The sequence below is a fragment of the Vreelandella mediterranea genome, from assembly GCF_970647075.1.
Genome location: NZ_OZ310198.1, coordinates 1924666 through 1981658 on the forward strand (window position 1 = coordinate 1924666; position 56993 = coordinate 1981658).

56 protein-coding genes (2 of these 56 only partly in view) are annotated in these 56993 nt (G+C 60.5%); 8 read left to right on the forward strand and 48 right to left on the reverse strand.

Annotated elements, in window-relative coordinates; translation table 11 throughout:
• The 5 genes from ACWFVE_RS09000 to ACWFVE_RS09020 all read left to right on the forward strand — a co-directional run.
• Positions 1-111: the 3' end of an IclR family transcriptional regulator gene (locus ACWFVE_RS09000; protein ID WP_447528934.1), read on the forward strand. The gene continues 705 nt to the left of window position 1, outside the view; 111 of the gene's 816 nt are visible here — the last part of the coding sequence; the start codon falls outside the window, past its left edge; the stop codon is at positions 109-111.
• Positions 112-194: 83 nt separating this feature from the next.
• Positions 195-1307, forward strand: coding sequence for an MlaE family lipid ABC transporter permease subunit (locus tag ACWFVE_RS09005; protein ID WP_447528935.1), 1113 nt, complete (start codon positions 195-197; stop codon positions 1305-1307).
• A complete protein-coding gene (locus ACWFVE_RS09010) occupies positions 1304-2104 on the forward strand; it encodes an ABC transporter ATP-binding protein (protein ID WP_447528936.1) in 801 nt (266 codons plus the stop codon). Before ACWFVE_RS09005 ends, ACWFVE_RS09010 begins: the two co-directional genes overlap by 4 nt.
• Positions 2105-2109: 5 nt before the next feature.
• Entirely contained in the window at positions 2110-3051 is a 942-nt protein-coding gene (locus ACWFVE_RS09015; RefSeq protein WP_447528937.1) for an MlaD family protein, read from the forward strand.
• Positions 3048-3665 (forward strand): ABC-type transport auxiliary lipoprotein family protein, encoded by a 618-nt coding sequence (locus tag ACWFVE_RS09020; RefSeq protein WP_447528938.1) that lies wholly within the window; start codon positions 3048-3050, stop codon positions 3663-3665. Before ACWFVE_RS09015 ends, ACWFVE_RS09020 begins: the two co-directional genes overlap by 4 nt.
• Positions 3666-3693: 28 nt before the next feature.
• Here the strand turns inward: ACWFVE_RS09020 and ACWFVE_RS09025 are convergent, their stop codons facing one another.
• The 10 genes from ACWFVE_RS09025 to ACWFVE_RS09070 form a co-directional block, all read right to left on the reverse strand.
• Positions 3694-5514: a protein kinase domain-containing protein gene (locus ACWFVE_RS09025; RefSeq protein ID WP_447528939.1), complete on the reverse strand. Its 1821-nt coding sequence runs from the start codon at positions 5512-5514 to the stop codon at positions 3694-3696.
• Positions 5515-5545: 31 nt separating this feature from the next.
• Positions 5546-6805, reverse strand: a complete 1260-nt coding sequence (locus ACWFVE_RS09030) for a 2-oxo acid dehydrogenase subunit E2 (RefSeq protein WP_447528940.1) — start codon at positions 6803-6805, stop codon at positions 5546-5548.
• Positions 6806-6821: 16 nt separating this feature from the next.
• On the reverse strand, positions 6822-7799 hold the full coding sequence (locus ACWFVE_RS09035; RefSeq protein ID WP_447528941.1) for an alpha-ketoacid dehydrogenase subunit beta: 978 nt from the start codon (positions 7797-7799) through the stop codon (positions 6822-6824).
• A gap of 1 nt (position 7800) precedes the next feature.
• On the reverse strand, positions 7801-9006 hold the full coding sequence (locus tag ACWFVE_RS09040) for a thiamine pyrophosphate-dependent dehydrogenase E1 component subunit alpha (RefSeq protein WP_447528942.1): 1206 nt from the start codon (positions 9004-9006) through the stop codon (positions 7801-7803).
• Between the two features lie 182 nt (positions 9007-9188).
• On the reverse strand, positions 9189-9965 hold the full coding sequence (locus tag ACWFVE_RS09045) for an ABC transporter permease (RefSeq protein WP_447528943.1): 777 nt from the start codon (positions 9963-9965) through the stop codon (positions 9189-9191).
• Positions 9952-10920, reverse strand: a complete 969-nt coding sequence (locus ACWFVE_RS09050) for an ABC transporter ATP-binding protein (protein WP_447528944.1) — start codon at positions 10918-10920, stop codon at positions 9952-9954. The genes ACWFVE_RS09045 and ACWFVE_RS09050 overlap by 14 nt, the downstream gene beginning before the upstream one ends.
• Complete coding sequence (locus tag ACWFVE_RS09055; protein ID WP_447528945.1) at positions 10917-12101, reverse strand: ABC transporter permease; 1185 nt, start codon at positions 12099-12101, stop codon at positions 10917-10919. Before ACWFVE_RS09055 ends, ACWFVE_RS09050 begins: the two co-directional genes overlap by 4 nt.
• 15 nt (positions 12102-12116) lie before the next feature.
• The gene (osmF, locus tag ACWFVE_RS09060) at positions 12117-13025 is read right to left on the reverse strand and encodes a glycine betaine ABC transporter substrate-binding protein OsmF (protein ID WP_447528946.1); all 909 of its coding nucleotides are present in this window, start codon (positions 13023-13025) and stop codon (positions 12117-12119) included.
• A gap of 86 nt (positions 13026-13111) precedes the next feature.
• Positions 13112-14506 (reverse strand): cysteine--tRNA ligase, encoded by a 1395-nt coding sequence (cysS, locus tag ACWFVE_RS09065; RefSeq protein ID WP_447528947.1) that lies wholly within the window; start codon positions 14504-14506, stop codon positions 13112-13114.
• Positions 14507-14515: 9 nt separating this feature from the next.
• On the reverse strand, positions 14516-16195 hold the full coding sequence (locus ACWFVE_RS09070) for a glutamine--tRNA ligase/YqeY domain fusion protein (RefSeq protein WP_447528948.1): 1680 nt from the start codon (positions 16193-16195) through the stop codon (positions 14516-14518).
• Positions 16196-16396: 201 nt separating this feature from the next.
• On the opposite strand from ACWFVE_RS09070, the gene ACWFVE_RS09075 reads away from it, so the two are divergent.
• Both ACWFVE_RS09075 and ACWFVE_RS09080 read left to right on the forward strand, forming a co-directional pair.
• A complete protein-coding gene (locus tag ACWFVE_RS09075) occupies positions 16397-16894 on the forward strand; it encodes a peptidylprolyl isomerase (protein ID WP_447528949.1) in 498 nt (165 codons plus the stop codon).
• A gap of 13 nt (positions 16895-16907) precedes the next feature.
• Positions 16908-17687, forward strand: coding sequence for a UDP-2,3-diacylglucosamine diphosphatase (locus ACWFVE_RS09080; protein ID WP_447528950.1), 780 nt, complete (start codon positions 16908-16910; stop codon positions 17685-17687).
• 76 nt (positions 17688-17763) lie between these two features.
• Here the strand turns inward: ACWFVE_RS09080 and ACWFVE_RS09085 are convergent, their stop codons facing one another.
• The 23 genes from ACWFVE_RS09085 to ACWFVE_RS09195 all read right to left on the reverse strand — a co-directional run bounded on the left by ACWFVE_RS09085 (position 17764) and on the right by ACWFVE_RS09195 (position 41925).
• Positions 17764-19584: a SurA N-terminal domain-containing protein gene (locus ACWFVE_RS09085; protein WP_447528951.1), complete on the reverse strand. Its 1821-nt coding sequence runs from the start codon at positions 19582-19584 to the stop codon at positions 17764-17766.
• Positions 19585-19696: 112 nt separating this feature from the next.
• A complete protein-coding gene (locus ACWFVE_RS09090; RefSeq protein ID WP_447528952.1) occupies positions 19697-19969 on the reverse strand; it encodes an HU family DNA-binding protein in 273 nt (90 codons plus the stop codon).
• Positions 19970-20155: 186 nt separating this feature from the next.
• A complete protein-coding gene (lon, locus tag ACWFVE_RS09095) occupies positions 20156-22576 on the reverse strand; it encodes an endopeptidase La (protein ID WP_447528953.1) in 2421 nt (806 codons plus the stop codon).
• Positions 22577-22801: 225 nt separating this feature from the next.
• A complete protein-coding gene (gene clpX / locus ACWFVE_RS09100; protein WP_447528954.1) occupies positions 22802-24082 on the reverse strand; it encodes an ATP-dependent Clp protease ATP-binding subunit ClpX in 1281 nt (426 codons plus the stop codon).
• A 75-nt stretch (positions 24083-24157) separates the two neighbouring features.
• The gene (gene clpP, locus ACWFVE_RS09105) at positions 24158-24775 is read right to left on the reverse strand and encodes an ATP-dependent Clp endopeptidase proteolytic subunit ClpP (protein ID WP_447528955.1); all 618 of its coding nucleotides are present in this window, start codon (positions 24773-24775) and stop codon (positions 24158-24160) included.
• Positions 24776-24836: 61 nt separating this feature from the next.
• Entirely contained in the window at positions 24837-26180 is a 1344-nt protein-coding gene (tig, locus tag ACWFVE_RS09110) for a trigger factor (protein WP_447528956.1), read from the reverse strand.
• 159 nt (positions 26181-26339) lie between these two features.
• Positions 26340-26708 carry a hypothetical protein gene (locus tag ACWFVE_RS09115; RefSeq protein ID WP_447528957.1) on the reverse strand — a complete coding sequence of 123 codons (369 nt, stop codon included), beginning with the start codon at positions 26706-26708 and terminating at the stop codon, positions 26340-26342.
• Positions 26709-27170: a flavodoxin domain-containing protein gene (locus tag ACWFVE_RS09120; protein ID WP_447528958.1), complete on the reverse strand. Its 462-nt coding sequence runs from the start codon at positions 27168-27170 to the stop codon at positions 26709-26711.
• Positions 27171-27359: 189 nt separating this feature from the next.
• Positions 27360-27656 (reverse strand): integration host factor subunit alpha, encoded by a 297-nt coding sequence (gene ihfA / locus ACWFVE_RS09125; RefSeq protein WP_447528959.1) that lies wholly within the window; start codon positions 27654-27656, stop codon positions 27360-27362.
• Positions 27657-27713: 57 nt separating this feature from the next.
• Positions 27714-30095 carry a phenylalanine--tRNA ligase subunit beta gene (gene pheT, locus ACWFVE_RS09130; protein WP_447528960.1) on the reverse strand — a complete coding sequence of 794 codons (2382 nt, stop codon included), beginning with the start codon at positions 30093-30095 and terminating at the stop codon, positions 27714-27716.
• A 27-nt stretch (positions 30096-30122) separates the two neighbouring features.
• Positions 30123-31142: a phenylalanine--tRNA ligase subunit alpha gene (gene pheS, locus ACWFVE_RS09135; RefSeq protein ID WP_447528961.1), complete on the reverse strand. Its 1020-nt coding sequence runs from the start codon at positions 31140-31142 to the stop codon at positions 30123-30125.
• A 183-nt stretch (positions 31143-31325) separates the two neighbouring features.
• A complete protein-coding gene (gene rplT / locus ACWFVE_RS09140; protein WP_009097607.1) occupies positions 31326-31679 on the reverse strand; it encodes a 50S ribosomal protein L20 in 354 nt (117 codons plus the stop codon).
• A 38-nt stretch (positions 31680-31717) separates the two neighbouring features.
• On the reverse strand, positions 31718-31912 hold the full coding sequence (gene rpmI / locus ACWFVE_RS09145) for a 50S ribosomal protein L35 (RefSeq protein WP_252109805.1): 195 nt from the start codon (positions 31910-31912) through the stop codon (positions 31718-31720).
• A gap of 81 nt (positions 31913-31993) precedes the next feature.
• Positions 31994-32485, reverse strand: a complete 492-nt coding sequence (gene infC / locus ACWFVE_RS09150) for a translation initiation factor IF-3 (RefSeq protein WP_447528962.1) — start codon at positions 32483-32485, stop codon at positions 31994-31996.
• Positions 32486-32545: 60 nt separating this feature from the next.
• Positions 32546-34468, reverse strand: coding sequence for a threonine--tRNA ligase (gene thrS / locus ACWFVE_RS09155; protein ID WP_447528963.1), 1923 nt, complete (start codon positions 34466-34468; stop codon positions 32546-32548).
• 225 nt (positions 34469-34693) lie between these two features.
• Entirely contained in the window at positions 34694-35146 is a 453-nt protein-coding gene (locus tag ACWFVE_RS09160; protein ID WP_447528964.1) for an NUDIX hydrolase, read from the reverse strand.
• Between the two features lie 8 nt (positions 35147-35154).
• On the reverse strand, positions 35155-36126 hold the full coding sequence (gene nrdF, locus ACWFVE_RS09165) for a class 1b ribonucleoside-diphosphate reductase subunit beta (protein WP_447528965.1): 972 nt from the start codon (positions 36124-36126) through the stop codon (positions 35155-35157).
• Positions 36127-36150: 24 nt separating this feature from the next.
• Positions 36151-38334, reverse strand: a complete 2184-nt coding sequence (gene nrdE, locus ACWFVE_RS09170) for a class 1b ribonucleoside-diphosphate reductase subunit alpha (protein WP_447528966.1) — start codon at positions 38332-38334, stop codon at positions 36151-36153.
• Positions 38316-38708, reverse strand: coding sequence for a class Ib ribonucleoside-diphosphate reductase assembly flavoprotein NrdI (nrdI, locus tag ACWFVE_RS09175; RefSeq protein WP_447528967.1), 393 nt, complete (start codon positions 38706-38708; stop codon positions 38316-38318). Before nrdI ends, nrdE begins: the two co-directional genes overlap by 19 nt.
• A 48-nt stretch (positions 38709-38756) precedes the next feature.
• Entirely contained in the window at positions 38757-38978 is a 222-nt protein-coding gene (gene nrdH, locus ACWFVE_RS09180) for a glutaredoxin-like protein NrdH (RefSeq protein WP_447528968.1), read from the reverse strand.
• A gap of 404 nt (positions 38979-39382) precedes the next feature.
• Complete coding sequence (locus ACWFVE_RS09185; RefSeq protein WP_447528969.1) at positions 39383-39994, reverse strand: superoxide dismutase; 612 nt, start codon at positions 39992-39994, stop codon at positions 39383-39385.
• Positions 39995-40215: 221 nt separating this feature from the next.
• Positions 40216-41142, reverse strand: a complete 927-nt coding sequence (locus ACWFVE_RS09190) for an electron transfer flavoprotein subunit alpha/FixB family protein (protein ID WP_447528970.1) — start codon at positions 41140-41142, stop codon at positions 40216-40218.
• A gap of 33 nt (positions 41143-41175) precedes the next feature.
• Complete coding sequence (locus ACWFVE_RS09195) at positions 41176-41925, reverse strand: electron transfer flavoprotein subunit beta/FixA family protein (RefSeq protein WP_447528971.1); 750 nt, start codon at positions 41923-41925, stop codon at positions 41176-41178.
• A gap of 430 nt (positions 41926-42355) precedes the next feature.
• On the opposite strand from ACWFVE_RS09195, the gene ACWFVE_RS09200 reads away from it, so the two are divergent.
• Complete coding sequence (locus tag ACWFVE_RS09200; RefSeq protein WP_447528972.1) at positions 42356-44020, forward strand: electron transfer flavoprotein-ubiquinone oxidoreductase; 1665 nt, start codon at positions 42356-42358, stop codon at positions 44018-44020.
• A gap of 20 nt (positions 44021-44040) precedes the next feature.
• Here ACWFVE_RS09200 and ACWFVE_RS09205 read toward each other — a convergent pair whose 3' ends face one another.
• The 15 genes from ACWFVE_RS09205 to ACWFVE_RS09275 form a co-directional block, all read right to left on the reverse strand.
• Complete coding sequence (locus ACWFVE_RS09205; RefSeq protein ID WP_447528973.1) at positions 44041-46245, reverse strand: ATP-dependent helicase; 2205 nt, start codon at positions 46243-46245, stop codon at positions 44041-44043.
• Complete coding sequence (locus ACWFVE_RS09210) at positions 46242-46805, reverse strand: DUF1285 domain-containing protein (RefSeq protein WP_447528974.1); 564 nt, start codon at positions 46803-46805, stop codon at positions 46242-46244. The genes ACWFVE_RS09205 and ACWFVE_RS09210 overlap by 4 nt, the downstream gene beginning before the upstream one ends.
• 42 nt (positions 46806-46847) lie before the next feature.
• Positions 46848-47678, reverse strand: a complete 831-nt coding sequence (locus tag ACWFVE_RS09215) for a TatD family hydrolase (RefSeq protein WP_447528975.1) — start codon at positions 47676-47678, stop codon at positions 46848-46850.
• A gap of 49 nt (positions 47679-47727) precedes the next feature.
• Positions 47728-48063: a PilZ domain-containing protein gene (locus tag ACWFVE_RS09220; RefSeq protein WP_447528976.1), complete on the reverse strand. Its 336-nt coding sequence runs from the start codon at positions 48061-48063 to the stop codon at positions 47728-47730.
• A gap of 55 nt (positions 48064-48118) precedes the next feature.
• Positions 48119-49105: a DNA polymerase III subunit delta' gene (locus ACWFVE_RS09225; protein WP_447528977.1), complete on the reverse strand. Its 987-nt coding sequence runs from the start codon at positions 49103-49105 to the stop codon at positions 48119-48121.
• Positions 49096-49749, reverse strand: a complete 654-nt coding sequence (tmk, locus tag ACWFVE_RS09230; RefSeq protein WP_447528978.1) for a dTMP kinase — start codon at positions 49747-49749, stop codon at positions 49096-49098. Before tmk ends, ACWFVE_RS09225 begins: the two co-directional genes overlap by 10 nt.
• Positions 49750-49803: 54 nt before the next feature.
• Positions 49804-50811, reverse strand: a complete 1008-nt coding sequence (mltG, locus tag ACWFVE_RS09235) for an endolytic transglycosylase MltG (RefSeq protein ID WP_447528979.1) — start codon at positions 50809-50811, stop codon at positions 49804-49806.
• A gap of 18 nt (positions 50812-50829) precedes the next feature.
• Positions 50830-51630, reverse strand: a complete 801-nt coding sequence (pabC, locus tag ACWFVE_RS09240) for an aminodeoxychorismate lyase (RefSeq protein ID WP_447528980.1) — start codon at positions 51628-51630, stop codon at positions 50830-50832.
• Positions 51631-51636: 6 nt separating this feature from the next.
• Positions 51637-52875: a beta-ketoacyl-ACP synthase II gene (fabF, locus tag ACWFVE_RS09245; RefSeq protein WP_447528981.1), complete on the reverse strand. Its 1239-nt coding sequence runs from the start codon at positions 52873-52875 to the stop codon at positions 51637-51639.
• A gap of 190 nt (positions 52876-53065) precedes the next feature.
• Positions 53066-53299: an acyl carrier protein gene (gene acpP, locus ACWFVE_RS09250; protein WP_008956801.1), complete on the reverse strand. Its 234-nt coding sequence runs from the start codon at positions 53297-53299 to the stop codon at positions 53066-53068.
• Positions 53300-53423: 124 nt separating this feature from the next.
• Entirely contained in the window at positions 53424-54176 is a 753-nt protein-coding gene (fabG, locus tag ACWFVE_RS09255; RefSeq protein WP_447528982.1) for a 3-oxoacyl-ACP reductase FabG, read from the reverse strand.
• Between the two features lie 44 nt (positions 54177-54220).
• On the reverse strand, positions 54221-55183 hold the full coding sequence (gene fabD / locus ACWFVE_RS09260) for an ACP S-malonyltransferase (RefSeq protein WP_447528983.1): 963 nt from the start codon (positions 55181-55183) through the stop codon (positions 54221-54223).
• 121 nt (positions 55184-55304) lie between these two features.
• Positions 55305-56357, reverse strand: a complete 1053-nt coding sequence (gene plsX, locus ACWFVE_RS09265; protein WP_447528984.1) for a phosphate acyltransferase PlsX — start codon at positions 56355-56357, stop codon at positions 55305-55307.
• A gap of 42 nt (positions 56358-56399) precedes the next feature.
• Positions 56400-56570: a 50S ribosomal protein L32 gene (gene rpmF / locus ACWFVE_RS09270; protein ID WP_447528985.1), complete on the reverse strand. Its 171-nt coding sequence runs from the start codon at positions 56568-56570 to the stop codon at positions 56400-56402.
• 36 nt (positions 56571-56606) lie between these two features.
• Positions 56607-56993, reverse strand: the 3' portion of a protein-coding gene (locus tag ACWFVE_RS09275) for a YceD family protein (RefSeq protein ID WP_447528986.1). It continues 162 nt past the right edge of the window; only the last 387 of its 549 coding nucleotides appear in the window; the start codon falls outside the window, past its right edge — the gene reads right to left on this strand; the stop codon is at positions 56607-56609.

Consider the following 56993-nt stretch of genomic DNA (forward strand, 5'->3'; position numbering starts at 1 on the left):
AGCGTGCGCCTGGACCATGACCGCTTGATTAATAATCTTGGCCCCCGGCTAAAGGAAGTGGCCGCTCATATTAAACAGGAGCTTGCCCCCAAACCTCGCATAATACGCTAGGCTAACTCTCTTATTGGTCTTTCACTAACGCCCGTTTGAATGCATCATTAACGGCTGGATATCGAAGGCGTACGGGAGCAGGAATGCCAACGGAGTGGATTACCCGCGAGGGAGGGACGCTGACGCTGCAGGGTGAATGGACCCTCGAGCACTATAGCGCGCTTAAAGCGCGTCTTGCCTCTTACTCGGTCGAAAGTGGGACCGAGGTAACGCTTGGTGGTTTCGAGCGTCTGGACACCGCCGGTGCGGCGCTTTTGATCAACCTGGTGGGGCTCGAACGCGCCCAATCCATCGATGAGTGGGCAAGCGGGCTTCCCGCCTCGCAGCAGGCACTCATCCAGCGTATCGCCGAGGCGATGGACGTATCGCTCGACCCGGATATCGATCCCCCCAACCGCTTCACTCGCGCGCTTGAAAGCATTGGCGAGCAGGTCGAGGGCCTTTGGCAGCAGCAGCGCGCCCTGCTCGGGTTTGTCGGTCTGGTGCTGGCGACACTCCTTCCCGTGCTCATCAACCCCAAACGCTGGCGGGTGACCGCCACCGTGGCCCATATTCAACAAAGCGGCCTGAACGCCGTGCCCATCGTGATTCTGCTGACCTTCATGGTCGGCGCGGTGGTGGCTTTTTTGGGGGCGACGGTGCTGCAGGATTTTGGGGCCACCGTTTATACCATCGACCTGGTCGCCTTCTCCTTTCTACGCGAGTTTGGCGTATTGCTGGCCGCCATTTTGCTGGCCGGACGAACCGCGAGCGCCTTTACCGCCCAACTGGGGGCGATGAAGTCCAACGAGGAGATCGACGCGCTCAAGGCGCTGGGCCTCGATCCTATCGAGCTTTTGGTGCTGCCACGGGTCATGGCGATGCTGGTCAGCATGCCGATTCTGGCGTTTATCGGCATGCTCAGCGGTTTGCTGGGCGGGGCAATGGTCGCCACTCTGTCGCTGGATATACCGCTTTCGCAGTTTCTGACGACCTTGCAAAAGGATGTCTCGGTCAACCACTTCCTGGTGGGGCTTGCCAAGGCGCCGGTGTTCGCCTTCGTGATTGCGGTGATTGGCTGCCTGGAGGGTTTCAAGGTGGCCGGTAGCGCGCAGTCCGTGGGCGCGCATACGACCTCGAGCGTGGTGCAGTCGATCTTCATGGTGATTCTGATCGACGCCCTGGCGGCGCTCTTTTTCATGGAGATGGGCTGGTGAGCCAGTACGATCGAGCCGAAAACACCGACGAGCCCGTCATCAATGTACGCGGGCTGGTGAACCGCTTTGGCGAGCACGCCGTCCATGAGGATCTCGACCTGACCCTGAAAAAAGGCGAAATTCTGGGTGTGGTCGGCGGATCGGGCACCGGTAAATCGGTGCTGCTACGCAGCATCGTGGGTCTCAAGCGCCCGGACGAAGGCACCATCGAAGTGCTGGGTACCGATCTGGACACGCTCAGCAGCGCCGAGCGCAGCCAGGTCGAGCGCCGCTTCGGCGTACTGTTTCAACAAGGGGCGCTGTTTAGCTCACTCAACCTGCAGGAGAATATCGCCCTGCCGCTGATCGAGCACGTCGGGCTTGCCCGGGAAGACGCCGAGTACCTGGCGCGCATCAAGCTCTCGCTGGTGGGCCTTTCGCCGGAGGCGGCGCTGCAGTCGCCGGAATCGCTTTCCGGCGGCATGATCAAACGCGCCGCCCTGGCCCGGGCGCTGGCGATGGACCCGGACATTCTGTTTCTGGACGAGCCCACCGCCGGCCTGGACCCTATCGGCGCCGCCGCCTTCGATCAGTTGATCGTGACCCTTCGCGACGCGCTCGGCTTTAGCGTCTTTCTCGTCACCCACGACCTGGACACGCTCTACGCCGCTTGCGACCGGGTCGCGGTGCTGTCGCAAAAACGCGTGCTGGTGGCAGACACCCTGGAAAACGTCGCCAAAACCGACGACGACTGGGTGCAGGAGTACTTCAACGGCCCTCGCGGCCGCGCCGCCGCCGCTTCATTGGATCAAGAGTAACGCTCATGGAAACCCGCGCGCATCACGTTCTAATCGGTCTTTTTACGCTGCTTACCGGGGCCGGGGCGCTCATTTTCGCGCTTTGGATGAGCCAGTTGGCTGGCGAGCAGGATTATCGCCCCTATCGCATTTTGTTCGAGCGCAGCGTCAGCGGCCTGTCGGTAGGCAGTGTCGTGCAGTACAACGGCATCGAAGTGGGCGATGTCACGGAGCTCTCGCTTGACCCGACCGACCCGCGCCAGGTGATTGCCGACATTCGCGTGTATGAAGATACGCCGGTAAAAACCGACACCAGGGCCAAACTTTCCTTTGCCAGCATTACCGGCAGCATGTCGGTTCAGCTGCACGGCGGCGGCCCCGATAGCCCGCGCCTCGAGGCCGAATCCGACAACGCCGCCCCGTTCATCCAGGCCGACCCTTCGCCCATCGCCACGCTCATGGAAGAAGGTGAAGAGATGATCGACAACGTCAACGCGATTCTCGAGAACGTGAACCGGTTGTTCAACGACGATAACCGCGAACAGGCGGGCAACATTTTGACCGATATTGCCGAAATCACTCAAATGATCGCCTCCCAACGCGAGGCGCTGGACGAGAATATGGCGCTGTTCGGCGATGCGACGCGCCAGGCAACGGCCACGCTCGAGAACATCGAAGTGCTCAGCCAGGAAACCACCCAGCTTGTACGCCAGGATGGCCAGCGCGTCTTCAACAGAGCAGCCAGCGCAAGCGACGATGTCGCTCGGGCCGCCCAGCGCATCGAACAATTGGTCGACGATAACGCCGCGGCACTCGAAAGCACGCTGCGCAGCACTCAGGACGTTGCCCCGGCGCTATCGGCGCTTCGCTCCACGCTCACCACGCTCGACCGTATCACCCGCGACCTGGAAGAGAACCCCACCGACTTCATTCTAGGCCGCGACCGCGTAGAGGAGTTTCGCCCATGAAGGCCCCGATTACCGCTTTGCTGACGTTTGCCCTGTTGACCGGCTGTTCAGTGCTGCCCGATGCCGACCCGGCCACGCTCTACCGCCTGCCCACCCCGGCAAGCCAGGCCCCGGCGAGCAACCCCACGCTTGCAAGCCTGCGCCTCGGCGTCGCCTCGCCGGAAGCCAATCATCTGTTTAGCAGCAACCGCATCGTGGTTTATCCGGACCATAATATCGTCAATGTTTACGAAGGCGCGCGCTGGCACGAAAACGCTCCGGAGCTCGTTCAGACCCGCCTGATCGGCGCGCTACAGCAGAGCACGCTCTTCGAAAGCGTCGGTGTCGACCGGCTGCCTTCGGATCTGCTGCTGCTAAGCGAGATTCGCCACTTTCAAAGCGAATACGATCAGACCCCGCCGACGGCGCGCATTCAGCTCGATGTGCAGCTCGCCGATCGCCAGCGCCGCCCGCTCGCCAATCAAAGTTTTACCGCCCAAGCGCGGGCGGCAAGCGTCGACATTCCCGACGTCGTGGACGCCTTCGGGTCGGCAAGCGATACGCTCACCGCCGAGCTCGTCGAGTGGCTGGGCGGGCTTTCCGCCCGCACCCTGAACGCTGACGAGGGCAGTTGATAACAAGCGGCGAAGCGCTCGGCGGGCTCTAAAGCGCCCGGGGGTTTTTGGGGTAGAAGCGCTCGGGCTGGCGCTCGAGGTGGGAGAAAAACCGCGTATCCTTATAGGGCATCTTCATGAAACCCGAGACCCCCAGCCCCTCGATCAGGTCGACCGCGTCGAGAATGCGATCGAGTAGCGCACCAAAGGCGCGCTCCTGACTCGGGTCCAGCAGCCGGTAGTAGCTGTGAATCTTGAGATGATGCGGGTGGGCTTCGAAGATGATCATCCCGGTGTGGTGGATTTCGTTGAGCCTTTTGAGTAGCGCCATGATGGTCGCGGGCAGGCTCAAAAGCTCTTCCGGGTCCGGGCCATCCTCGAAGTAGCTGTGCTGGCGGGTGCGGGCCTCCTCCGGCATGGCACTTAGCTCGAACCGGATGCGGGTATCGGGCTGGCGCACGAACGCATCGCTTTCCCGGGCGCGTTCCAGGTGCAGCGTTTGGCGAGCATTGAACAGGCAGCTTTTGAAGACCCCTTGGCGGTGAATGGCGCGGGCCAGGTGCACCATGTTGTTGACTGCCTGGGTGAAGGCAGGTTTTTGCGCCGGGTCGTGTAAATTGAGCGAAGAGTCGATGTAGATGCCCTGGGCTTCCCAGCGAATTGCCAAGCCCCCGACCACCGGGTACTTGCCCAACCGGCTGACCGAGGCCAGAAACGCCTTTTCCGTTTCCCCCATCCCCTGCATGAACTGCTTATAGTAGCGGTCGAGCTGCACGTCGTTGACATCATTGAGCGTTTCTTCGGCGTTCACTTCGCGCAAAAACGCCTTGCGCGAGCTGTACACCACGGTATCGATCTCGGCGTTGGCCGGGCGCACCCAAATCGGCACCAGCGGCGCCGCGACGTCCTCGGGCAAATCGACCATCACCGCCCGGGCCATGGTGGGCATCGCCTTGAGAAAGTAATCCCCGGCCTGGCGTCGTGTTACCGGGTCCGGGTCCAGCATGGCGTCCAGGGTGCGGGCGAATTCCACGGGAAGCCCGAGCGAGCTTGCCGGAATGGCGCGGTGACCAAAGCGACACGACTGCGCCGAGGCGAGCGCGTAGAGCGTGCCCGCCACGCCCTGCTCGTCGAAGCGCGGCGACGAAAGCGCCCCATTTAGCTGCTCCTCGCCGATGAAGTAGACATCGCCCAGTCTTGCGTTGGTATGCTGCAGATGATTGGACATCAGCTCCATGACGTTGCTGCCCACCGGCTGAAGGTCGGCGCCGAGCTGGGCGAACACCGATGAGCCCCAGTCGATCAGCGCCACGGTTTCACTGTCGCGATCGAACACCAGATTCGACGGCTTGATATCGCCGTGCACCAGCGGACGGCCGTGAGGGCCGGTTTCCTTGTGTAGCGCGAGCAGTATATCGGCAAGCTGCGCGGCGAGTCGTACGATCAGCCGCGGCGAAAGACGCCCCTGGCCAAGCGATACCGCTTCGAGATTCAGCCCCGGCGCGCGCTCCATCACCAGAATCGACTGGCCGCGAATACGCTGGTAGGAGATCAGCCGAGGAATGCGCGGATGGGTGATCTGGTCGAGCATGAACGCCTCCTCCTCAAGGCGCTCCTGCAGGTGGGCGGGCAGCGTAATACGCGAGAACTTGAATACGTAGTGGGCCGGGCCATCAGGGGTGTCGGTGCGCCCGGCGAAAACGAAACCGTAGGCGCCCTTGCCGATCAGCTCGATGGTCTCGAATCCCAGTTGGCCTAGCTGCGCCTGGCATAGCGCTACCCAATCCTTGAGCTTGCGCGCATCCTGATGGTTGAGCAGATAAACCGACTGCTCCTCAGGAATATAGAACTGCTGTAGCGCCTGGGGCATCGCGTTATCCGTATAACGACACGTTCAAGGGTTAGCGCAGGTGCAAGAGCATCGTCTCCGGCGCCTCGAGAAAGCCCTTCCAGGCGTTGCAAAACCGCGCAATGGTGCCGCCGTCGATAAAGCGATGATCGCCGGCCCAAGTCACCGTCATGAGCGCCCGACGCTCAAGCTCCCCCTGAGCGTCGAAGCGCGGCAGCCACTGGGTCCTGCCGATGGCCACGATCGCCGCTTCCGGGGCGTTGATGATCGGCGCGGCGTAGGTGCCGCCCAGCGCGCCTATATTCGAGATCGTGATGGTGCCACCCTTTAAATCGGCCTGGTCGACGCGCCCCTCCCGGGCCGCTTCGGTCAACCGGGCAACCTCCTCGGCAAGCGCTACGAGCGTCAAGCCTTCGACCCCCTTGACGTTGGGCACCATCAGCCCCGCCTTGCCGTCTACCGCCATACCGATGTTGCACGCATCGAAATAGTGAAGCGTGTCGCCGGCCTCGTTCAACTGGGCGTTGACGATCGGCGTCTGCGCCAGGGCCAGGGCCATCGCTTTCATGAAAAACGGCATCAACGTCAGACGCCCGCCGCTCGCTTCTACCACGGGCTTCAAACGCTCGCGCAGCGCCAGCAGCGCGGTGACATCGATCTCCTCGCCGTAGTGAAAGTGCGGAATCGTACTGGCCGCGTGCACCATGCGTTTGGCCATCGCCGCGCGCATACCGCGAAGCGGTTCGGTTCGGCTGGCGCCGGGCGTAGCAGGTGGGCTTGCCGGAGCCTCTGCGCTCCCCCCTTCAAGATGCGCCAGCACGTCCTCTTTCAACACCCGCCCCGCCTTGCCGCTACCCGTGATCGCCGAAAGCTCCAGATCGTGCTCGCGCACCAGCCGGCGCACGGCGGGGCTTGCCGGCGTTTTTGCCTGAGCGCTCGAGGCGTTGCCCGCCTGGGCAGCCGAGCGCGGAAGCGGCGCCTCGGTGCTGGGTTTAATTTCGGTTTCGCCCTCGGGCGCTTTGTCTTCCCGCACCGGCGTTTCGGGCTCATCCTCGGCGGGTTGGGAAGCCGTCTCGTCGTCGGCCTGGTAGGCGTAAAGCGGCGCGTGAACCCGGGCGATTTCGCCTTTTTTTACATAAAGCCTGGTGACTATCCCCGCTTCCGCCGCGGTGATTTCGACCAGCGCCTTGTCGGTCATCACCTCGACGATCGGTTGGTCTTCCTCGATACGCTCGCCCTCTTCGACGCGCCACTCGACCACTTCGCACTCAACGATACCTTCGCCGATATCCGGCAGTACAAAATCGCTCATTGTTATTCCCCCGGCGCTAGAAGTTGACGCTTTCGCGAATCGCTTCAAAAATTTTCAAATGATCCGGCAGGTACTCTTTTTCGAGCACCAGGGGGAACGGTGTATCAAGCCCGGTCACCCGACGGATCGGCGATTCGAGGTACAAAAAGCAGCGCTCGGCGATGGTGGCGGCAATCTCGCCGGCAAAGCCACCGGTCAGCGGCGCCTCATGGCTAACCACCAGCCGGCCGGTCTTGAGCACCGACTCCACCACGGTGTCGATGTCCCAGGGGGAGAGCGTGCGCAGGTCGATGACTTCGCAAGCAATGCCTTGTTCTTCGGCAAGCTCGGCGGCCTTGCTGATCACTTCCATTTGCGCGCCCCAGCCCACCAGGGTGATATCGTTGCCCTCGCGGATGACCTCGGCCTCGCCAATGGGAAGCTGGTAATCCTCCTCGGGCACCTCGCCGGTCGAGGCGCGGTAAAGGCGCTTGGGTTCCAAAAACAGCACCGGGTCCGGGTCGCGAATCGCGGCGAGCAAAAGCCCTTTGGCCTGGTAGGGATTACGCGGCACCACCACCTTGAGGCCTGGCGTGTGGGTGAAGTAGGCTTCCGGCGACTGCGAGTGGTAGAGCCCGCCGTTGATGCCGCCGCCGTAGGGGGTGCGAATGGTCAGCCCGCCCACGTTGAAAAGATCGCCAGAGCGGTAGCGAAACTTGGCGGTTTCGTTGACGATTTGATCAAACGCCGGAAAGATGTAGTCGGCGAATTGGATCTCGGCCACCGGCACCGAGCCCTGCGCGGCCAGACCGTTGGCGAAACCGATGATGCCTTGTTCGACCAGCGGCGTATTGAAGCAGCGCGCCTTGCCGTACTTCTCTTGAAGATGGCTGGTGGCACGGAATACGCCACCAAAAACGCCGACGTCCTCGCCAAAGCAGAGAACCTTGTCATCCTCGGCCATGGCGGTATCGAGGGCGTTATTGATCGCCTGTAGCAGGTTCATTTTAGCCATGTTATTGCTCCTGCTCTTGAGCATCCGCCGAGGGCTCGATTTCCAGATCCAGCGATTTGGCGCCCCTGGGGTAGGCCTCGGGGTAGCGGCGAATGTGGCGCTTGAGCTCGTCGAGCTGGCGTTGAAGCTCTGGGGTGACATCGGCGTAGACATCGGTAATCAGCGAATCGAGCGGCTGAGAGCCGCGCTTTTCGGCGCGTTTCATGGTCTCCAGAACCTCGCGGCGCAGACGCTCTTCTTCACGGGACTGCTCCTCGTCGCTCCACCACTGGTTTTGAATCAACCACTTTTTAAGCCGCAGTACCGGGTCCTTGAGCCGCCAAGTCTCCTCCTCGTCTTTACCGCGATAACCCGACGGGTCGTCCGAGGAGGAGTGCGCCGCCAGGCGATAGGACATGGCCTCGATCAGTACCGGCTTGTTCTGCTCCACCGCAATACAGCGCGCCTGACGGGTGGCCTCGAAAACGGCCAGCGCGTCGTTGCCATCGACCCGAATGACGTGCATGCGATAGCCCATCGCCCGAGGCGCGATGCCGTCGGCGGCGAACTGCTCGACTGCCGGGGTAGAAATCGCGTAGCCGTTGTTACGACAAAAAAAGATGACCGGCACCTGATGCACCGAGGCCATGTTGAGCGCGGCGTGAAAGTCCCCTTCCGAAGCCGCGCCTTCGCCGAAAAATGTCAGCGTACAAAGGCCCTCACCGGCGAGCTTTTGGCCGTAGGCGTAGCCCGTGGCCTGGGGAATTTGGGTCGCAAGCGGCGAGGAAATCGTCATGTAATGAAGCTTGCGCGAGCCGTAGTGCACCGGCATCTGGCGGCCCTTGCCGTAATCCAGCTCGTTGCCAAAAAGCTGGTTCATGAACTCGTCGATGGTGAAGCCGCGATACAAAAGCGCGCCCTGTTCGCGGTACTGCGCCATGATCATGTCGGTATCATCCAGCGCCGCGGTGGCGCCGACGATAGCGGCCTCCTCGCCGGTACTCTGCATGTAAAAGCTTAGCCGCCCCTGACGCTGGGCGGCCATCATTCGCTCGTCCAGAAGCCTTGTGCCCAGCATGGCTTTATATAAGCGCCTGGCGTGCTCGCGGCCGAGCGCCGGAGCGCTCGCGCCCGGGTAGAGCTCGCCTTCCGGGCTTAGCAGGCTAAAGGTCGGAATGGAAAATTCGTCGCCGGTCATGAAGGTCGGCTGATGATCAAAGCGTGTCATGATTATTGTCCTTATTGACCCCTTTTGAGGGTAGTGTTGTCGGTACCGGACGTTTCTGCCAGTGGATTTATCTGGCAGCGCTCGACGCAACACAAGGACAGTAACTCAGCAAAGCGACTTTAGGGATACAACTTAAGGCGGGGGTCCGGCGCCCTGGCAGACGCCGAGTCAAAGCAGGCGCCTTAGCGTGGCAAGCGACGGCTCAGCGTCTGTTGGAAAAGATCGAAAAGGCTATCGACGGTCAGCGCCAGCAGCGCAATCAAAAGCGCGCCCTGCAGCACGTAGGCCATATTGTTATTGACGATACCGGAGATGATCGGGTCGCCCAGGTTGCTCGCGCCCACCGTGGCGCCCAGCGCCGCCGTGGCGATATTGATGGTGATGGAGGTGCGCACGCCGGCCAAAATCACCGGAGCGGCCAACGGCAGCTCCACGCGCCAAAGGATCTGGCGCGGCGTCATGCCCATGGCGTACGCCGCCTCTTTGGTGTTGGCATCGACGCTTTGGAGTCCTGCCAGGGTATTGCGCACAATCGGCAGCAGCCCGTAAAGCATCAGCGCGACGATGATCGCCGGTGTGCCAAAGCCCAGTACCGGTACGGCAAGCGCGAGCACAGCGACCGGCGGAAAGGTCTGGCCCAGGGAAGCCAGCTGCCCGGCCAGGGGAAGAAAATCGCGCCCGCGCGCACGGGTCACGCCGATACCGGCGAGAATACCGATGCACACGGTCACCACGCCCGCTACGCCGACCACCAACAGATGGCGACCGAGCAGATCCACGAAGCTCGCCCGCGAGTAGATCACCTGACGGGCGCCGGGCTCGACCCAACGGAAAAGAGCCTCGAAATAGGCCATGCCAAACACGCCAAGCGCGAGCAGCAGTGCCCAGCCTAGCGGGATAAGCCAGCGTTTCGACAACGCCAAGCGATGAGCGGCAGACGCGGCGCTATTGACCTGCACGGTAGCCTCCCCCGTCGGCGCGGGCCTCTTTGATCAACCGGCGCAGCGAGAGTTCGCCGATGGGCATGTCATTTGCGTCCACCACGGTGAGCCGGTCACTGTGATCGCGCAGCATCATCGAAAGGCCCTGGCGCAGCGTAAAGTCCGCCGGAATGCGCGAGTGGGCAGGAATCGATGAGCCCAGCGAGGCCATGTGATCCCGTACCCGACTCAAAGCCGCCTGCTTGAGCCCTCGCTCGATGCCGCCTAAAAGTGACTCCACGAACGGGTCATTGGGGTGTTGTAAAAGCGCCAGCGGGCTCCCCTGCTGCACGATATGGCCGTCGCGCATGACCACCAGGTGGTCGGCGAGCTTGAGCGCTTCGTCCATGTCGTGGGTGACGAACACGACGGTCTTGTGCAGTTTGGCTTGAAGTCTTGCCAGCTCGTCCTGGAGCTTTTCCCGAGTGAGTGGATCCAGCGCCCCGAAGGGCTCGTCCATCAGCAAAATATCCGGGTCGGCGGCAAGCGCCCGGGCAACGCCCACCCGCTGTGCCTGCCCGCCGGAGAGCTGATGGGGGTATTTGTCCGCGAACTCGTCCATGGGCAGGCTAAAAGTGCCCATCAACTCCTCGACCCGAGCGCTCACCTGGTCCGCCGGCCACTTGAGCAGCCGCGGCACCAGGCCGATATTGCGGGCCACGCTCCAGTGGGGAAAAAGCCCGGTGCTTTGAATCACATAGCCAATGCGCCGCCTCAGCTTGACCGCATCGAAGCTTTCGACGCCCTGGCCGTCCAGCAGAATCTCGCCGTCGCTGTGGGGGATCAATCGGTTGATCATACGAAGGGTGGTCGATTTACCGCACCCGGAGGTGCCCACCAGCGCACACAATTTGCCCGTGGGAATGCTCAAGGAGATAGCGTCGACCGCGGTCGTATCGCCAAAGCGCTTGGAGACGTTTTTAAGCTCGATCATGGCTGTCCTCCGTGACGGGTTATGTCGGCGAGCGCGCCAAGCCCGGCGTCGGCGATCAATGCCATGACGACGATCGGCAGCGCCCCAAGCAGAACCATATCCATGGCCGCCTGCCCCAGGCCCTGAAAGATAAACGTACCAAGCCCCCCGGCGCCGATCAGCGCGGCCACCGCCGTTAGCCCCACCGCCTGCACAGTAGTGATGCGTACACCTTCCAGCAGCACCGGCAGCGCCAGCGGAAAGCGCACCTGCCAAAACCGCTGGCTCGAGCGCATACCCATGGCCGTAGCGGCCTCAAGAGTATCCGGGCGCACCGCGCCCAGGGCGATGTAGGTGTTGCGCACGATCGGCAGCAGGCTATAGGCGATCAGCGCGATCAGCGCCGGCGTGTTGCCAATCCCGCTCACCCCGAGGTTGCCCAAAAAGGCCACATTGGCTCCCAGCCAGGCAAGCGGGGCCAGCAGCAGACCAAAAAGCGCCAGACTCGGCACGGTTTGAAAAAAATTGAGTAGCGCGAAGCCGACTTTCTGCGCCCGGGCGAAGCGGCGCATCAATAGCGCAAGCGCCAGCCCCAGCACGATACTCACGCCGACCGCGCTTGCCACCAGCACGACATGCTGAGTGAGTGCACTGAAAAACGCCCCCTGGCGCGAGCGAAACTCCTGCACCAGGGCAAGCTCGCCAAGCCAATACCGCGCGCAGAGCCACCAGACCACCGCCACGCCCACCAGCAGCGCGGTGGTGGCAAGGCGCTTGATACCCAGGCGCAGACGAAGCTCCACCAGGCAGAGCAACAAGACGAACAGAAGCGTCCAGTACGCCGCACCGATCCCCAAGCGAGCCTGGGGGAGGTCCGGGTCGATCAGAAAATGGCCCGCGACCATCAAACCGAAGGGCAGCAGCAACAGCATCAAAATGACCAGCAGCAACATCGCCTGATAATTGACGCGGTTAGGCTTGAGCGCCAGAGCTCCCAGCGCTACCAGCAGCAGGGTAATGAGTACTGCCCCGGTTTTGCCCAGCGCTTCAATCAGCCCAAACGCGGTGCCGGGCACGATACGGTTGGGGGCAACGCTGACCACGCCCAGCAGCCACACCGCGGCGAGCATGGCACCGACCAGGGCCATCAGAACGATGTTGGGCGCAAACTGGCTACCACGAATGTCGAGAAAAGCCGCCATCCTCCTCGGCATCGATTAATCGCCCAGGCTGTCGAGGTAGTCACTGGCGACCTGGTCCGGCGACAAACCGTTGACCGCTACGTCGGCGTTGAGACGCTGCAGCGTCTCGAGATCCAGCGTCTCGAACACCGCATCCAGATGTTCTTCCATGGCCGGGTACGTTGCCAGCACGCTTTCACGCACCACCGGCGCGGGCTGGTAGATCGGCTGCACGCCCTTGGTGTCCTCGAGCACGACCAGGCCCAGGGCGTTGAGACCGCCGTCGGTGCCATAGGTCATCGCCGCGTTAACGCCGCTGGTTTGCTGGGCGGCGGCGCGCATGGTCGCGGCGGTGTTACCGCCGGAAAGCACCAGCAGTTGATCAGCTCCCAGCTCGAAACCATACGCCTGCTGGAACGCGGGCAGCGCCTGCTCGGACTCGACGAACTCGGCGCTTCCGGCAAACTTGAAATCGCCGCCCTGCTCCAGATACTCGGCCAGGTCGTCGAGGGTGACCAGCTCGTTTGCCTCGGCGACATCGCCGCGCACGCTGATCGCCCAGGTATTGTTGGCGCTGGCGGGACGTAGCCAGACAAGCCCCTGCTCGGCGTCGCGCTCACGCACGGCCTCATAGGCCTGGTCGGCGTCGTTCCAAACGGGGCTATCGGTCATATCGAAAAAGAACGCACCGTTACCGGTATATTCCGGGTAGAGGTCGATCTCACCAGCGAGAATGGCGTTTCGCACCACGCTGGTAGCGCCCAGTTGCAGACGACTCTCGGTAGGGATGCCTTCGCGCTCCAGGGTCTGGATGATCAGCTCGCCCAGCACCGCGCCTTCGGTATCGATTTTAGACGACACGACAACGGGGTCGGCGGCGTGGCTATGGCTTGCAGCGAAGGTAAGGGCCAAGCCGGCCAGTGCGGGTTTTACCATGGAGCGCATTGTCATCATCCTTTATTCAAGTGGCTCATCAAAGCGTTAAGTATAGGTGGCGTGCCGTCAAGCGCCACACCCTGGCACGGGAAGGATCAAGGCGCCTCGACCATCCAGGTGGTGCCTTCACGAGAGTCCTTGAGCACGATACCGCTGGCGGCGAGCTCATCGCGAATAGCGTCGGCCTGAGCGAAGTCCTTGTCAGCCTTGGCCGCCTGACGCGCGGCGATCTTCTCTTCGATCTCGGCTTCGCTGATAGCAGCCTGAGCGGTGCCCTTGAGAAAGGCCTGGGGCGGCTGTTGCAAAAGACCCAGCACCCCGCCCAAACGCACGAGCTCAGAGGCCAAGTGCGGTGCCATCGAAGGCGTCTCGACTTTCGCGCGGTTTAACTCGCGGGCCAGATCGAACAACACCGCCAGCGCCTCGGGCGTATTGAAGTCGTCGTCCATGACGCTTTTGAAGCGGGCGTCGAACTCGCTTGCCTTCGCCTCTTCGCTTGCCCCCTTTTCGAGCTCGACGCCGTCGAGCGCGGTATAAAAACGGATCAGCGATTTGCGCGCCTCGACCAGTGAACCCACCGAGTAGTTGATTGCGCTGCGGTAGTGGCTGGCGACCAGCAGATAGCGCACCACCTCCGGGTCGTGCTCGGTCAGCACGTCACGAATGGTGAAGAAGTTGCCCAAAGATTTGGACATCTTCTCTTGGTCGACCCGGACGGCTCCCGCGTGCATCCAAGTGTTGACGTAGGTCTGGCCGGTGGCCGCCTCACTTTGGGCGATCTCGTTTTCGTGATGGGGGAAGGTCAAATCCGGACCGCCGCCGTGAATGTCGAAGGTATTGCCCAAACAGCACGTGGACATCGCCGAGCACTCGATGTGCCAGCCCGGGCGGCCGTTACCCCAGGGCGACGCCCAATGGGCCTCGCTGGGTTTGGCAGCTTTCCAGAGCACGAAATCCAGCGGGTCTTCCTTGTGGGTATCGACCTCGACCCGGCTGCCCGCGCGCATGTCATCGAGCTGGCGGTTATTGAGCTTGCCGTAGCTTTCGAATTTGCGTACTCGGTAGTAGACATCACCGTTATCAGCCCGGTAGGCAAAGCCCTTGTCGATCAGCGTCTCGATCATCGCGATGATGTCATCGATGTGGCCGGTAGCCCGCGGCTCGCGGGTCGGCGGAAGCACCCCCAGGCGCGCCTCGTCCTCGTGCATGGCGTCGATCATGCGCTCGGTGAGCGCGCTGATGGATTCGCCGTTTTCATCGGCGCGCTTTAGGATCTTGTCGTCGATGTCGGTCACGTTGCGCACGTAGTCGACGTCATACCCGCGCGCGCGCAGGTAGCGGCTGATGACATCGAACGCCACCATCACCCGGGCGTGGCCCAGGTGGCAGTAGTCGTAAACCGTCATACCACAGACGTACATGCTGACCCGCCCGGCCTCGAGGGGCGTGAACGCTTCCTTTTGGCGCGTCAGCGTATTATAGATATGCATAAACGCCCCTTAGCCTTTCTTCTGAATTTTCGCCCAGGTATCTTTCAGACCCACGGTACGGTTGAAGACGAGCTTGTCCGGCGTAGAGAGGTGACGGTCGGCACAGAAATAACCTACCCGCTCGAACTGAAAGCGCGACTCCGGGGTGGCGTCCGCCAGGCTCGGCTCACCAATCGCCTGGCAAACGATCAGCGACGCCGGGTTCAGGTGATCGAGGAAATCGGCGTCCTTGTCTCGGTCGGGCTGCTCGACCATGAAGAGGTTGTCGTACAAACGCACCTCCATGTTCACGCCGTGGACAGCGCTGACCCAGTGGATCACGCCCTTCACCTTGCGATCTTCCGGGTTCTTGCCCAGGGTGTCGAAATCCACCGAGCAGCGCAGCTCGATCACTTCACCGGTGTCGTCCTTGATCACCTCGTCACAGCGGATGACGTAGCTGTTGCGCAGGCGAACCTCTTTGCCCGGCGCCAGGCGGAAGAACTTCTTAGGCGCATCCTCCATGAAGTCGTCCTGGTCGATATAAAGCTCGCGGGTCAGCGGCACTTTACGCACGGCCATGTCGTCGCGTGCGGGGTGGCCCGGCACGTCATAGGTCTCTTCGAAGCCTTCGTCGACGTTGGTCAGTACGACCTTCAGCGGTTTCAGTACGCACATGGCCCGCGGCGCGTTGTCTTCCAGGTCCGAGCGGATCGCATGGGTCAGCATGGCGATATCGACCAGGCCACCGTCGGCGCGGGTCACGCCGATCATCTCGCAGAACTTGCGGATCGATGCCGGCGTATAGCCGCGGCGGCGCATACCCGAAATGGTCGGCATACGCGGGTCGTCCCAGCCATCGACGATTTGTTCGTCGACCAGCAACCTCAACTTACGCTTGGAGGTCAAGGTGTAGTTGAGATTGAGCCTGGCGAACTCGATCTGGCGCGGCGTGTTGGGCACCGGGAGGTTGTTCAAGAACCACTCGTAAAGCGGGCGGTGATCCTCGAACTCCAGCGTGCAGATCGAGTGGGTCACGCCCTCCAGGGCATCCGACTGACCGTGGGTGAAATCATAAGACGGGTAGATCTTCCAGGCATCGCCGGTTTGGTGGTGGCTTGCATGGCGAATGCGATAGAGAATCGGGTCGCGCAGGTTGATGTTCGGCGAGGCCATATCGATTTTGGCGCGCAGCACCTTCTCGCTTTCGCCGAACTCGCCCAGGCGCATGCGCTCGAGAAGATCCAGATTCTCTTCGGCGCTGCGTTCACGGTAAGGGCTCGGCCTTCCCGGTTCGGTCAACGTGCCGCGGTACTCGCGAATCTCGTCCGGGTTCAGGTCATCCACGTAGGCCTTGCCTTCACGAATCAGGTGCTGCGCCCAGGCGTAAAGCTGGTCGAAATAGTCGGACGCATAGCGCACTTCGCCGGCCCACTCGAACCCGAGCCACTCGACGTCTTCCTTGATGGCGTCGATATAGGCCTGCTCTTCCTTGGCCGGGTTGGTGTCGTCGAAACGTAAATGGCAGTCGCCCCCCAGGTCCTGGGCCAGCCCGAAGTTCAGACAAATCGATTTTGCATGGCCAATGTGCAGGAAACCGTTGGGCTCCGGCGGGAAACGGGTCACGATCTTGCTGACCTGCCCGCTGTCGATCTCGTCGCTTACCTGGTTGCGAATGAAGTTCGGCGCTTTGGTGGTCTCGTTGCTCATGGCGGTGTTGATAACCTCACAGTGGATGGCGTGCCGGCCGGCTGACGCCTAAGCTTCTAAAACCCGGATGACTAGACCCTAAGCATCTAGAATCCAAGCTAAAAGCCTTAGCGCTTCGCGGCGCCGGGCAAAACCGCTATTATAACGCGACGCCGATGCACAGCGCCAAGGCGAACGCTTTTATTCAATGGGAATTTATTCATGATCGTATTACAGACGAACTTCGGTGACATCACCGTCGCGCTCGATTTCGAGAAAGCGCCCAAAACCGCCGCTAACTTCGAGCAGTACGTGCGCGACGGCTTTTACGACGGCACGCTGTTTCACCGCGTGATCGACGGTTTCATGGTCCAGGGCGGCGGCTTCGATCAGGATTTCGAACAGAAACCGACCCGGGATACGATCGAGAACGAGGCCGACAACGGTCTGGAAAACAAAATCGGCACGCTGGCCATGGCGCGCACCCAGGATCCGCACTCGGCCACCGCGCAGTTTTTCATCAACGTGGGTAACAATAGCTTCTTGAACCACAGCGGCAAGAACCTGCAAGGTTGGGGCTATGCGGTATTTGGCGAAGTGACCGATGGTATGGACGTGGTCAACACCATCAAGGGCGTCAGCACCACACGCCGCGGCATGCACGCCGACGTGCCCGCGGAAGACGTAATTATCGAGCGCGCCTACGTTAAAGAAGATTGAGTCCGGGAGCCTTATGCGCACTCTGCTGGTAGCCGACACGCACTTAAGCGGTGATACCCCCGAAATCAATCAGGGGTTTTACCGCTACCTCGAACACACCGCCAGGGGCGCGCAGGCGCTCTATATATTGGGCGATCTGTTCGATGCCTGGATTGGCGACGATGTGCTGGATACGCCCCACACGACCGCTGAGGTCGCTATTGACGTCATCAAGCGCCTGCGCGCGCTGAGCGATGCGGGTACCGACATCTATTTTCAGCACGGCAATCGCGACTTTCTGCTTGGCGAACGTTTTGTCAGCGCCTGCGGGGCCACGCTCTTGCCCGAGGTATTGGAGACCGAGCTACAGGGGTTACCGCTGGTGTTGCTGCATGGCGATAGCCTTTGCACCCAGGACGAGAGCTATATGGCGTTTCGCACCCAGTCGCGAAACCCGGAGTGGCAGGCGCAAATTCTCGCCATGCCCCTGCAGGAGCGCCTGGCGCTTGCCAAAAAGCTGCGCCTCGAGTCGGGTAGCGCCAACGCCGGCAAGCATGAAGCCATCATGGATGTCACCCCGGCCGAGGTGACGGCACTAATGAGCCGTCACGGAGTATGCACCATGATTCATGGTCACACCCACCGCCCGATGGTCCACGAGCTTACCGTGGAAGAGGTACCCGCCAAGCGCTTTGTGCTGGGAGACTGGAGCACCGAGTACGGCTGGGACATCGTCATCGAACCCACCGAAGGCGCGCTCGCCGTTCCCGAACTTCGCCAGTTTCCGATCGCCTCGCCTCCGCCTGGCGAGTGATCAAGATATAAAAAAAGGTATAAAAAAAGCCGACCCCAAGGGGTCGGCTTTTGCGTAGCGCGCTTTTAATCGGCGCTTAGCGATCGATATCGGCGTCGTCTCTGAGCGAGGCGATCAGACCTTCGACAGCGGCCTGGGCGCGCAGCTGCTCGGAGATACGCGCGACGAAATCACTGGCCTCATCCCGCTCTTCGCTGCCGGCGATGACGTCGTCGAGCGCCACGACGCTGACGTTTGAGGGCATCGAAACGCTAGCGTAGCGGCTTTCGCCCTCTGCCGGGCGCGGCATGCGGAATACGCCATCCACCAGCGTTGCCGGTAATGCCGTGGGCCCCTGGCGGGAGACACCCTCTGCCTGCTGCCAGTCAATATCGACCTCTTCGTCGGCTTCGAGCGCAGCAATCAGCCGATCGGCCTCTTCCTGAAGCGCCTGCTGGCGCTGAGAGGCGGCCACGAACCCTTCGATGTCGTCGCGCACCTCTTCGACCGGCAACAGCGTCGCCTCGCGGTGCTCCGCCACGCGCAGAACCATGCGGCGGTCGTCGTCAAGCTCAATGACTTGGCTGTTGTAGCCGTCTTGCAGCACATCGTCGGTGAACGCTTCGCTCATTACGCCGGGCTCAGAGAGCACGCCGGTGCCGCCGTCTCGGGTAATCCAGTCGGTCTGAAAGAGCGTCAGGCTCAGATCTTCCGCCACGCTTTGCAGATCATCCGCCGCAAAGCTTTCGTCGATCAGGCGCTGCACCTGGCGGTTGAAGTCGTCGCTGACCTCGTTGATCGCCGCAGTATGCATGAGGGTTTCGCGCTGCTCTTCGAAAGAGGGCCCCTCGATCTCGGTCACCTGTAGAACGTGGAAGGCGTCACTCATTTCGACCGGCTCGGAGGTTTCGCCTTCGGCCAGGTTGAACGCGGCGTCGTCGAAGGCTTCGCCCATGATACCGGAGGCGATGACGCCAAGGTCGCCGCCCTGTTCGGCGCTGGCGGTGTCATCGGAGTATTCCAGCGCCACGTCCTCGAAGGAGTCGCCCGCCTCAATCGCCGCCAGCGCCTGCTCGGCGCGCGTTTGGGCTTCATCGCGGCTGCGCTCGTCGCCGTAGGTAATCATGATGTGCGACACGCGACGGTCGCTGGACTGACTCTGCGCGCGATAGGCTTCGCGCAGCGCTTCGTCGTCCACCTCGACATCGTCGGCCATCTCCTGGCGGTCGATGAGCACGTACTCGACTTGCACCTGTTCCGGGCGCTCGAAACGCTCCGGGTTGGCGTCGTAGTACGCCTGGACATCGTCGTCGGTGACGGTGGGCGCAAAGTCGATATCACTCTGGTCGAGCATCACGTAGCGGAAGCTACGCTGCTGGTTTTGCAGCGCCAAAAGGCGTTCGCGCTCGTTGGGCAGCACGAAGTCACTTTGGGCGAGGCCCTGCTGGAGGTAGCGGCGCTTGAGATCGCCCTTCAGCTCTTCGCGAAACGCCACCGGCGTGTAGCCGGCCCGGCCAAGCTGGTTACGGAAAATATCCGCATTGAAACGGCCTTGCCCGTCTTGAAACTCCGGCAGGGTGATAATGATCTGATCCAACTGGTCGTCGGAGAGGTAAAAGCCACCCTCATCGGCATACTGACCCAGCAGTTTTTGCGTGATCAACTGGTCGATCACGTCGTTTCTAAGGGCACGCTCCTGCTCTGGCGGTACCTGACCCGAGCGTAGCGCACGCTGCACTTCAAGCTCTACCTGCTGGCGCATGATGGGCTCGCCGTTGACGCTTGCCACCTGGTTTGGGTCGCGGCCGAAGGCGCTGAATAGCGACTCCACGCCAAAAAGCGCCATGGCGGCCACCATGAGCCCAATAATGATTTTAGCGCCCCAGCTACGGGAGCCATTGCGAATACTTTGCAGCATGCTTGCCTCAGATCGTTACGGCCATTGATCGCGCCCAAAAAAGGGGCCTTAAAATAACATGGGCGCATCGCCGTAGCGATGCGCCCATTACGTTACAACAAACGCGAGCCAATTAGTTGACGGCGTCTTTCAACGCTTTACCCGCTTTGAAATTGGGTACTTTGGCAGCGCTGATCTGAATCGGCTGGCCCGTTTGCGGGTTACGGCCGGTGCGCGCAGCGCGCTCTTTAATGGCAAACGTACCAAAGCCTACCAGTGAAACGCTATCGCCTTTTTTGAGGCTATCGGTGACGGACTCGACCATGGCATCCAATGCGCGGGTTGCCGCTGCTTTCGGAATATCTGCAGACGCGGCAATAGCTTCAATCAGCTCGGACTTATTCACACTTCACCCCTTAAATGTTTCGTAAAAATGGCTCTGAACGGCGCGGTCACCGGCAGGTACAAGCTCAAAGCATAGCTGCGTTTTATAGCAATGCCCTGAAATACCTGTCAAGCAACCAACTTTCGAGCGCCGGGCCAACGGGCCCGGACACTCCTTATCACTAAAAGCCTCTTCGGGCTTTGACGCTTAGTGTGTGCTGGCGACAGTACTGCCGTTAAACGACGGGTCGGCATTTTTGAGCGTTGCCGCACCGCTGTCCGGCTCATCGGCTAGCGCCACTGCCAGCACATCATCTATCCACTGTACCGGACGAATATCAAGTGCGCCCTTGATGTTATCCGGTACTTCCTTGAGATCGCGGCGGTTTTCCTCAGGAATCAGGACGGTCTTTATACCACCCCGGCGCGCCGCCAGCAATTTCTCCTTCAATCCACCAATGGGCATGACTTCCCCACGCAGATTGACCTCGCCGGTCATGGCGACATCGCAGCGCACCGGGCGATTGGTGTAGGCGGAGATCATGGCCGTCACCATGGCCACCCCGGCACTCGGGCCGTCCTTCGGGGTCGCGCCTTCCGGTACGTGTATGTGCAGGTCCTCGTTCTCGAACCGCTGCGGGTCGATACCGAACGATGCCGCCCGCGCTTTGACGACGGTATGGGCAGCGCTGACCGACTCTTTCATGACATCGCCAAGCGAACCCGTCTTGTTGACACGGCCTTTACCCGGCGTCACCACCGATTCGATGTTGAGAATCTCACCGCCGACCGAGGTCCAGGCAAGTCCGGTGACGCGCCCTACCTGATCTTCCTTTTCGGCCAAACCGTAGCTGTAGCGGCGAACACCGGCGTAGGTTTCGATATGTTCGGCCTTGAGCGTTTGCGGCGGCTCCTTGGCGTCTTTCTTTTTGCTCACCTCGGCTTCGACCCGCTCGCGCAGCACCTTGCGGCACACCTTGGCGATCTGACGCTCGAGCTCGCGCACGCCCGCTTCGCGGGTGTAGTAGCGCACAAGCTCGAGAAGCGCTTCCTCTTCCAGTGCTAGCTCCTCCGGCTTCAAGCCGTTGGCTTTTAGCTGCTTGGGGAGCAAGTAGCGCTTGGCAATCGCCAGCTTCTCGTCTTCGGTGTAACCGGGTAGCCGAATGATCTCCATACGATCCAGCAGCGGACCGGGGATATTCATCGAGTTCGCCGTACAAATGAACAGCGTCTCGGAGAGATCGTAGTCGAGCTCGAGGTAGTGGTCGCTGAAGCTGTTGTTCTGCTCCGGGTCGAGCACTTCCAGAAGCGCCGAGGAGGGATCCCCCCGGTGATCCATACCGAGTTTGTCGACTTCGTCGAGCAAAAACAGCGGGTTTTTCACTTCCGCGCGGGTCATGCGCTGCATCAGCTTACCCGGTAGCGAGCCGATATAGGTGCGCCGATGGCCACGAATTTCGGACTCGTCGCGCACGCCGCCAAGCGCCAGGCGCACGTACTTACGGTTGGTTGCCCGCGCGATGGACTGGCCAAGCGAGGTTTTACCCACCCCGGGTGGCCCTACCAGGCAAAGCACCGGTCCTTTCATCTTCTTGACGCGCTTTTGTACCGCCAGGTACTCGAGAATACGCGCCTTGACTTCTTCCAGGCCGTAATGGTCCTCGTCGAGCACCTCTTGCGCCTTGACCAGGTCGTGCTTGACCCGGGTGCGCTTTTTCCAGGGCACGGCGATCAGCCAGTCGAGGTAGGAGCGCACCACGGTGGCCTCGGCGGAGTTGGCCGCCATCATCTTGAGCTTGTTGAGCTCCTGAGTGGCTTTCTCAAAGGCCTCTTTGGGCATGCCCGAGTCCTTGATCGCCTGCTCGTACTTCTCGGTCTCGTTGGGCACATCATCGAGCTCACCCATCTCTTTCTGGATGGCTTTCATCTGCTCATTGAGGTAGTACTCGCGCTGGGTCTTCTCCATCTGCTCTTTGACCCGCGAGCGGATACGCTTTTCTACCTGAAGCAGGTCGATTTCGGACTCGATCAGCGCCATCAGATGCTCGATACGATCGCGCACGCGATCCATCTCGAGAAGCTCCTGCTTGTCGCCGATCTTGAGCGACAAATGCGCGCAGATGGTATCCACAAGCCGGCTCGGGTCCTCGATGCCGGACAGCGAGTTCAAGACCTCGTTGGGCACCTTCTTGGAGAGCTTGACGTACTGCTCGAACTGATTCAGCAACACGCGAACCAGCGCCTCCTGCTCACGGCTGGTCAGCGGTTCGCTATCCCGCGCCACCAGGTGCGCCTGGGTGTAGCCGGCCTCGTTCTCTTCGATGCTCACGACATCGGCACGGAAGTTACCTTCGATCAATACCTTGACCGTGCCATCGGGAAGCTTCAAAAGCTGCATGATGTCGGCAACGGTCCCCATGGCGTAAAGGTCGTCGTTATCCGGCTCGTCCTGAGAGGCTTCACGCTGAGCCACCAGCAGGACGCGCTTATCGGCTTCCATGGCCGCTTCGAGGGCATGGATGGATTTTTCCCGGCCCACAAACAGCGGAATCACCATTTGCGGGTAAACTACCACGTCGCGCAGCGGCAACATGGGTAAACACTGTGTCTGATCGGCGTTCTGCTGCATCGCAGACGTTCCTCAAAATCGGATAAGCGCTCGATAAAGCGTTACCACTTATAAGCGCTTAACAAGATGGAAGACGCGGCCTGGTAACGTCAGCCGCTGGATGGCAAGGACCCGGTCATCGGCCCACGGCGCGGCGCGGGCCAGCAGTGCCTGGACAACAACAAGGGGTCGCCTAGGCGACCCCTTGTATTGGCGCAAGCAGTACCTGGATCGAGCGCGGCCTTGTTAGCCGTCGGTCCCGTCAACGCGCGTCTCTTGCTGGTTGGAGTAGATCAATAGCGGCTGGCTTTCGCCTTCGATCACCGACTGATCGATCACCACCTTGCTGACATCCTCGAGCGAGGGAATCTCATACATGGTGTCCAGCAGTACCGATTCAAGAATCGAGCGAAGACCACGGGCACCGGTTTTACGCTCCATCGCCTTGGCGGCAACGGCGCGTAGTGCCTCCTCGCGGAATTCAAGCGTCACGTCTTCCATTTCGAAGAGTTTGGCGTACTGCTTGATCAGCGAGTTCTTGGGCTCGGTCAAAATCTGAATCAGCGCGTCTTCGGTAAGCTCAGTCAGCGTCGCAATGACCGGCAGGCGTCCTACGAACTCGGGAATTAGGCCAAATTTGACCAGATCTTCCGGCTCGACCTCGGAGAGAAGCTCACCCACGCCTTTAGCGCTTTCCTTGGTCTTCACGCTGGCGTTGAAGCCGATACCGCCCTTCTCGGAGCGGTCGCGAATGACCTTTTCAAGCCCGGCGAACGCACCACCCACGATGAAGAGCATGTTGGCCGTGTTGACCTGCACGAACTCCTGCTGGGGATGCTTACGCCCGCCCTGGGGCGGCACGGAGGCCGTGGTGCCTTCGATCAACTTCAAAAGCGCCTGCTGAACACCCTCGCCGGAAACATCGCGAGTGATCGATGGGTTGTCCGACTTACGCGAGATCTTGTCGATTTCGTCGATGTAGACGATACCGCGCTCGGCTTTCTCGACGTCGTAATCACACTTTTGCAGCAGCTTCTGGATGATGTTTTCGACATCTTCACCCACGTAGCCCGCTTCGGTGAGCGTGGTGGCGTCAGCGATAGTGAACGGTACGTTCAACAGCCGTGCCATGGTTTCGGCCAATAGCGTCTTACCGCTACCGGTCGGACCAATCAGCAGGATATTGGATTTACCCAGCTCCACATCGCTTTCACGTACTTCGGTCTTGAGACGCTTGTAGTGGTTGTACACCGCGACAGATAGCACCATCTTGGCGCGGTCTTGCCCGATAACGTAGTCATCGAGGGTGTAGCGTATTTCGCGAGGCGTAGGCAGACGCTCCTCATCGCTCTCGGCATCGGCTTCGAGAACTTCCTCGCGAATGATGTCGTTACACAGATCGACACACTCATCGCAAATATATACGGACGGGCCGGCAATCAGCTTACGTACTTCGTTTTGATTTTTGCCACAAAACGAGCAATAAAGCAGTTTGCCACCTTCGTCCTTGCCTTTGCCGTCGGCCATTGGCGTACCTCTATCACTGCGGCGGCTCTCGCCGCCGGAAAAGCTCGTTGGAAAAGCGGGTATCCGTTTACGCTATCAGGATGTAGGCCGCTTATCCAGCACTGCGTCAATCAGCCCGTAATCTTTGGCCTGATCGGCGCTCATGAAGTTGTCGCGGTCGGTATCGCGCGCCACTTTCTCTAAATCCTGCCCGGTGTGGTGAGCCAGAATCTGATTGAGTTTCTCGCGAATGCCCAGAATTTCACGCGTGTGGATTTCGATATCCGACGCCTGACCCTGGTAGCCACCCAGCGGCTGGTGAATCATGACCCGCGAATTGGGCAGACAAAACCGCTTCTCCGGCGCACCGGCCGTTAGAAGCAGCGCACCCATGCTGGCCGCTTGGCCCACGCACACGGTGGAAACGTCGGGCTTGATGAACTGCATAGTGTCATAGATCGACATGCCTGCGGTTACCGACCCACCGGGTGAGTTGATGTAAAGATGGATATCTTTATCGGGGTTTTCGGACTCCAGAAAGAGCATTTGCGCCACGATCAGGTTGGCCGAGTAATCTTCGACGGGCCCGACCAGAAAGATGACGCGCTCTTTTAGAAGACGCGAATAGATATCGTAGGATCTTTCCCCTTTGGCGCTTTGCTCAACCACCATGGGTACGAGACCACCGGCGTTTTGAATATCAAACTCACTCATTGGGTGATTCCTTGCGTCCGGTAAGGGAAAGGCGCGCGCAACACGCGCGCCCCGAAACGGTTTAAGCGCTGGCGTTTTCCTCTTCTTCGCCACCCTCGCCCTGCTGCTGTGCCGCGGCCAGAGCCTGCTGGTAGGTCATTTCAACGTCGGTGACGTTGGCCTGCTCCAGAAGCTTATCGACCGCTTTCTCTTCAAGGATAGCGGATTTGACCTGGGTCTTGAGCTCTTCGTTACCCATGTAGTACTCGACCACTTCGGACGGGTCCTGGTACTGCTCGGCAAGCTCTTCCACTTTGGCCTTGATGGCCGCATCGTCGGCGTCCAGCTCGTGCGCCTTGATGACTTCGGCCAACAGCAGACCCACCTGTACACGGCCCTTGGCCTGCTCTTCGAAGAGCTCATTGGGCAGCTGGCTTACGTCGAAATCTTCGCCAAGACCGAACTGCTGCGCGGCCTGGCGCTTCATGCCGTCAGTTTCCTGCTGAACCAGCGCGCTCGGCACGGAGATGTCGTTGGCGTTTTTCAACGCGTCCAGCACCTGCTGCTTGACGCGGTTATCGACCGCCTGGGCGGCTTCACGGGTCATGTTCTTTTTGATTTCGGCGCGGAACTTGCTCTCGTCGCCGTCTTCGACGCCGAAGCGCTCGAAGAAAGCCGAATCGACCGGCGGCAGCTCCTGGGTGCTGACCTTGTGAACCTTGACCTTGAACGTGGCTTCTTTACCGGCCAGATGTTCGGCCTGGTAATCTTCCGGGAAGGTGACCGTTAGCGTCTTGTCGTCGTCGGCCTTGGCGCCAATCAACTGCTCTTCAAAACCCGGGATGAAGCTGTTGGAGCCAATTACCAGCGTATGGTTTTCGGCGCTTCCGCCTTCGAACGGCTCATCGCCCAGGTAGCCCTGGAAGTCGATGGTGACCTGGTCGCCATCTTCGGCTGCCTTGTCGGCTTCCTGAAATTCGGCGTTTTGCTTGCGCAGGGTTTCGATCATTTCATCGACGTCGGCTTCGCTGACGTCAACGACCGGACGCTCGACCGCGGTGCCTTCGATCGAGTTCAGCTCGACCTGGGGGTAAACTTCCATGACCGCGACGAATTCGAAGTCCTTGCCCGCTTCGTTGACCTTTGGCTCGATCTGCGGGTAGCCCGCCGGGTTCAGCCCTTCGTCGGTGATCGCGCGCACGTAACGCTCGCGCATGACTTCGCCAACGATTTCGCTACGCACGCTGTCGCCGTAGCGCTGACGTACGACGTCCATGGGAACCCGGCCCTGGCGGAAACCGTTCAAGCGAACGTTTTTCGCGGTGTCTTTCAAGCGAGCGCTGACAGCCTCGTCGATGTCGGCCGCCGGCACCTGGATGGTAATGCGGCGTTCGATGGGGGAGGTCGTCTCGACAGAAACTTGCATGAATTGTCCTCTAGCGGCTGGGCATTATGTTGAGTGCGTATACATGTTCAAAGGGGCAATTCTAGAAACCCCGGCGCATAGTGGCAAGCACCATGCTCGCAAGATGGGGGCGCGCTGCGTAATTACAAGGGAGTTTCCGTTAAATTACCCGCGCCCTTCTCATTCGTAGGTCGTTCGCCGCCATCCAAGGCTTATCGCGTAAAGCAAAAGCCCGCAGGTCGCGGCGTGGGAGATAAACTCTTGCCAACTGAGCCAGTCGGTCATCAGCGCGTGCCAAACACCCATCACGACCGCGCCGGCCACCAACATGATGCCAAGGCGTTTGAGCAGTGCCGGTAGCTGCGCCCGGGCCTGCGCACTCAGCAACCGCCAGTTGACCACCGCCGCCCCGGCAACCAGCGCCAGGGCGATAAGTAAAAGGGTCTGGCGCGTCTCGAAATCACCGGCCATATAGCGCGGAATGACCGAGAGCATGACGATACACAGACCGACCGCCACGCTCACCCGCTCTGGAGATCCGCGCTCCATTTAGGCGACCTTTAGCGCTTGGTCGTTGATCCACTCTTCCACCCAGGGTAGCGCAGCGTCGTCGGCCATGAAGGTTTCCATGGCGTCCACTTCGAGACGCTCGCCCAACCGCGTGGCCCCCAGGTCTTCGAGCGTCGCGTCGAGCGCGCGCCCGGCGCCGCAAAAGGTGTCGCCATACGAGCTATCGCCCAAAGCGATGAGGCCATAGCGCAGCGAGGTGAGCGCCGGCGACTGATCTTTCAACGCCCGCACGAAAGGCACGAAGTTACCCGGATAGTCACCGCTGCCGGTCGTTGAAACACAGAAAAGCGCCAAGCTCTCCCCATTGGCGACATCCTCGACCGAGGGTTCTTCCTTGATGGCAACCGTGTAGCCCGCTGCTTCGAACAGCGGCTTGACTTGCTCGGCCACGTCGAGGGCGCCACCGTACATGGTGCCCACTAAAATATTGAGCTGAGGCATCATCGAACTCCCGACCAATACTTGATGAATTTGCTCAGATATTAACACGACTTGCGCGCTTTGCGCATGCGCCCTACCCCGCGCCTCGAACGCCCAGGGCGTAGCGGCGCACCGCGCATAAAAAAGCGCCCCTGGGAAGGGGCGCTTATACGCCTGACCGGCTTTAACCCCGTTAGGGTATTAGGCGCTTCAAGAGCTGGTGAAGTGCTCGACCTGCTGCTTGAGTTTCTGGCCCGGGCGGAACGTCACCACCCGGCGAGCGGATATCGGGATCTCCTCGCCGGTCTTGGGATTTCGCCCCGGGCGCTCGCGCTTGTCACGCAGGTCGAAATTGCCAAAGCCCGAGAGCTTTACCTGCTCGTTTTCACGCAGGCAGGCTCGAATCTCTTCGAAAAACGTCTCTACCATCGCTTTTGCTTCCCGCTTGGACAGCGCAAGCTCGGTATGTAGATGTTCCGCAAGCTCCGCTTTGGTCAACGCGCCCATAACGCTTCTCCTTGTCGCAAACCCATTGCCAACAATGTCGGTCGCGGCCGTTTTTACTTAGCCACGAAGCTGTGCATTCAGCATGGCCTTCGCCTGCGCCACGATCGAATCCACCCGCTGATTGATTTCATCATCATTTAGCGTGCGCGATGGATGCTGCCAGGTCAAGCCCAGGGCAATACTCTTCTGCCCCGGCTCCACGCCTTTACCCGTGTAGACGTCGAAAAGCTTGAGGTCTTCGAGGTAATCACCGGCCTCGCGGCTGACACAGTCCAGCAGAGCCTGCACCGGAGTTTGCTCGTCCAGGCTAAAGGCCAGGTCGCGGCGCACCTCAGGGAAACGTGACAATGGCGCGAACGCTGGGATCACGCCTTCACTCAGCGCGTCCAGGCGCACTTCAAAGAGCACCGCCTCGGCTTTCAGCCCGAGATTGGCGCGCACTTTGGGGTGGAGCGTACCGATCCAGCCGGCGGGCTGGTCATTATGGAAAAGCTGTGCGCTCTGCCCCGGGTGTAGCGCCGGGTGCTCGGCGGGCTCGAAGCGCCAGGCGCCTTCATTGCCGCCCATGGCCAGCAGACTCTCCAGATCGCCTTTCAAGTCGAAAAAGTCGATCGGCGTCCTGGCGCTGCTCCACCCTTCCCCTTCGCGCGGGCCGCTGGCCAACGCGCCAATCATCGGCGTTTGGGTCAACGAATCCAGCTCGCCGTTGAACACAAGCCCGGTCTCGAAGAGCCTCACCCGGCTTTGCTGACGGTTGAGGTTGTGCTCCAACGCGCGAATCAAGCCAGGAAAGAGACTGACCCGCATGGCGGAAAGATCCGCTGAGATGGGGTTGGCGAGCACCGGCGACACCGCCTCGGGAAAGATAGCGGCCTGAAGCTCGGGCGCGACGAAACTGTAAGTAATCGCCTCCTGGTAACCCCGGGCCACCAGCTGGTTACGAAGCCTCGCCTGAGTGATTTTGGCCTCGTTGGCCGGACGCAGCGCTAACCGCGCCGACGGGCGGCGCACCGGCAGGTTGTTATAGCCGTGGATCCTTGCGATCTCCTCGATCAGATCCTCTTCGATGGCGACATCGAAGCGCCAGCCAGGCACCGCTACCTGCCAGCCGCTGCTCGACCGCGTCGCCGCAAGCCCCAACCGGTCGAGGATGTCGGTGACGTCATCGTCGGGCAGCTCCTTAGAGAGCGCCTGAGCCAAGCGCGCGCGGCGAAGCTCAATGGTGCGGGGGGCAGGCAGATGCGCTTCGCTTTTCTCTTCGCACACGGGCCCGGCCTGGCCGCCGCAGATGTCGATCAACAGTTTGGTGGCGCGCTCGACCGCCTCGATAGTGAGCTGCGGGTCGACACCGCGCTCGAAACGGTGAGAGGCATCGGTATGAAGCCCGTAGGAGCGCGCTTGACCGGCCACCGCCAACTGGGTGAAGTAGGCGCCTTCCAGAAAAATGGTGCGCGTACTGGCACTCACGCCGGAGGACTCGCCGCCCATAACACCGGCCATGGCCAGCGGCCCGGAGGCGTCGGCGATCACCAACGTGTCCGGGCGCAGCGCGATGTCCTGTCCATCGAGCAATGTAAGGCGCTCGCCTTCGGCAGCCAGGCGAACTTCGACTCCTTCTTTCAGGTTAGCCTGGTCGAAGGCGTGAAGCGGCTGGCCGAGTTCGAGCATCACGTAGTTGGTCACATCGACGGCGGCGTCGATAGAGCGCACGCCGCTGCGACGCAGTCGCTCGACCATCCAAAGCGGCGTCTCGACGGACAGGTCGACGCCTTCGATGACCCGGGACACGTAGCGCGGGCACTGCTCGCCAGCCTCCACGCGCACCGGGAACCGGGTCTCGATACTCGGCGCGACCGGGGAGATCTCCGGCGCCTGGACCGGCAGCCGGTTGAGCACCCCGACCTCCCGCGCAAGCCCTTTAACGCTCAGGCAGTCGCCGCGATTCGGCGTCAAGTCTACTTCGATGGTGGCGTCGTCCAGACCCAGGTACTCACGAATACTAACCCCCACCGGGGCGCTGGCCGGTAGCACGAAGATACCATCGGAGGTCTCTTCCTCCAGGCCAAGTTCCGAGGCGGAGCAGATCATGCCGAAGGACTCGACGCCGCGCAGCTTGGCCTTTTTGATTTTGAAGTCACCGGGTAACAGCCCGCCGACCTGGGCAAACGGCACCCGCTGACCCACGTCGACATTGCGCGCACCACAGACCACTTGCACCGGCGCGCCGGTGCCATCAATGACCTGGCAAACGTTGAGCTTGTCAGCGTCCGGATGGGGCGCCTTGGCCGTCACCTCGGCCACCACCACGCCTTCGAAAGCGGGCGCGACGGGTTCGACGGCATCGACTTCGAGCCCTGCCATGGTGATCTGGTCGGCAAGCGCCTGGGTCGCAAGCTGCGGTGATACCCATTCACGCAGCCACTGTTCTGAAAATTTCATGCTCGTTCCTGTAGTCTGGCGGCGTGGTTAGGCAAACTGGCGCAAAAAGCGCAGATCGTTTTCGAAGAACAGCCGCAGGTCGTTGACGCCATAACGCAGCATCGCTAGGCGCTCGGCGCCCATGCCGAAGGCAAAGCCGGTATAGCGCTCGGTGTCGATACCCGAATGGCGAAACACTTCCGGGTGCACCATGCCGCAGCCCATCACCTCGAGCCAGCCGCTTTGCGAGCACACCCTACAGCCGTTTCCGCTGCACATCACGCACTGGATGTCGACCTCGGCGGAGGGCTCGGTGAACGGGAAGTAGGAGGGGCGAAAGCGCACGGAGAGATCATCGCGCTCGAAAAACGCCTGCAGAAAATCCTCGATGGTGCCCTTCAAGTCGGCAAAGCTCACGCCTTCGTCGACCAGCAGGCCTTCGACCTGATGAAACATCGGCGTGTGGGTCAAATCCGAGTCGCTACGATACACCCGCCCCGGGCAGACGATACGAATGGGCGGCTCACTCTCTTTCATGGTGCGTACTTGTACCGGCGAGGTATGGGTACGTAAAAGCCTTGTGGCGTCGAAGTAAAAGGTATCCGCCATGCCGCGCGCTGGGTGGTGCGCCGGAATATTGAGCGCCTCGAAGTTGTGGTAGTCGTCTTCGATTTCCGGGCCCACGGCAACGTCATAGCCAATGCGGGTAAACAGCGCCTCGATACGTTCGAGCGTGCGCGTGACCGGATGCAAACCGCCGCTCTGTTGACCACGCCCGGGCAGCGTCACGTCGATTTTTTCCGCGGCCAGGCGCGCGTTCAGCGCTTCTCTTTCGAGCGCCTCGCGCCGGGTGTCGATCTCACCGGCCAGGGTTTGCTTGGCCTGGTTGATACGCTCGCCCGCGGCCGGACGCTCCTCGGCGGCCAGCTTACCCAGCCCTTTCAGCAGAGCGGTGACCTCGCCCTTCTTGCCCAGATAGCGAACTCGTAGCTCATCCAGTTCAGACACGCTCTGCGCGGCCTGAATGGCGTCGCGAGCCTCTGATACCAGCGTAGGCAGGTGATCCATCCGTTGTACTCCGAATTAAGCGGTTTTCATCCAATAAGGCGTCGCCAGAACGGGGCCTTACAAGCCATACATTGTCGATGACAAAATGTCGATGGCAAAAAAACAGGGGAAGAGCGGCTGCTCTTCCCCTGTATGGGTCACGCTGTGACCTCGTGATTTCAAACCATATACTGGCTTAAAACCTTATTGGGCAGCCTTGGCTTTTTCCACGATGGCAGCAAATGCCGCTTTTTCGTGAACCGCCAGATCGGCCAATACTTTACGGTCGATTTCGATACCGGCTTTCTTGAGGCCACCTACGAAGCGGCTGTAAGACATACCGTTGATGCGGGCACCGGCGTTGATACGCTGGATCCACAGGGCACGGAACTGACGCTTACGGTTACGGCGGTCGCGGTACGCGTACTGACCGGCCTTGATAACGGCCTGCTTGGCAACACGGAAAACACGCGAACGCGCTCCGTAATAACCTTTCGCTTGCTTCAGTACTTTCTTATGGCGACGACGGGCCACTACGCCACGCTTAACTCGGGTCATAACACACTCCTGACTTTAAAAAATTCTAAAAAAACGACTTACAGATTCGGCAGCATACGCTGGATCAACGGCTTGTCAGCAGAGTGAATCTGCTTCATGCCGCGCAGCTGACGCTTACGCTTGGTCGATTTTTTGGTCAGAATGTGGCTACGAAAAGACTGCTTGTGCTTGAAGCCGTTAGCGGTCTTTTTAAAGCGCTTGGCAGCGCCGCTGTTGCTTTTGATTTTCGGCATGAGAAAAACTCCGCTCGATGTTTTTTAGAAAACCCAAGGCCGGTCGGCGCCAGGCGCCGACCCGTTAACAACGCCTATGGATCACTTCTTCTTGGGGGCAAGAATCATGATCATCTGGCGGCCTTCCATTTTCGGGAAAGACTCCACCGTTCCGATCTCTTCGAGGTCAGCTGCGACCCGCTCCATCAGCTTGCGACCGATGTCCTGGTGCGCCATTTCGCGACCACGAAAACGCAATGTGACCTTGCCTTTGTCACCACTTTCCAGAAAGCGCGTCAGGTTTTTAAGCTTGACCTGATAATCGCCTTCGTCGGTGCCGGGCCGGAATTTAACTTCCTTGACCTGGATTTGCTTTTGCTTTTTCTTCTGAACAGCTTTTTGCTTTTTCGTCTCGAAAACAAATTTGCCGTAATCCATAATCTTACAGACGATGGGGTCGGCATTCGAAATTTGCACGAGATCCAAACCGGCAGATTCCGCCCGCTCCAATGCTTCGGTGGTGGGCACAACGCCCAACTGCTCACCTTCGGCATCGATCAAACGGACTTCTTCTTCGGTAATTCGCTCGTTCATTGGGGGGCGTTTGTCTGCTGGACGCCCGCGCTGGTTGCTTCGCTTGATTGCTCTGTCTCCTTAGGCAATTGACGATGTCGCCAGGGCTGCTCGCTCGGTTGTCACACGCTCGATGAACTCATCGACCGTCATCGTTCCGAGGTTTTCGCCGCTGCGAGTACGCACGGCCACTGAGTCAGCTTCGACTTCCTTATCTCCAACCACTAGAAGATAGGGAATTTTCTGTAACGTGTGTTCACGGATTTTAAAGCCGATCTTCTCGTTCCTCAAGTCCGCCTTGACGCGAAGACCGATTTTTTGCAGGCGTTTTTCCAATTCGAGCGAATAATCACGCTGTGAATCGGTGATATTCATCACGACTACCTGCTCGGGTGCCAGCCATAATGGCATAGCCCCGGCATAATGTTCAATCAGGATGCCGATGAAGCGCTCCATGGAGCCCACGATGGCCCGGTGCAACATGACCGGCGGCTTGCGCTCGCCCTCTTCGGTCACGTACTGCGCGCCCAAGCGCTCGGGCATCATGAAGTCGACCTGCATGGTACCAACCTGCCACTCACGGCCCAGGCAATCCTTCATGTGGTACTCGATCTTGGGGCCGTAGAAGGCGCCTTCGCCGGGGAGCTCCTGCCACTCGACGTCGCAGGCCTTCAAGGCGCCACGCAGCGCGTCTTCCGCCCGGTCCCACACCTCGTCGCTACCGATACGCTTTTCCGGGCGCAGGGCAATCTTGATCGCGATATCCTCGAAACCGAAGTCCTGGTACACCTTGAGCGCCTGGCGGTGGAAGCTGGTCACCTCGGGCTCGACCTGGGCTTCGGTACAAAAGACGTGGCCGTCGTCCTGGGTAAAGGCGCGTACACGCATGATGCCATGCAGCGCACCGGAGGGCTCGTTCCGGTGACAGCCGCCGAACTCGCCAAAGCGTACCGGAAGCTCGCGATAGCTTCTAAGCCCGGAGTTGAATACCTGCACGTGGCCCGGGCAGTTCATCGGCTTCAAGGCGTATTCGCGCTTCTCGGACTCGGTGAAGAACATGCCGTCGGCGTAGTTGTCCCAGTGCCCGGATTTTTTCCAGAGCGAGACGTCCATGATCTGGGGGCAGCGAATTTCCTGGTAGCCGCCTTCTTGATAAACCCGACGCATGTACTGCTCGACCTGCTGCCAAAGCGCCCAGCCATTGGGGTGCCAGAACACCATACCCGGGGCCTCTTCCTGCATATGGAAAAGGTCGAGGCGGCGCGCAAGCTTACGGTGGTCGCGCTTTTCCGCTTCCTCGAGCCGCTTGAGATACGCCTTGAGCTGCTTCTTGTCACCCCAAGCCGTGCCGTAGATACGCGTCAGCATGGCGTTGGAGGCGTCCGCGCGCCAGTAGGCGCCGGCCAGCTTGGTCAGCTTGAACGCCTTTAGATGGCGCGTATTGGGCACGTGGGGCCCACGGCACATGTCCGTGTACTCTTCATGATGGTAGAGCCTGATCTCGGCGCCTTCGGGAATATCGCGAATGATTTCCTGCTTGTAGGGCTCATCGCGGTGCAGGAAGGTGAGCATCGCCTTGTCGCGGTCCACGTACTCGCGCACCACGTCGTACTCCTGCTCGATCAGCGTCTGCATACGCTTTTCGATCGTTTCGAGATCTTCCGAGGAGACGGAGTGGCCAAAATCGATATCGTAATAGAAGCCGTTTTCGATTACCGGGCCAATCGCCATCTTGGCCTCGGGGTATAGCTGCTTGACCGCATGCCCAATCAAATGCGCGGCGGAGTGGCGAATGATTTCGAGCCCCTCCTGATCCTTGGCGGTGATGATCGCCACCTCGGCATCGCGTTCGATCATATCGGCCGCGTCGACCAGTACACCGTCGATCTTTCCCGCGAAGCACGCCTTGGCCAAACCAGGGCCTATCGACGCGGCGAGCTGCATAATGGAAAGCGGTTCATCAAAGGGTCGTTGGCTGCCGTCAGGCAGTGTCACAATGGGCATTCAAGTGTTCCTTGAGCGCAGTGGTGATCCATACCAGGGATCACGTTTCGCTATCAATGGCTTTGGGGGTGAAATCCTGCGCGCAGGCAAGGCCCCGGCCGTCTGGCCGAGCAGTCGCGTAGCCTAGCAGATTTTTCGATAGCGCAATACAAAACGGGAGCCAGGCTCCCGTTTTGCTTATCGAATTAAGCACTTCGACGTCGAAAGCCACCCTGCCGGGCACCTTCATCCACTCAAACGCGCGTCCGCCCACGGAACGACGCAGTCGCGGGTGAGCGGCGCCAGCAGAAGTGTTTTCGCCTGCGCGGGGCTTACCCAGCGTGCTTCGGCGATTTCCGCCGCCGCCTCGACGTGGCCCTCGACGGCCAGGCTGTAAAGCTCGGCGTCGATCAACGTCTGTGCCTCATTGGCCGCGACCGCCCGAACGCGCTTGAAATGCGTAAGCCGTGACGGCTCGACGCAGAGCCCAAGCTCTTCCTGGAGCTCGCGGCAAAGCGCCACATCGCACGCCTCGTTCGGCTCGACCTTGCCACCGGGCTGCATGAAATAGCGGCTGCCCTGCTTACGCACCAACAACAGCCTGCCCGCTTCATCGATCATCATGGCGGCGGCGATGCGCAGCACCTGGCACGCCTCGCCCACCGGCTCTGCTTCGCCCTCAACAGCCGACTCCCTCATGACGGTTCTTAAAACGCCCAGTCGTCGTCTTCGGTGGCAACGGCCTTGCCGATCACATACGAAGAACCCGACCCGGAGAAGAAGTCGTGGTTCTCATCGGCGTTGGGCGAAAGTGCCGCCATGATGGTCGGGTCGACGTCGGTCACGCTGCTCGGGAAGAGCGGCTCGTAGCCCAGGTTCATCAGCGCCTTGTTGGCGTTGTAGTGAAGGAATTTCTTCACGTCTTCCGAGAGACCGACCGCGTCGTAAAGCGATTCGGTATAGCGCACTTCATTATCGTAAAGCTCCAAAAGAAGCTCATAAGCGTAATCTTTCACCGCCTGCTGGCGCTCCGGGCTCGCCTCGGCGAGCGCCTGCTGGAACTTGTAGCCGATGTAGTAGCCGTGCACCGCTTCGTCACGGATGATCAGACGAATCAGATCCGCAGTGTTGGTCAGTTTGGCGTGGCTGGACCAGTACATGGGCAGATAAAAGCCCGAGTAGAACAAAAACGACTCGAGGAAGACGCTGGCCACCTTGCGCATCAAAGGGTCGTCCGAGCGGTAGCGCTCGAGAATCAGCTCGGATTTTGCCTGCAGCGTCGAGTTCTCTTCACTCCAACGAAAGGCGTCGTCGACATCACGCGTCGTACAAAGCGTCGAGAAGATCGAGCTGTAGGAGCGCGCGTGTACCGACTCCATGAAGGCGATATTGGTATAGACCGCCTCTTCGTGGGGCGTGCGCGCATCTTCCATCAATACCGGCGCGCCGATACTGCTCTGAATGGTATCCAGTAGCGTAAGGCCGGTGAATACGCGGATGGTCAGCTGTTTTTCCTGCTGGGTCAGCGTATTCCAGGACTGAATGTCGTTGGACAGCGGCACCTTCTCCGGCAGCCAGAAGTTGCTGGTTAGGCGGTTCCAGACCTCCAGGTCCTTGTCGTCTTGCAGGCGGTTCCAGTTAACGGCATCGACCCGTGATAAGCGTTGCATGGTGGTCATCAAATGATCTCTTTCGTTACGTGGTTACAGCGTGCAGGAAACGCAGCCTTCGACTTCGGTACCTTCCAGCGCACTTTGGCGCAGGCGGATGTAGTAAAGCGTCTTGATGCCTTTACGCCAGGCGTGGATCTGCGCCTTGTTGATATCCCGGGTCGTTGCGGTATCCGGGAAGAAGAGCGTCAGCGAAAGCCCCTGATCCACGTGCTTGGACGCCTCGGCGTAGGTATCGATGATCTTCTCGGGGCCGATTTCATAGGCGTCCTGGAAGTAGTCGAAATTCGCTTCGTTCAAAAACGGCGCCGGGTAGTACACGCGGCCAAGCTTGCCCTCTTTACGAATCTCGATCTTCGCTGCCACCGGATGAATACTGGAGGTGGAGTGATTGATATAAGAGATCGAGCCGGTAGGCGGCACGGCCTGCAGGTTACGATTATAAAGCCCGTGCTCCATGACCGAGGCCTTGAGCTCTTCCCAGTCGCTCTGGGTGGGCAACGCAATGCCGCTGCGCTCGAAAAGTCCACGCACTTTTTCGGTTTTCGGCAGCCACGCTTCATTGACGTACTTGTCGAAGAACGTGCCCGAGGCGTAGGTGGAATCCGCAAAACCGGCAAAGGTATCGCCATGCTCGATGGCCAATTGATTCGAGGCGCGAATGGCGTAAAACGCGACGCAGTAGAAGTACAGGTTGGTAAAGTCCAACCCCTCTTCAGAGCCGTAGTAGATGTGCTCGCGGGCCAAAAAGCCGTGCAGGTTCATCTGACCGAGGCCGATGGCGCGAGACTGGGCGTTGCCTTCGGCGATAGAGGGAACGCTTTTGAGGTTGCTCATCTCGGAAACCGCGGTCAAACCGCGAATCGCGATATCCACGCTGGTACCGATATCGCCGGAATCCATCACCTTGGCGATGTTCATCGAGCCCAGGTTGCAGGAGATATCCTGGCCGATTTTGCTGTAGTTCAGATCCTCGTCGTACTCGGTCGGTGTATTGACCTGAAGAATCTCCGAGCAGAGGTTACTCATGTTGATACGCCCGGCGATCGGGTTGGCGCGATTCACCGTATCTTCGAACATGATGTAGGGGTAGCCGGACTCGAACTGCAGCTCGGCCAGCACCTGGAAAAACGCCCGGGCGTTGATCTTTTGCTTGCGAATACGCACGTCGGCGACCATGTCGTGGTAGTTCTCGGTCACGCTGACATCGCCAAACGGCTTGCCGTAGACCCGCTCCACGTCGTAGGGCGAGAACAGATACATGTCGTCGTTGCGCTTGGCGAGCTCGAACGTAATATCCGGGATCGTCACGCCAAGGGAGAGCGTTTTGATGCGGATTTTTTCATCCGCGTTTTCGCGCTTGGTATCCAGAAAACGCAGGATATCCGGGTGGTGAGCGTTGAGATACACCGCACCGGCCCCCTGGCGCGCCCCTAGCTGGTTGGCGTAGGAGAAAGCGTCTTCCAAAAGCTTCATGATCGGGATGATGCCCGAAGACTGGTTCTCGATGCGCTTGATCGGCGCGCCGGCTTCGCGAATGTTGCTCAGCAAAAACGCTACGCCGCCGCCGCGCTTGGAGAGCTGCAGCGCCGAGTTGATCGAGCGGCCGATCGACTCCATGTTGTCTTCGATACGCAGCAAAAAGCACGACACCAGCTCACCGCGCTGCTGCTTACCGCAGTTCAAAAAGGTCGGCGTGGCCGGCTGAAAACGGCCGCTGATGATCTCGTCCACCAGCGACTTGGCAAGCGCCTCTTCGCCGCGCGCAAGCGTGAGCGCTACCATGCATACGCGGTCTTCATAGCGTTCCAGGTAGCGCTTGCCATCGAAGGTCTTCAGCGTGTAGCTGGTGTAGTACTTGAATGCGCCCAAAAAGCTCGGAAAACGAAACTTGTAAGCGTAGGCCTGCTCGAAAAGCGCCTTGACGAAAGCGGGCGCGTATTGATCGAGCACGCTGGCTTCGTAGTACTGTTCTTCGACCAGATAGTCGAGCTTCTCTTCCAACGAATGGAAGAACACCGTGTTCTGGTTGACGTGCTGCAGAAAGTACTGGCGCGCCGCTTCGCGGTCCTTGTCGAGCTGAAGCTCGCCGTTGGCCCCGTAAAGGTTCAGCATGGCGTTCAACGCATGATAATCCAGCGTGCGCGCCTGCGCCGTCTCTGCGGCAGGTTTCTTCGTTTCAGACACGTTGGTAGTGGCTACGTTTGTCGTTTCCAAAACTCTTCTACTCCTTTGCGAACCCTGGCGACGTCATCGTCAGTGCCAAAAAGCTCAAATCGATAAAGCAGCGGCACCTGGCACTTGTGCGCGATGATGCGCCCCGCCAGCCCGTACGCCTCGCCAAAATTGGTATTGCCAGCAGCAATGACGCCTCGTATGAGGCGCCGGTTATGCTCATCGTTCAAAAAGCGGATCACCGGCCCCGGTACCGCCCCTTCGCTCTCGCCACCGCCATAGGTGGGCGTGATGAGCACATAGGGGGTTTCGATATGTAGCGCCGGGTCGTTGCGGTTGATCGGCAGCCGGTGCGCCGAAAGCCCCAGCTTTTCAATGAAACGATGGGTGTTGCCTGATTTGGTGGAAAAGTACACCAGCGTACCAGGCAACGGGGTGTGAGGCTTTGTTGACACGGCCGCAGATTAAGCGAGTGCCTGAATACGGTCCGGGCGGAAACCCGACCAGTGATCGTCGCCCGCTACAACGACGGGCAACTGACGATAGCCCAGCGCTTCGACTTCTTTTTGCGCGCCGTCTTCAGCGGTGATATCGATCACGGTGTACTCGATTCCCTGCTTGTCCATCGCGCGGTAGGTGGCGGTGCACTGAACGCAGGCAGGCTTGCTATAAATCTGGATCGCCATGGCTATTTTCCCTTTTCATAGCGGCATTTTTGGGGTAGGCACATGTAGTACCCGCCCCTTTCGAAAGACACTACGAATACTATATATAGATCACAGCAAAATCAATTCAAGCATATCTAGTATTTTTTAATCCACAGGTTATTGACAAACTATGCCCAGCATAGCGATGCGGCCCCCGCGCAGGGTGGCGTTAAAAAAGCGAATTGTTAGCGCCGGATCGGCCGAATAAAATACGTTTTATCGGTTAAAAAATGCCCCTTTCGCGCTTTGCCTCGAAACGCGGTCCGACTGATCGAGCGCTGGCCGTTCGACCAAAAAATGTCTTGTCCACAGCAAAAAAAAGCCCGGCTCTAAGCCGGGCTTTTTTACGTGACGCGTTATGCGCGCACTAAGACGAACGCTTTTTAGGCAATAGCGGCCTGGTAGCGGCGCTCGACTTCTTCCCAATTGACGACGTCGAAGAAGGCAGCGATGTAGTCAGGGCGCTTGTTCTGATACTTCAGGTAGTAAGCGTGCTCCCAAACATCGATACCCAGCAGCGGCGTGTTACCGTCCATCAGCGGGCTGTTCTGGTTGAGGGTGTTCTCGACTACCAGCTTTTTCTGCGGCGTCACACTGAGCCATGCCCAGCCGCTACCGAAACGGCCAACGGCGGCTTTCTTGAACTCTTCTTTAAAGGTGTCGAAACCACCCAGCTCGCTTTCGATCGCCTTGGCAACGCTGCCCTGAGGCTGACCGCCGCCATTGGGCGACATCATTTGCCAAAACATGGAGTGGTTGACGTGACCGCCACCGTTGTTGATCACGGCCTGGCGCTTGGCTTCCGGAACACGGTCCAGGTTGGCAACCAGCTCTTCGATCGCGACGTCTTCAAGGCCAGTGCCTTCAAGTGCGCTGTTTAGATTGGTCACGTAGGTGTTGTGGTGACGCGAATGGTGAATTTCCATTGTCATCGCATCGATGTGCGGCTCGAGCGCGTCGTAGGCATACGGTAGTTCAGGTAGTGTATGTGCCATGTCATCATCTCCTTGAGTGACTTTCGATCTTCACATCAGTAGGTGCGGTCACGCCCTACTCTTTTCAACCATTCAAGCGGATTCTTTACTCAAAATGCAAACGCCGTCCGCTGGTGCGTGCCCCTAGCACTTTAGCTAACAAACAGGGCTTTATCTAATAGTGACGCAATAAAAAGCCGGCTGCAAAGCAGCCGGCTAAAATGGGCGGCAAGATGGCAGGCCTAAAGCTTGCTTTCGAGCGCCGGCAAGAGTTCGAATAGATCGCCTACCAGGCCGTAATCGGCGACCTGAAAGATCGGCGCTTCTTCGTCCTTGTTGATCGCAACGATCACTTTTGAATCTTTCATACCGGCCAAGTGCTGAATCGCCCCGGAGATACCCACCGCGATGTACAGATCGGGGGCGACGATTTTGCCGGTCTGGCCCACCTGCATGTCGTTGGGTACATAACCTGCATCCACCGCGGCGCGGGACGCACCGACCGCAGCACCCAGTTTGTCGGCGATGCCGTCGAGCAGTTTGAAGTTCTCGCCGTTACCCATACCGCGCCCGCCGGAGATCACCACCTTGGCGCCACCAAGCTCGGGGCGGTCTGACTGGGCGAGTTCTTCGCTGACGAACTGCGACTGGGTATTCTCGACGACAGTATCCACCGCCTCGATCGCGGCGCTGCCGCCCTCGCTCACCGCGTCGAACGCGGTGGTGCGCACGGTCATGACTTTCAGCGCGTCGTCGCTTTTTACCGTGGCGATGGCGTTGCCGGCGTAGATCGGACGCTTGAACGTATCGGCGCTATCGACCGCCAGTATCTCGGAGAGCTGGCTGACGTCCTTGAGCGCGGCGACGCGCGGCAGCACGTTTTTACCCGTGGTCGAGGCGCTGGCTAGAATGTGGGTATAGTCGTCGGCGAGGGCGACTAAAAGCGCGCCCAGCGGCTCGGCGAGCTGGTGGGCATAAACGCTGTGGTCGGCCAGGCGCACGCGGCTGACGCCGTCGAGCCTGGCCGCGGCGTCGGCTGCGGCCTGTACGCTTTCACCAGCGACCAGTACGTCGATATCACCGCCGATCTCGCGGGCAGCGGCCACGACGTGGGCAGTTGCGCTAGCGAGCTGGCCTTCGTGCAGCTCGGCAAGTACCAGAATACTCATGGATGACTCCTTAAAAACGGATGAACGCGACGGTTAAAGGACCTTGGCTTCGTTTTTGAGCTTATCGATCAGCTCGTCCACCGAGGCCACTTTCACCCCGCCCTTGCGCTCTGCCGGTGTTTCGACCTTGACGAGGCTCACTTTCGATGCCATCTCGACGCCGTAGTCCGCCGGCGTTTTTACATCCAGCGGCTTCTTCTTGGCTTTCATGATATCGGGGAGCTTGGCGTAGCGCGGCTCGTTCAGGCGCAGGTCAGTGGTCACGATTGCCGGAAGTTTCAGCGCAACGACCTGCAGGCCGCCGTCGATTTCCCGGGTCACGTTGACCTTGTCACCATCCACGGCCACCTCGGAGGCGAAGGTGCCCTGGGCCATGTTGGTGAGCGCGGCCAGCATCTGGCCGGTCTGGTTGTTATCGGTGTCGATTGCCTGCTTGCCAAGAATCACAAGCCCGGGCTGTTCTTCCTCGACCACTTTGGCCAGCAGTTTGGCGACGGCCAGCGACTCGGCGCGCTCGTCGGTTTCGATCTGGATCGCGCGATCGGCGCCCAGCGCCAGCGCCGTGCGCAGCTGCTCCTGAGCGGCCTTGGGGCCGATGGTAACGGCCACGACTTCGGTGGCCACGCCTTTCTCTTTCAAGCGCACCGCTTCTTCCACGGCGATTTCGCAAAAGGGATTCATGGCCATTTTGACGTTAGTGAGATCCACGTCAGAATGGTCCGCCTTCACGCGGATTTTCACGTTGTAATCGATGACGCGTTTCACCGCGACCAATACTTTCATAGTTTCCTCGCTTGGCTTGGGGTAAAAGCCTCGACCTGGACAAGCGTGGCCCGGCGTTGGCATTGCGCGCTATCGGCACGCGTAGGCTAACAGCAGCGCCGAGGCGCCATGATGCGGGCGTTCGGCGAAATTCATTCAAGCGTTTGATAGATCGGCTTCAGGTCAATGTGCCACAGCCAGTCAACGCGTCACAATACCCGTCGATCAGCATTTTTGAATAAAAAACGGACTGTCGTCTTCTATTCAGCAAGGCGCCAGGCTTTGCGCCCAAAGCGCCCACAACACCGATAAATACGGGGCGGACCATCGTAGAGGTGACCTGAGACGGGTATTATGCCTATCATTGAGTATAACCAGAAGCAAATGACCGTTTAGAATCAAGGCCGTGTTTTCATAAGATACGGGCCTTATGAGAATAAGGAGAGACCAGGTGGAAAACGCAGAGCGCGATGTCATGGAAATGGACATTGTCATCGTTGGTGCGGGGCCGTCAGGATTGGCGGCCGCCTGCCGACTGATGCAGCAAGCCAACGAAGCCGAACAAGAACTAAGCGTATGCGTGGTGGAAAAAGGCTCGGAAGTAGGCGCCCACATTCTATCCGGCGCCGTATTCGAGCCCCGCGCGCTTAACGAGCTTTTCCCCGACTGGCAAGAACGCGGTGCGCCCCTCAACACCCCGGCGACCCGGGACGATGTCTACCTTTTGAAGGATAGCGAGAAAGGCTGGAAGCTGCCCCATGCGCTGGTGCCCAAAAGCATGCATAACACCGGCGGCGACCAGACCCGCTACGTGATCAGTGCAGGCAACCTGTGCCGTTGGCTGGCCGAACAGGCCGAGGCGCTGGGCGTTGAGATATTCCCGGGCTTCGCCGCCCAAGAGGTGATCATCGAAGACGGCGCAGTGCGCGGCATCGTGGTCGGCGACATGGGGGTGGCCGCGGACGGTACGCCCAAGGATGGCCACATGCCGGGCATGGAGCTTCGCGCCAAATACACCCTCTTCGCCGAGGGCTCCCGCGGGCATTTGGGCAAGCGCCTGATCGAGGAGTTCTCGCTGGACGAAGGGCGTGACCCGCAGCACTACGGTATCGGCTTGAAGGAGCTTTGGGACGTACCCGCCGAACAGCACGAGCCAGGCCTTGTCCTGCACGGCTCCGGCTGGCCGCTGGACAATTCGACCCAGGGCGGCTGGTTTCTTTACCATGCCGAGAACCAGCAAGTGGTCGTTGGGCTGATCATGGACCTGGCCTACCAGAACCCCTGGCTTTCGCCCTTCGATGAATTCCAGCGTATGAAGCACCACCCCACGCTTTCCCAGTACCTGAAAGACGGCAAGCGCGTGGCCTACGGCGCTCGGGCGATCACCAAGGGGGGCTTCAACTGCCTGCCCCGCATGACCTTCCCCGGCGGGCTTTTGATCGGCTGCGATGCGGGCACGCTCAACTTTGCCAAGATCAAGGGCATCCACACCGCCATGAAGTCAGGGCTGGTAGCCGCTGAAAGCGTTTTCGAGGCGGTCAAGGCGGGCGACGAAGGCGCCAATGAGCTGACCGGCTTCAACGACCGGTGGGAAGCGAGCTGGGCGTATGAAGAGCTCAAGGCGAACGCGAGCTTTGGCCCGGCGATGCACAAATACGGCAACGTCGGTGGCGGCGCGTTCAACTTCGTCAACCAGCTGGTCGGCAACAAGCTGCCGACCCTGCGCGACACGGTGACCGACCACGGCGCGCTCAAGCCGGCGGCGGAGTTCGAAAAGATCGACTACCCCAAACCCGACGGCAAGCTCTCCTTCGATAAATCTTCGTCGGTGTTTTTATCCAACACCAACCACGAAGAGGATCAGCCCTGCCACCTGAAACTTACCGACCCTTCGATTCCCATCGAGCACAACCTGCCCAAATACGCCGAGCCCGCGCAGCGCTACTGTCCGGCAGGGGTATACGAAGTAGTGGAAGACGAGGCGGGCCAGCCGCGTTTTCAGATCAACTTCCAAAACTGCGTGCACTGCAAGACCTGCGATATCAAGGACCCGGCTCAGAACATCACCTGGGTGGCACCGGAAGGCGGCGGCGGGCCCAACTACCCCAATATGTAAGCGTGATGCGGCCGGCCCGGTCAGGCCGGCCCAACGGGGTCGAGGGAGGTAATCGGCGCGCGCCGGGCAATCAAACGGCGCCGCCCGGCCTGAACGAAGCGCACATCGATCACCGGATCGCCTGGACTCCCCTCCACGGCGGCGACCTCACCTTCACCGAACACCTCGTGGCGCAGCTTCTGCCCGGGGTAGAACTCGGCCAGGGTTTGATAAGCGCCTTTCGACTCGTTGACCTCGGCGCAGGCCAGCGTAATATCCTCACGCCCCAAGCGCTTCAAGTAGCGCTCGATGAGCGCTTTGGCGCTCACCTGAAGCGGCATTTCCGGGGCGTTTCCATGATCGAGCGCCTGGGCGATACGCACGCTGTCCGACCAGCTACTCTCCCCAATGAAGCGGCTCGGGCGGTGGGCGCCGCCATCATGAAGGATCAAAAGCTGCTGCTGAGCCCGGGTGATCGCCACGTAGAAAAGCCGCCGCTCCTCCTCGAGGCGCTCGTCGCTTAGCGGGTTATCGCGGCTGTAGTGCGGAAAATCCTCTTCGTTGACCCCGGCCACGGCCACCAGCGGCCATTCGAGCCCCTTGGCGCCGTGTACGGTGCTGATCAAAACCCCGCCTGCCTGGTTCTCCACCGGGCGCTCGAGCAGCTCGATAAAGGCATCCGGATCGTTGACACTTTCCGCCTGTTCGATCAGCACGTCGAGCAGACGCACGTCCTCCTCGCCCTTGTCACGACGCGCGGCGGCCCGCTTGAGCGTCTTTTCCGCCTCGATGGTGGTCACCACGTGTTGTAAAAGCTTCGCCGGGGGCCAGGCACTAAGGCGCGGCAGCTCACAAAGAAGCTCCCAACGCTTTTTGAGCGTGCGCCGCTGAATCGGCTTGAGCGATGCGATGATCGGGTCGCTGCGCTCGGGAAAGGTTTGGGTGGCCGCTAGCTGGTGCGCCAGCTGGCTTAGCCGCTCGCGGGCCACGAAAGGCGTAGGCTGGGCCAAAAGCAAGAGCAGTTGGGCCGGGTCGTGCAAAAGTGCCGGACGGCGCGCGAGTTTCAGATAGCCCGCCAGCGCCTGCACCAGGGGCAGGCGAAACACGAAACGGTCCTCGCGCAGCAGCCGGAAAGGAATACCTGCCTGCAAAAGCGCCAGCTGAAACGGCACCGACAGCGCCCAACTGCGCACCAGCAGGCTCGCCTCGTCGAAACGCCGCCCCTTCGCCTGCCAGTCGCTCAGCGCGTCGAGTAAAAGCCGCGTGCCTTGGCCTGCGTGAATATGGGTCGCCGCGCTTGCCGGGGCGGCCAGACAGAGCTGGTCGGGCCGGCGAACGTTGTTCATGATGGCGTGATTGGCGGCCAGCGCCAGCGCGTGGCCATGGCGAAAGGTGGTCGATAGTGGATAGTCGGCGGCGCGGCCGAAGGTGGCGGTGAAGTTTTCGAGCATGGTGTCCGGCCGCGCCCCGCGCCACTCGTAGATACACTGGTTGGCATCGCCCACCGCCATCACGCTCGCCGACGGCCCGGCCAGCACCTTCAAAAGGCGCTGCTGAGCGGTATTGATATCCTGGTACTCGTCGATGATGACGTGATCGAGAAACCCTTCGACGCGGCCTCTAAGCGAGGCGTCCGCCTCCAGCGCGCGAAGCGGCCGGTAGAGCAGATCGGCGTAGGTCATCAGGGCGTGACTTTCCAAAAGCCGCTCTGCCTCGTGAAAAGCGTCAGGAAAGTAGTCGCTCTCGTCGTCGAGATTCAGCCGCTCGAAGAGCGCCTCCGGCGTGCACATATCGGCTTTGACCAGCCCGCAGAAGTGGGCCAGGGTTTCCAGGCGGTCCGCGTCCAGGGCCGTATCGCGGCGCTCGGCCTGGTCGGCCAGTACGTTCAAGCTCGCCTGGCGCAGCAGCCGCTCTAGCTGCCAGTCCGCGGAGAGCAGCTGTCGCGAGGCAAGCGCCCCCCAGCGGCAAAGGCTTTGGGTCAGCCGGTGGCCCAACGAGTGAAAGGTGCGCACATCGGGTAGCGGCTGCCCTTTAGGGGCCATGCTCGCCAGACGGCGCTGAAAGTCCTCCCGGGCGGAGCGGTTGAACATCAGCACCAGTATCCGTTTGGGCGCCACCCCGTTTTCGAGTAGCTGCAGCACCCGCGCCGCCATGGTGGTGGTCTTACCCGCACCGGCCACCGCGGCGACGCGCGCATGACCGTTAACGTGGCCAACGACCGCGTGCTGTTCCGGGGTTAACTTCACGGCGTCTCGCTATCGCTACTTGAAGCGCTATCCAGCTCGCCCAGGGGGTAGTACTGACCGGCGCTCTCCAGGCAAAGCCGCTGACCCGCTGCGCTCTCCTCGAGGAGGGCCTGGTCGATCAACCGGTAGAACACGTTGCGATGAAGCCGCGCGGTCAGGCCAAAGCGAATGGCGACTTCCGGCATCCAGTCGCCATTCGGCGCGGCACTCAAGGTCATGGGGTGCACGTCGTCCAGGCGGACGACGTCGTCGAACTGGGTGGTGAACCACCAGGCGCCCTCTTTGAAATCCGCCTCGACGATGACGAAGGGGCAGTCTTCAACGGTGACCCGCCAGCGCTCGACCGGGGTCACCAGGCAAATACCGGCCTCGTCCCGGCGCAGCAGGCGCGCCAGCAGGTGCGGGATCTCCGGGCGCGCAAAGCCGGTGCCTTCGTGGCGCCAGCTGCCGTCGGCTTGAATGACGATATCGATATCGCCGGAAAGCGCGGGCTGCCACTGATCCACCGGCGGAATATTCGCAGTAGCGGGCTGATGTTTGAGCAGTCGATCGATATTCATGGCGTCCTCAACCGCATGGTGTAAGCGTGACTCGAGTATGGTTCAAACCAGGCCGGATTGCGCTAGCGCCTGTTGGACATGGGCCGGAGCGTCGGGCACGGCGCCGCGAAAGAGCCGGTAAAAGTTGGCCGTGGTTTGCATGGCGACCTCGTCGACGCTGATGCCGCGCTCTGCGGCGATGCACTCGGCGACTTCCACCACCCAGGCGGGCTCGTTGGCCTTGCCGCGGTAAGGCACGGGGGCCAAATAGGGGCTATCGGTTTCGATCAACAGCCGGTCCAGCGGCAGCGCCTGGGCAAGCTCTTTGAGCGAGGCAGCGCTTGCAAAGGTAATGATGCCTGACAGCGAAATATAAAACCCGAGCCGTATCGCTTCGCGGGCCATGTCGATATCTTCGGTAAAGCAGTGCAGCACGCCGGCCACACTTGGGTCGGTGTGAGCACGCAGCAGCGCCAGCGTATCCTCTTTGGCCTCGCGGGTATGCACCACCACGGGAAGTTCGAGCTCGGTAGCGGCGATTAGGTGGCGCTTGAAGCGCTCGTGCTGCACCTCGACACCGACACTGTCGCGGTAGTGGTAATCGAGCCCGGTTTCGCCGATGGCCACGACGCCGTACTGCTCGGCGGCCTCCTTGATATCCTCGACGCTCGGCTCGACCTCGACGCTTGCCAGCGGGTGAAGCCCCGCGGAGATCGCCACGTCCTGGTGTTTGCGCGAAAGCGCAGCCAGCCCGGGCATATCGTCGAGAGTCACCGCAATGGCCAAAAACTGATTGACGCGCGCCGCGCGCGCCGCATCGAGCGCGGCATCGACGTCGCCGCCGTGGGTACTTTCCGAGAGACGGTCCAGGTGGCAGTGCGAATCAACAAACATTCGAGCCTCGATAAACAGTGGAGCAAATAAAAGCGATAGAAAGGCGTGGCTAGAGGGTAAACGAAGCCGGCGCGCTATCCAGCTGGCCGGCCAATAACGTTTCGATCTTGTCGCGCACCGGGTAGTCCTGATGGCTAAAGTGGACCCCGATGCCCGCCATGCGCCGCCCGCTGATACCAGCAGGCGAGACCCATACGACGTTTCCGGTCACGCTGAGCCGTTCGCTTTCACCGGGCAGGGTAATCAGCAGATGCACCACCTGGCCGAGGCTATAGAACGTCTCGACGGGCACGAATATGCCGCCTCGCTCTAAATAAGGCATGTAGGCCGATAGCAGCGTGGGAATATCCGGCACCGTTAGCGAAAGCGCTTTTTGAGCGGTCATCGATACCTCCTGGACAGTGGGCGGCGGTAGAGACGGGTAGCGGCTCGGCTCCCGGTCAGGAGCGTAAAAGCGCCGACCAGCGTACCAGCCAGGCTTCGAGCACCAGCTGCGGGTTGGGGTTGGCGCCGACAAAAAGGAGCCGACGTTGTTCCCGCGCGTAGTCCAGAAGCCTAAACCAGTCCTGAACACGGGCGTTTTTCACCGCCTGGCGATAAAGAGGTTCCAAATCCGGGTTATGAAGCGCCGTGGTTTGCCCGGTCAGCCCCAGCCGAATCAGGTCTTCGAGCCAGGCGATACCGTACCATAGAATGGCGTCGATCGCCTGACGATCGAGCCTGGCCGCTTCGGAAACCGGCTCGGCGCCGCGCACCAGCTGCTCGAAGCTGTCGTGGATCTGGTGGCGCAGCGCGCGCTCGTCCGGGGCGGCAAGTTCCACGGCCAAAAGCGGCAGACCGCCGGAGACCTGCCACCAAAAATGCGCCTCTTCACTGCCCAACTGCTCGGTCAGCCAGCCCTGGCAGCGCTCGAAGGCCACATTGGGTAGCGACCACTGCTGGCAGCGCGAACGGATCGTCGGCAGCATCCGCGACGGCACGTCCGACAGCAAAATGAACAGCGTTCTTTCACCGGGCTCTTCGAGGCTTTTGAGCAGCGCGTTGGCGGCGGCGCTGTTCATGGCCTCCGCCGGGCTGATCACGATCACTCGATAGCCGCCCTGCTGAGCGGTCTGGTGAACGAAGCGGTTGACCTCGCGAATCGGATCGATACGGATTTGGCGCTTGCCTTCGTCGAGCGCAATACGCATCAAATCCGGATGATAGCCCGAGGCCAGCATACTGCAGCTGTGGCAGTGCCCACACGCCTGGCCGTTTTCGGGGTGCGCGCAGAGTGTGCGCGCGACCAGTGCCTCGGCCAGCTGCTGCTTGCCGACCCCGTGAGCGCCGCTTAAAAGCAGCGCGTGGGGCATGCGCCCCTCCTCGGCCAGCCGGGTGAACTGCTGCCATACTTCGCCATGCCAGGGAAGCAGATCCGCTAGCGCCATGGCAGCACCCGCTCGGTCAGCGCGTTTTCAAGCGCGGCCTGGACCTTTTCGAGCGGCTGTTCCGCATCGATCACCGCAAAGCGTTCGGGGCTGGCATCGGCGCGGGCCCGATAGGCACTTCGCACCGCGCTGAAAAAGTCTGCCTGCTCCTGCTCGAAGCGGTCGCGCTGGGTATTTTCCGCGCGCAGCCGCCCCTCGAGGCGATCCTTGGCCGCCTGAGGGGACATATCCAGCAGCAGGGTCAAATCCGGCGCCAGCCCTTTTTGGACGAACTGCTCGAGGATTTCGATACGCTGGACATCGATACCGCGCCCACCGCCCTGGTAGGCAAAGGTGGCATCGGTGAACCGGTCGCAGACCACCCAAGCCCCGCGCCTAACCGCCGGAATTATTTTCTCGGCCAGGTGCTGGGCCCGAGCGGCGAACATGAGCAGAAGCTCGGCGTCGGTATGCAGCGGCTCGTCGAATGTGGTGGCCAGCAGTAGCGCGCGGATCGATTCGGCAACCGGTGTGCCACCGGGCTCACGCGTGCAGACCACTTCGAGCCCCTGCGCCTCGAGCCAGGCGGCCACAAACGCGACGTTGGTGGACTTGCCCACTCCCTCGCCCCCTTCCAGGGTAATAAAGCGCCCGCGCTCGGTCATTGAAACCTCATAAAAATAGCTTTCCAGCGCCGGGGCTTGCCCGGCGCCCTCTCGTTACTGGTTGCGAATATAGCGGTTGACGGCGTTGTTGTGCTCTCTGAGCGTGCGCGAGAAATAGTGCGTGCCGTCGCCTTTCGATACGAAATAGAGCGTTTCGCCGGGCAGCGGGTTCACCGCCGCCTCCAAAGAAGCCGCACCGGGCATGGCAATCGGTGTGGGGGGCATGCCATCGATCACGTAAGTGTTGTAGGGCGTGGCTTCGCGCAAATCCGCCCGGGTAATACGCCCTTCGTAGCGCTCGCCCATGCCATAAATCACCGTCGGATCGGTTTGCAGGCGCATCCCCTGCTCCATGCGCCGCTTGAACACCCCAGCGATTTCGCGGCGCTCTTCCGGCGCACCGGTTTCACGCTCGATGAGCGAGGCCATGATCAAGGCCTCATAGGGCGTATCGATCGTCAGATCGTCGTCGCGGTTTTGCCAGGCCTCATCGAGCATTCGCTCCATACGCTCGATCGACTGGCGCAGAATGTCCACGTCGCTCATGCCCAAGTGGTAGCGGTAGGTATCCGGAAAAAACCAGCCCTCGGGGTAGGTACCTTCCCGCTCCAAAACCTCCATGACCTCCGCATCGCTCAGCCCGCTGGTTTCGTGGGCGAGCTTTTCGGCACTATCGAGGCGCGCGCGCATCTGAGCAAACGTCCAGCCCTCGGGAACGGTGAGCCGATAGGTAACCACGTTACTGCTTCCCAAAAGCTCCATGACCTCCATCGCGCTCATGTCCGGCGTGATGCGATACTCACCCACCCGCAGCCTGGGTATGCGCTCCGGCGATACCCGGGCCAATAGCCGGAACGCCCAGGTATCATCGACGACGCCTTGCTCGTCGAGCTCGCGAAGGGCCCGGTTGAACCCCGCCCCCGGTGGTACGTAGTAGAGCGTAGGCTCATCGAGTGCCACCGGGGCATTGAGGCGGCTTTGCCAGTACACGTAGCCACCGGCCAACACGGCGGCGGCCAGCACCACCAGAACCAAACCTGCGGTCAGTAACCGTTTCACCATGTTACTCAAAGCCTCGTATCAAAAAGATTCAGGGTAGCCCAACAGGCGGTGCGCCTGGCGTTGAAGAGAAGCATCGCCTCCCCGCCAGGTATTGAGCACCTCGCCCCGGCTATCGAGCAGGGTGCGTACCGGCCAAACGCCCTGAACGGAGTTGCCCACCCAAAGCCCTTCGACGTTTGCAAGCGCGCAAACGTCGAGCTCGCCCTCGAGCACCGCGCCTCGTTCGACGAGCGCTTCACGCAGCGTACCGGCCACCCCACAACGCTCGAGTCCTGGGGTGTAAAAGCGCTTTTGGTCGGACCAAAAAACGTTCATGCTGATCGCCTCGATCACGCGCCCGCCCATGTCGGCCAGAATACCCTCATGAATATCCGGGGACTCCCACTCCTGGCGCGCGAGCACGTTCTCGAGGCGATTCAAGTGTTTGATTCCCGCCAGGCGGGGCTGATGCCCCAAACGGAGATCGCAAAGGCGCACGCATACACCCTCGCGCCAGCGCTCTACCGGGGCCGTAAACGGTCGGCGGCTTAGCAAGAGCCTCGGTTCGGGTGGAAGCGGCGCTTTGTACCCTTGGCCACCGCTGCCCCGGGTCAGCACGAGTTTGAGCACTTCAAGCTCGCTATCCGGGGCGCGGGTAAAGCTTGCCTCTAGATCCGAAAGCGCTGGCATGGGAATTTGCAGGCGCTCACAGCCGCGGGCCAGCCGCTTTACGTGGTAAGACCACAAAAGCGGCTGGCCCGCGCGCATTAGCACCGTCTCGAACAGCCCATCACCATAAGCGAGCCCACGGTCGTCAACGGGCACCTGGGTGGCGGACATGAACGCTTACACCCGCGTAAACAGCAGCGAGCCGTTGGTGCCGCCAAACCCGAAGGAGTTGGAGAGCGTGGTGTCGATGCGCATCTCGCGCGCCGTGTGGGGCACGTAGTCGAGATCACAGCCTGGCTGAGGGTTATCCAGATTGATGGTGGGCGGTGCGACCTGGTCACGAATCGCCAGAATGCAGAATACCGCTTCTACCGCGCCGGCCGCCCCCAGCAGGTGGCCAATCATCGACTTGGTCGAACTGACCGCCACGTTTTTCGCAGCGCTTCCGATCACGCGCTCGATGGCCCGGCTCTCGGCCAGGTCGCCGGCCGCGGTCGACGTACCGTGGGCGTTGATGTAGTCCACCTTCTCCGGGTCGATGGCAGCATCCTTGATGGCGTTGCTCATGGCAAGCGCCGCGCCACGGCCGTCTTCCGGCGGAGCGGTCATGTGATAGGCGTCATCACTCATGCCAAAGCCCGAGAGCTCGGCGTAGATGTTCGCCCCGCGCGCCTTGGCGTGCTCGTACTCTTCGAGCACCAGCACACCGGCGCCATCGGAGAGCACGAAACCGTCGCGATCCACATCCCAGGGGCGGCTAGCCGCTTGGGGGTCGTCGTTGCGCGTAGAAAGCGCCCGCGCCGCGGAGAAACCGCCAAGCCCCAGCGGCGTCGTGGCCATCTCGGCGCCGCCGCACACCATGACGTCGGCATCCCCGTAAGCAATGGTCCGCGCGCTATAACCAATGTTGTGGGTACCGCTGGTACACGCCGTGGTGATCGCAATGTTCGGCCCCTTGAAGCCGTGCTGGATCGCCATATTGCCCGATATCATGTTGATGATGGAGCCCGGTACGAAAAACGGCGAAACTCGCCGCGCCCCGCCCTTGTTGAGCGCATTGTGGTTCTGCTCGATCATTGGCAAACCGCCGATACCCGAACCGATCGCCACGCCAATGCGCGCGGCGTTCTCGTCGGTGCACTCGATACCGGCATCGGTGATGGCCTGACTACCCGCGGCCATGCCGTACTGGATGAACAGGTCCATCTTGCGGGCGTCCTTGGGATTGAGATACCCGCTGATATCGAAATCCTTGACCGACCCTCCAAAGCGCGTATTGAAGCTGCTGGCATCAAAATGCTCGATCGGCGCTATGCCGCTTTTACCCGCAACGATGTTGGCCCATGACTGTTCGACCGTATTGCCGACCGGTGTCACCAGGCCCAACCCGGTGACTACTACCCTTCTTCGCGCCATCAGCTCTCCTCCCGGCATCCTTGGTACAAGACCCTTAACGGCCATTGCTGAAAAATTTTGTCTAGTATAACGGAGATTGTGGGGTGAATTCACTCAACCTCCGACACAAAAAAAGCCGCCCTGAGCCAGGGCGGCTTTTTTCACGCCGGGTAGTCACCGACTACCCGAAGCTCCTGCGTCGACCAAACCCTTACTGATGGGCGTTGACGTAGTCGATGGCCTCTTGAACCGTCGTGATCTTTTCGGCTTCTTCGTCAGGGATTTCGGTGTCGAATTCCTCTTCCAGCGCCATTACCAGCTCAACGGTGTCAAGCGAGTCAGCACCCAGGTCTTCAGTAAAAGAAGAGCTGTTCTGGATGTCCTCTTCTTTCACGTTCAGGCGCTCAGCCACAACTTTTTTAACGCGCTCTTCAATAGTACTCATCAACGTACTCCAGTCATTCACAGTTAGCCGTATTGATAACCAGCTAGATAGGAAACCGCAAGCAAAAAGCTGCGGGGTAGTTTATAGACGCCCCGGGGCCGACGCAACCGCCAACCCCAGGCCATCAACGCATATTCATGCCGCCGTTGACATGCAGTGTCTCGCCGGTAATGTAGCCGGCGGCATCACTTGTCAAAAAGCCGACGGCGGCGGCAATTTCCTCGGGCCCGCCCAAACGTGCCAAGGGTATCTGCTTCAACAGCGCCTCGTGCTGCGCTTCGGGCAGCGACTCGGTCATATCGGTGGCGATAAAGCCCGGAGCAACGCTGTTTACGGTAATCGCCCGCGAGGCGACTTCACGTGCCAGCGCCCGGCTAAAGCCTTCCATGCCTGCCTTGGCAGCAGCATAGTTGGTCTGGCCCAGATTGCCCATAGTGGCCACCACCGAGCTGATCGATACGATACGCCCAAAGCGTGCCTTTGTCATACCGCGAAGGCAAGCTTTACTTACACGATAAACGGATTTCAGGTTGGCATCCATGACCGCGTCCCACTCGTCCTCTTTCATACGCATCAAGAGGTTATCACGGGTGATACCGGCATTGTTGACCAAAATGGTAGGCGCGTCGAAGCGCTCGTTGATCGCTTTCAATACCTGGTCGATGCTGGCCTGATCGGTAACATCCAGACACAAGCCAGCGCCTTCGATACCCTGTTCTTTCAAATCGTCGTCGATTTTTTGGGCGCCGGCTTCGCTGGTGGCGGTGCCGATCACGATTCGCCCCTGGCGGCCGAGCTCGTGGGCGATGGCACGACCGATGCCCCGGCTGGCGCCGGTGACCAGCGCAACTTTACGTTCCTGATGTTCCTCGGTCATAACGCTTTGCCTTTAACCATTTAAGAGTTTGTGCAGTGTAGCGCTTAGGCGCTGCTTTCGGCCAATGCTTCGCGAGCAAGCTCGAGCGCCTGGTCCAGCGAGTCCGGGTCGTTCACTGCAAGCCCTTTGCTTGCGCGCACGATACGCTTGTTGAGCCCGGTCAGCACCTTACCCGGCCCGCACTCGATGAATACGCTCGCGCCCTGCCTGGCCATCGCCTCTACACAGGTGGACCAACGCACCGGCTGATAGAGCTGCTCGATCAACCGAGTGCGCAGCGTTTCGACATCGGAGTGCGCCAGACCGTCGACATTTTGAACCACGGTGTAGCGCGGCGTGCGAAATTCGATGTCTTTCATGTAATCACTTAGCCGCTCGGCGGCCGGGCGCATCAGTGCACAGTGCGAGGGCACCGACACGGGTAATGCCATCGCCCGCTTGGCACCGGCTTCCTGACAGGCCACGATGGCGCGTTCAACGGCCCCCTTGTTGCCGGCGATCACCACCTGACCGGGCGAATTGTAGTTCACCGCTGAGACGACCTCGTTGCGAGCCACGCTCTCACACGCTGCCTCGACGGCGCTGTCATCGAGGCCCAAAATGGCCGCCATGCCGCCTTCCCCTTCGGGCACGGCTTCCTGCATGGCTTCGCCGCGCATGCGCACCAGGCGCACGCCTTCGGCAAATCCCATCACCCCGGCGCAGACCATGGCGCTGTACTCGCCCAGGCTATGGCCGGCCATGATGCCAGGACGCGGGCCTTCGAGCTCTTGCCACACGCGCCAGATTGCCACGCTCGAGGTCAAAAGCGCCGGCTGAGTGCATGCCGTTTTATTGAGCGCCTCTTCCGGGCCATCCTGGACGATTTTCCATAGATCGAAACCCAAAGCGTCTGACGCTTCCTCAAATGTCGTTCCCACCACGCTATAGCGCTCGGCCAGTTCGCGCAGCATGCCAAGCTGCTGTGAACCCTGACCGGGAAAAACGAGGGCAAGGGGTTGAGACATGTCGTTCACCTTTGCTCTAGTAGGCATTTGCTCATCCGAGCGTATGGGCAGCATTACCGGCGCCGACGCAGCGCGTGCCGCGCCACCGCCTGGACCTGCCAATAAACTATTCAATAAACTATCAATGCGTTGTTGTGGTACCCGAGACGCGTGCGCCCTGCTCGTTTAGCAGGCGCTCGATCCGCGCGGGCAAATTTTGCGCCACCTCGTGCAGCGTGCGCTCAATAGCGTAGTAGAAACCATCGGCCTGGGTACTACCATGGCTTTTGACGACGCTTTTTTTAAGCCCTAAAAGACTCGCACCGTTATAGCGCACTGGATTCAACTCCTGCTTGAGCTGGCGCAATAAAGGCCGAATCAACAGGCTCGCCAAGCGAGCGCGAAAGCGTGACTCGAACGCCACCCGGGCGCGCTCGGCCAGCATCCGGGTCAAGCCCTCGCTGGCCTTGAGGGCCACATTACCGACGAAGCCATCGCAGACGACGACGTCCAGGCTGCCCTGGTAAATGGCATCACCCTCAGCGTAGCCACAGTAGTCGAAACCCAGCGCTGCGCCGCGCTGCTTTAATACGTGGTCGGCTTCGCGCACGCAGGCACTGCCTTTCATGGCTTCGCTTCCCACGTTCAAAAGCGCCACTTTGGGCCGCTCGACCCCATCCAGACACTGCGCCATCGCCGCACCCATGATGGCGAAATCGACGAGTCTGGCCGGCGGCGAATCCACGTTAGCCCCCAAATCGAGCAGATAGCAGCGCTTTTGCTGCCCGCTAGGAATGGACGCGCTGATTGCCGGACGTGAAAGGCCGTCGAACAACCCTACTTCGCGCCGGGCAAGGGCGACCAGTGCGGCGGTATTGCCCGCGCTTAGCCCCGCCACGGCATCGCCTTCGGCCACGCAGCGCAACATGGCGGCCATACTGGTGGCCTTGCCATGGCGCAGCGCCCAGCCCGCCGTGGCGTCCGGCAAAACCTGTTCTGGCGCATTACTGACCGCCAAACGTGACGTTGCCGCAGCCAAGGGCCGCGGCAAACGTGCTAACTCAGCCGCCAGGTGCTGAGACGGACCAAACAGAACCAGCTCGAGGTCAGGGCGTTCAATCACCGCCCTGGCACAGCCTTCGATGATGGCGCGGGAGCCCTGATCGCCCCCCATGACATCAATCGCCAGGCGCACGGGATACTGGCTCTGCTTTGCCGCTTGAAAGAGGCTCGAGGCTTATACCTCGACCACCTTACGACCGCGGTAGAAACCATCCGGCGCGACGTGGTGGCGCAGGTGTGTCGTACCGGTTTCCTTGTCCTGAGACAGCGTCGGGCCTGTCAGGGCATCGTGGCTACGACGCATGCCGCGCTTGGAACGGGTTTTACGGTTCTTTTGAACTGCCATGAGTAGTTACTCCAAAAGTGGATGGGTAAGTGCTGCTTATTTCTTACCGTCGGATGAATCTTTATCCTTCAAGGCGCCAAGCACCGCAAAAGGATTCGATCGAGGCGCGGGCTCTTCGTCCGCGCCGTCGGTTTTACTGACCAGTTGCTCTGCCGAGACAAAGCACTCTTCCTCGGCGTGGTAGACCACCTGAGGCAAGCTAAGGATCAGCTCGTCTTCGATCACGGTGAGCAGGTCCAGCTGTTCGCGCTCCACCAGCACGGGCTCGTGACTGGCAGGCAGCTCGGACGCCAGCGCCTCGTCGGACACCATGCCCAGAAGAAAGTCGCTGGAGACATCCTGGCTCAACGGCACCAGGCAGCGGCGGCACGCAAGCGAAAGCGTTGCGCGCAACTGGCCACGAATTTCACGGCGACCCTGGGC

Bases quoted from the DNA above. Each gene is read 5' to 3' on its own strand.
- infC (WP_447528962.1), bottom strand. From the start codon at position 32,485: ATGAACGAGCGAATTACCGAAGAAGAAGTCCGTTTGATCGATGCCGAA.
- fabG (WP_447528982.1), bottom strand. From the start codon at position 54,176: ATGACCGAGGAACATCAGGAACGTAAAGTTGCGCTGGTCACCGGCGCC.
- osmF (WP_447528946.1), bottom strand. From the start codon at position 13,025: ATGCGCTCCATGGTAAAACCCGCACTGGCCGGCTTGGCCCTTACCTTC.
- ACWFVE_RS09085 (WP_447528951.1), bottom strand. From the start codon at position 19,584: ATGCTGCAAAGTATTCGCAATGGCTCCCGTAGCTGGGGCGCTAAAATC.
- ACWFVE_RS09120 (WP_447528958.1), bottom strand. From the start codon at position 27,170: ATGCCTCAGCTCAATATTTTAGTGGGCACCATGTACGGTGGCGCCCTC.
- tig (WP_447528956.1), bottom strand. From the start codon at position 26,180: ATGCAAGTTTCTGTCGAGACGACCTCCCCCATCGAACGCCGCATTACC.
- ACWFVE_RS09070 (WP_447528948.1), bottom strand. From the start codon at position 16,195: ATGAGCAACGAGACCACCAAAGCGCCGAACTTCATTCGCAACCAGGTA.
- rpmI (WP_252109805.1), bottom strand. From the start codon at position 31,912: ATGCCGAAAATCAAAAGCAACAGCGGCGCTGCCAAGCGCTTTAAAAAG.
- pabC (WP_447528980.1), bottom strand. From the start codon at position 51,630: ATGTCCGCCACCCAGGTGCCCGTTGACGACCGTGGGCTCGCTTATGGT.
- ACWFVE_RS09210 (WP_447528974.1), bottom strand. From the start codon at position 46,805: ATGAATATCGATCGACTGCTCAAACATCAGCCCGCTACTGCGAATATT.
- ACWFVE_RS09160 (WP_447528964.1), bottom strand. From the start codon at position 35,146: ATGAGGGAGTCGGCTGTTGAGGGCGAAGCAGAGCCGGTGGGCGAGGCG.
- ACWFVE_RS09195 (WP_447528971.1), bottom strand. From the start codon at position 41,925: ATGAAAGTATTGGTCGCGGTGAAACGCGTCATCGATTACAACGTGAAA.
- pheT (WP_447528960.1), bottom strand. From the start codon at position 30,095: ATGAAATTTTCAGAACAGTGGCTGCGTGAATGGGTATCACCGCAGCTT.
- ACWFVE_RS09190 (WP_447528970.1), bottom strand. From the start codon at position 41,142: ATGAGTATTCTGGTACTTGCCGAGCTGCACGAAGGCCAGCTCGCTAGC.
- clpX (WP_447528954.1), bottom strand. From the start codon at position 24,082: ATGGCCGACGGCAAAGGCAAGGACGAAGGTGGCAAACTGCTTTATTGC.
- ACWFVE_RS09005 (WP_447528935.1), top strand. From the start codon at position 195: ATGCCAACGGAGTGGATTACCCGCGAGGGAGGGACGCTGACGCTGCAG.
- thrS (WP_447528963.1), bottom strand. From the start codon at position 34,468: ATGCCCATTGTGACACTGCCTGACGGCAGCCAACGACCCTTTGATGAA.
- clpP (WP_447528955.1), bottom strand. From the start codon at position 24,775: ATGAGTGAGTTTGATATTCAAAACGCCGGTGGTCTCGTACCCATGGTG.
- mltG (WP_447528979.1), bottom strand. From the start codon at position 50,811: ATGGTGAAACGGTTACTGACCGCAGGTTTGGTTCTGGTGGTGCTGGCC.
- ACWFVE_RS09185 (WP_447528969.1), bottom strand. From the start codon at position 39,994: ATGGCACATACACTACCTGAACTACCGTATGCCTACGACGCGCTCGAG.
- fabF (WP_447528981.1), bottom strand. From the start codon at position 52,875: ATGGCGCGAAGAAGGGTAGTAGTCACCGGGTTGGGCCTGGTGACACCG.
- ACWFVE_RS09220 (WP_447528976.1), bottom strand. From the start codon at position 48,063: ATGACCGCTCAAAAAGCGCTTTCGCTAACGGTGCCGGATATTCCCACG.
- ACWFVE_RS09075 (WP_447528949.1), top strand. From the start codon at position 16,397: ATGATCGTATTACAGACGAACTTCGGTGACATCACCGTCGCGCTCGAT.
- ACWFVE_RS09020 (WP_447528938.1), top strand. From the start codon at position 3,048: ATGAAGGCCCCGATTACCGCTTTGCTGACGTTTGCCCTGTTGACCGGC.
- ihfA (WP_447528959.1), bottom strand. From the start codon at position 27,656: ATGGGCGCGTTGACCAAAGCGGAGCTTGCGGAACATCTACATACCGAG.
- ACWFVE_RS09025 (WP_447528939.1), bottom strand. From the start codon at position 5,514: ATGCCCCAGGCGCTACAGCAGTTCTATATTCCTGAGGAGCAGTCGGTT.
- rplT (WP_009097607.1), bottom strand. From the start codon at position 31,679: ATGACCCGAGTTAAGCGTGGCGTAGTGGCCCGTCGTCGCCATAAGAAA.
- ACWFVE_RS09035 (WP_447528941.1), bottom strand. From the start codon at position 7,799: ATGGCTAAAATGAACCTGCTACAGGCGATCAATAACGCCCTCGATACC.
- ACWFVE_RS09040 (WP_447528942.1), bottom strand. From the start codon at position 9,006: ATGACACGCTTTGATCATCAGCCGACCTTCATGACCGGCGACGAATTT.
- pheS (WP_447528961.1), bottom strand. From the start codon at position 31,142: ATGGATCACCTGCCTACGCTGGTATCAGAGGCTCGCGACGCCATTCAG.
- rpmF (WP_447528985.1), bottom strand. From the start codon at position 56,570: ATGGCAGTTCAAAAGAACCGTAAAACCCGTTCCAAGCGCGGCATGCGT.
- ACWFVE_RS09215 (WP_447528975.1), bottom strand. From the start codon at position 47,678: ATGTTTGTTGATTCGCACTGCCACCTGGACCGTCTCTCGGAAAGTACC.
- ACWFVE_RS09080 (WP_447528950.1), top strand. From the start codon at position 16,908: ATGCGCACTCTGCTGGTAGCCGACACGCACTTAAGCGGTGATACCCCC.
- cysS (WP_447528947.1), bottom strand. From the start codon at position 14,506: ATGCATATCTATAATACGCTGACGCGCCAAAAGGAAGCGTTCACGCCC.
- lon (WP_447528953.1), bottom strand. From the start codon at position 22,576: ATGCAGCAGAACGCCGATCAGACACAGTGTTTACCCATGTTGCCGCTG.
- acpP (WP_008956801.1), bottom strand. From the start codon at position 53,299: ATGAGTACTATTGAAGAGCGCGTTAAAAAAGTTGTGGCTGAGCGCCTG.
- fabD (WP_447528983.1), bottom strand. From the start codon at position 55,183: ATGTCTCAACCCCTTGCCCTCGTTTTTCCCGGTCAGGGTTCACAGCAG.
- ACWFVE_RS09115 (WP_447528957.1), bottom strand. From the start codon at position 26,708: ATGGAGCGCGGATCTCCAGAGCGGGTGAGCGTGGCGGTCGGTCTGTGT.
- ACWFVE_RS09030 (WP_447528940.1), bottom strand. From the start codon at position 6,805: ATGAGCGATTTTGTACTGCCGGATATCGGCGAAGGTATCGTTGAGTGC.
- ACWFVE_RS09050 (WP_447528944.1), bottom strand. From the start codon at position 10,920: ATGATCGAGCTTAAAAACGTCTCCAAGCGCTTTGGCGATACGACCGCG.
- nrdH (WP_447528968.1), bottom strand. From the start codon at position 38,978: ATGGCGATCCAGATTTATAGCAAGCCTGCCTGCGTTCAGTGCACCGCC.
- ACWFVE_RS09055 (WP_447528945.1), bottom strand. From the start codon at position 12,101: ATGGCGGCTTTTCTCGACATTCGTGGTAGCCAGTTTGCGCCCAACATC.
- nrdF (WP_447528965.1), bottom strand. From the start codon at position 36,126: ATGACCACCATGCAACGCTTATCACGGGTCGATGCCGTTAACTGGAAC.
- tmk (WP_447528978.1), bottom strand. From the start codon at position 49,749: ATGACCGAGCGCGGGCGCTTTATTACCCTGGAAGGGGGCGAGGGAGTG.
- ACWFVE_RS09225 (WP_447528977.1), bottom strand. From the start codon at position 49,105: ATGGCGCTAGCGGATCTGCTTCCCTGGCATGGCGAAGTATGGCAGCAG.
- ACWFVE_RS09015 (WP_447528937.1), top strand. From the start codon at position 2,110: ATGGAAACCCGCGCGCATCACGTTCTAATCGGTCTTTTTACGCTGCTT.